Annotated in this window: 49 protein-coding genes and 1 pseudogene (1 of these 50 cut by a window edge); 30 read left to right on the top strand and 20 right to left on the bottom strand. The window is 68.7% G+C overall.

What is annotated here, in order from left to right:
- A protein-coding gene (locus tag BUB20358_RS00250; protein WP_006766684.1) for an ABC transporter ATP-binding protein crosses the window boundary here: on the bottom strand, positions 1-1,049 show its 5' portion. It extends 100 nt beyond the left edge of the window; 1,049 of the gene's 1,149 nt are visible here — the first part of the coding sequence; its start codon is at positions 1,047-1,049; its stop codon lies beyond the left edge, outside the window.
- Positions 1,050-1,238: 189 nt separating this feature from the next.
- On the opposite strand from BUB20358_RS00250, the gene BUB20358_RS00245 reads away from it, so the two are divergent.
- A complete protein-coding gene (locus BUB20358_RS00245; RefSeq protein WP_006766683.1) occupies positions 1,239-2,270 on the top strand; it encodes a LacI family DNA-binding transcriptional regulator in 1,032 nt (343 codons plus the stop codon).
- Here the strand turns inward: BUB20358_RS00245 and BUB20358_RS00240 are convergent.
- Positions 2,252-3,202, bottom strand: coding sequence for a LysR substrate-binding domain-containing protein (locus BUB20358_RS00240; RefSeq protein ID WP_006766682.1), 951 nt, complete (start codon positions 3,200-3,202; stop codon positions 2,252-2,254). The genes BUB20358_RS00245 and BUB20358_RS00240 overlap by 19 nt on opposite strands.
- A gap of 114 nt (positions 3,203-3,316) precedes the next feature.
- Between BUB20358_RS00240 and BUB20358_RS00235 the strand changes: the two genes are divergently transcribed.
- The 11 genes from BUB20358_RS00235 to BUB20358_RS00185 all read left to right on the top strand — a co-directional run bounded on the left by BUB20358_RS00235 (position 3,317) and on the right by BUB20358_RS00185 (position 18,488).
- Positions 3,317-5,068 (top strand): IlvD/Edd family dehydratase, encoded by a 1,752-nt coding sequence (locus tag BUB20358_RS00235; RefSeq protein ID WP_006766681.1) that lies wholly within the window; start codon positions 3,317-3,319, stop codon positions 5,066-5,068.
- Positions 5,069-5,524: 456 nt separating this feature from the next.
- On the top strand, positions 5,525-6,883 hold the full coding sequence (locus tag BUB20358_RS00230) for an MFS transporter (RefSeq protein WP_006766680.1): 1,359 nt from the start codon (positions 5,525-5,527) through the stop codon (positions 6,881-6,883).
- A 54-nt stretch (positions 6,884-6,937) separates the two neighbouring features.
- Entirely contained in the window at positions 6,938-7,867 is a 930-nt protein-coding gene (locus BUB20358_RS00225; RefSeq protein WP_006766679.1) for a dihydrodipicolinate synthase family protein, read from the top strand.
- Between the two features lie 25 nt (positions 7,868-7,892).
- A complete protein-coding gene (locus tag BUB20358_RS00220; protein ID WP_006766678.1) occupies positions 7,893-8,822 on the top strand; it encodes a Gfo/Idh/MocA family protein in 930 nt (309 codons plus the stop codon).
- 74 nt (positions 8,823-8,896) lie between these two features.
- Complete coding sequence (locus tag BUB20358_RS00215; RefSeq protein WP_035974799.1) at positions 8,897-9,901, top strand: arabinose ABC transporter substrate-binding protein; 1,005 nt, start codon at positions 8,897-8,899, stop codon at positions 9,899-9,901.
- Positions 9,902-9,923: 22 nt separating this feature from the next.
- The gene (gene araG / locus BUB20358_RS00210) at positions 9,924-11,480 is read left to right on the top strand and encodes an L-arabinose ABC transporter ATP-binding protein AraG (RefSeq protein WP_035974797.1); all 1,557 of its coding nucleotides are present in this window, start codon (positions 9,924-9,926) and stop codon (positions 11,478-11,480) included.
- A 25-nt stretch (positions 11,481-11,505) separates the two neighbouring features.
- A complete protein-coding gene (araH, locus tag BUB20358_RS00205; protein ID WP_006766676.1) occupies positions 11,506-12,522 on the top strand; it encodes an L-arabinose ABC transporter permease AraH in 1,017 nt (338 codons plus the stop codon).
- A 46-nt stretch (positions 12,523-12,568) separates the two neighbouring features.
- On the top strand, positions 12,569-13,468 hold the full coding sequence (locus BUB20358_RS00200) for an SMP-30/gluconolactonase/LRE family protein (RefSeq protein ID WP_035974795.1): 900 nt from the start codon (positions 12,569-12,571) through the stop codon (positions 13,466-13,468).
- Positions 13,469-14,133: 665 nt separating this feature from the next.
- Positions 14,134-14,961: a p-hydroxycinnamoyl CoA hydratase/lyase gene (locus BUB20358_RS00195; RefSeq protein ID WP_035974793.1), complete on the top strand. Its 828-nt coding sequence runs from the start codon at positions 14,134-14,136 to the stop codon at positions 14,959-14,961.
- 54 nt (positions 14,962-15,015) lie between these two features.
- Entirely contained in the window at positions 15,016-16,467 is a 1,452-nt protein-coding gene (locus tag BUB20358_RS00190) for an aldehyde dehydrogenase (RefSeq protein ID WP_035974791.1), read from the top strand.
- Positions 16,468-16,583: 116 nt separating this feature from the next.
- Entirely contained in the window at positions 16,584-18,488 is a 1,905-nt protein-coding gene (locus BUB20358_RS00185) for a feruloyl-CoA synthase (protein WP_035974781.1), read from the top strand.
- Between the two features lie 100 nt (positions 18,489-18,588).
- Here the strand turns inward: BUB20358_RS00185 and BUB20358_RS00180 are convergent, their stop codons facing one another.
- The 3 genes from BUB20358_RS00180 to BUB20358_RS00170 form a co-directional block, all read right to left on the bottom strand.
- Complete coding sequence (locus tag BUB20358_RS00180) at positions 18,589-19,605, bottom strand: PDR/VanB family oxidoreductase (RefSeq protein WP_035974779.1); 1,017 nt, start codon at positions 19,603-19,605, stop codon at positions 18,589-18,591.
- Between the two features lie 59 nt (positions 19,606-19,664).
- Positions 19,665-20,708, bottom strand: coding sequence for an aromatic ring-hydroxylating dioxygenase subunit alpha (locus BUB20358_RS00175; protein ID WP_006766673.1), 1,044 nt, complete (start codon positions 20,706-20,708; stop codon positions 19,665-19,667).
- A gap of 88 nt (positions 20,709-20,796) precedes the next feature.
- A complete protein-coding gene (locus tag BUB20358_RS00170) occupies positions 20,797-21,579 on the bottom strand; it encodes a GntR family transcriptional regulator (RefSeq protein ID WP_035974777.1) in 783 nt (260 codons plus the stop codon).
- A gap of 256 nt (positions 21,580-21,835) precedes the next feature.
- Between BUB20358_RS00170 and BUB20358_RS00165 the strand changes: the two genes are divergently transcribed.
- From BUB20358_RS00165 to BUB20358_RS00150, 4 genes are all read left to right on the top strand, one after another.
- The gene (locus BUB20358_RS00165; RefSeq protein ID WP_035974776.1) at positions 21,836-22,330 is read left to right on the top strand and encodes a MarR family winged helix-turn-helix transcriptional regulator; all 495 of its coding nucleotides are present in this window, start codon (positions 21,836-21,838) and stop codon (positions 22,328-22,330) included.
- 286 nt (positions 22,331-22,616) lie between these two features.
- Positions 22,617-23,822, top strand: coding sequence for a 3-(3-hydroxy-phenyl)propionate transporter MhpT (gene mhpT, locus BUB20358_RS00160; protein WP_006766670.1), 1,206 nt, complete (start codon positions 22,617-22,619; stop codon positions 23,820-23,822).
- 67 nt (positions 23,823-23,889) lie between these two features.
- A complete protein-coding gene (locus BUB20358_RS00155) occupies positions 23,890-25,029 on the top strand; it encodes a porin (RefSeq protein WP_006766669.1) in 1,140 nt (379 codons plus the stop codon).
- Between the two features lie 28 nt (positions 25,030-25,057).
- Complete coding sequence (locus BUB20358_RS00150; RefSeq protein ID WP_045552285.1) at positions 25,058-26,779, top strand: tannase/feruloyl esterase family alpha/beta hydrolase; 1,722 nt, start codon at positions 25,058-25,060, stop codon at positions 26,777-26,779.
- A 79-nt stretch (positions 26,780-26,858) separates the two neighbouring features.
- On the opposite strand, the gene BUB20358_RS00145 is transcribed toward BUB20358_RS00150, so the two are convergent.
- Positions 26,859-27,335: an Lrp/AsnC family transcriptional regulator gene (locus BUB20358_RS00145; protein WP_035974774.1), complete on the bottom strand. Its 477-nt coding sequence runs from the start codon at positions 27,333-27,335 to the stop codon at positions 26,859-26,861.
- Between the two features lie 179 nt (positions 27,336-27,514).
- On the opposite strand from BUB20358_RS00145, the gene BUB20358_RS00140 reads away from it, so the two are divergent.
- Positions 27,515-28,750, top strand: a complete 1,236-nt coding sequence (locus BUB20358_RS00140; RefSeq protein WP_035975397.1) for a diaminopropionate ammonia-lyase — start codon at positions 27,515-27,517, stop codon at positions 28,748-28,750.
- Between the two features lie 57 nt (positions 28,751-28,807).
- Here the strand turns inward: BUB20358_RS00140 and BUB20358_RS00135 are convergent, their stop codons facing one another.
- A complete protein-coding gene (locus BUB20358_RS00135; protein ID WP_035974772.1) occupies positions 28,808-30,166 on the bottom strand; it encodes an aspartate aminotransferase family protein in 1,359 nt (452 codons plus the stop codon).
- A gap of 323 nt (positions 30,167-30,489) precedes the next feature.
- On the opposite strand from BUB20358_RS00135, the gene BUB20358_RS00130 reads away from it, so the two are divergent.
- Positions 30,490-32,490, top strand: coding sequence for a glycoside hydrolase family 28 protein (locus tag BUB20358_RS00130; RefSeq protein WP_035974770.1), 2,001 nt, complete (start codon positions 30,490-30,492; stop codon positions 32,488-32,490).
- Positions 32,491-32,548: 58 nt separating this feature from the next.
- Here BUB20358_RS00130 and BUB20358_RS00125 read toward each other — a convergent pair whose 3' ends face one another.
- On the bottom strand, positions 32,549-33,058 hold the full coding sequence (locus BUB20358_RS00125; protein WP_035974768.1) for a GNAT family N-acetyltransferase: 510 nt from the start codon (positions 33,056-33,058) through the stop codon (positions 32,549-32,551).
- A gap of 379 nt (positions 33,059-33,437) precedes the next feature.
- On the bottom strand, positions 33,438-34,085 hold the full coding sequence (locus BUB20358_RS00120) for an outer membrane lipoprotein (RefSeq protein ID WP_035974764.1): 648 nt from the start codon (positions 34,083-34,085) through the stop codon (positions 33,438-33,440).
- Positions 34,086-34,642: 557 nt separating this feature from the next.
- Between BUB20358_RS00120 and BUB20358_RS00115 the strand changes: the two genes are divergently transcribed.
- On the top strand, positions 34,643-35,827 hold the full coding sequence (locus BUB20358_RS00115; RefSeq protein WP_035974762.1) for an amidohydrolase family protein: 1,185 nt from the start codon (positions 34,643-34,645) through the stop codon (positions 35,825-35,827).
- A 36-nt stretch (positions 35,828-35,863) separates the two neighbouring features.
- Here BUB20358_RS00115 and BUB20358_RS00110 read toward each other — a convergent pair whose 3' ends face one another.
- A complete protein-coding gene (locus BUB20358_RS00110) occupies positions 35,864-36,727 on the bottom strand; it encodes a LysR family transcriptional regulator (protein WP_006766660.1) in 864 nt (287 codons plus the stop codon).
- 376 nt (positions 36,728-37,103) lie between these two features.
- On the opposite strand from BUB20358_RS00110, the gene BUB20358_RS00105 reads away from it, so the two are divergent.
- A complete protein-coding gene (locus tag BUB20358_RS00105; protein ID WP_006766659.1) occupies positions 37,104-37,955 on the top strand; it encodes a phytanoyl-CoA dioxygenase family protein in 852 nt (283 codons plus the stop codon).
- A gap of 63 nt (positions 37,956-38,018) precedes the next feature.
- Here the strand turns inward: BUB20358_RS00105 and hutC are convergent, their stop codons facing one another.
- Together hutC and BUB20358_RS00095 are read right to left on the bottom strand one after the other, a co-directional pair.
- The gene (gene hutC / locus BUB20358_RS00100; RefSeq protein ID WP_006766658.1) at positions 38,019-38,756 is read right to left on the bottom strand and encodes a histidine utilization transcriptional repressor HutC; all 738 of its coding nucleotides are present in this window, start codon (positions 38,754-38,756) and stop codon (positions 38,019-38,021) included.
- Between the two features lie 211 nt (positions 38,757-38,967).
- On the bottom strand, positions 38,968-39,510 hold the full coding sequence (locus tag BUB20358_RS00095) for a helix-turn-helix domain-containing protein (protein ID WP_035974760.1): 543 nt from the start codon (positions 39,508-39,510) through the stop codon (positions 38,968-38,970).
- Between the two features lie 138 nt (positions 39,511-39,648).
- Here BUB20358_RS00095 and BUB20358_RS00090 point away from each other — a divergent pair, with 138 nt between their 5' ends.
- The 3 genes from BUB20358_RS00090 to BUB20358_RS00080 are packed head-to-tail and all read left to right on the top strand — an operon-like array spanning position 39,649 to position 42,081.
- Positions 39,649-40,431, top strand: coding sequence for an aldolase (locus tag BUB20358_RS00090; protein ID WP_006766656.1), 783 nt, complete (start codon positions 39,649-39,651; stop codon positions 40,429-40,431).
- Between the two features lie 52 nt (positions 40,432-40,483).
- On the top strand, positions 40,484-41,380 hold the full coding sequence (locus BUB20358_RS00085; protein ID WP_006766655.1) for a dihydrodipicolinate synthase family protein: 897 nt from the start codon (positions 40,484-40,486) through the stop codon (positions 41,378-41,380).
- Positions 41,377-42,081: an MOSC domain-containing protein gene (locus BUB20358_RS00080; protein WP_006766654.1), complete on the top strand. Its 705-nt coding sequence runs from the start codon at positions 41,377-41,379 to the stop codon at positions 42,079-42,081. The genes BUB20358_RS00085 and BUB20358_RS00080 overlap by 4 nt, the downstream gene beginning before the upstream one ends.
- A 23-nt stretch (positions 42,082-42,104) precedes the next feature.
- Here BUB20358_RS00080 and BUB20358_RS00075 read toward each other — a convergent pair whose 3' ends face one another.
- Complete coding sequence (locus tag BUB20358_RS00075; protein ID WP_035974758.1) at positions 42,105-42,872, bottom strand: SDR family oxidoreductase; 768 nt, start codon at positions 42,870-42,872, stop codon at positions 42,105-42,107.
- A 349-nt stretch (positions 42,873-43,221) separates the two neighbouring features.
- Between BUB20358_RS00075 and BUB20358_RS00070 the strand changes: the two genes are divergently transcribed.
- The 3 genes from BUB20358_RS00070 to BUB20358_RS00060 all read left to right on the top strand — a co-directional run bounded on the left by BUB20358_RS00070 (position 43,222) and on the right by BUB20358_RS00060 (position 46,425).
- Positions 43,222-43,920: a YceH family protein gene (locus BUB20358_RS00070; protein ID WP_035974756.1), complete on the top strand. Its 699-nt coding sequence runs from the start codon at positions 43,222-43,224 to the stop codon at positions 43,918-43,920.
- 430 nt (positions 43,921-44,350) lie between these two features.
- Positions 44,351-45,481: a 3-deoxy-7-phosphoheptulonate synthase gene (locus BUB20358_RS00065; RefSeq protein ID WP_006766651.1), complete on the top strand. Its 1,131-nt coding sequence runs from the start codon at positions 44,351-44,353 to the stop codon at positions 45,479-45,481.
- A gap of 515 nt (positions 45,482-45,996) precedes the next feature.
- Positions 45,997-46,425, top strand: a complete 429-nt coding sequence (locus BUB20358_RS00060) for a PRC-barrel domain-containing protein (protein ID WP_035974751.1) — start codon at positions 45,997-45,999, stop codon at positions 46,423-46,425.
- 634 nt (positions 46,426-47,059) lie between these two features.
- Here BUB20358_RS00060 and BUB20358_RS00055 read toward each other — a convergent pair.
- The 3 genes from BUB20358_RS00055 to BUB20358_RS00045 all read right to left on the bottom strand — a co-directional run bounded on the left by BUB20358_RS00055 (position 47,060) and on the right by BUB20358_RS00045 (position 49,407).
- Complete coding sequence (locus tag BUB20358_RS00055) at positions 47,060-48,064, bottom strand: LysR family transcriptional regulator (protein ID WP_035974749.1); 1,005 nt, start codon at positions 48,062-48,064, stop codon at positions 47,060-47,062.
- 110 nt (positions 48,065-48,174) lie between these two features.
- Entirely contained in the window at positions 48,175-48,369 is a 195-nt protein-coding gene (locus tag BUB20358_RS00050) for a hypothetical protein (RefSeq protein ID WP_123806741.1), read from the bottom strand.
- Between the two features lie 153 nt (positions 48,370-48,522).
- On the bottom strand, positions 48,523-49,407 hold the full coding sequence (locus BUB20358_RS00045; RefSeq protein WP_035974745.1) for an RNA polymerase sigma-70 factor: 885 nt from the start codon (positions 49,405-49,407) through the stop codon (positions 48,523-48,525).
- A gap of 335 nt (positions 49,408-49,742) precedes the next feature.
- Here BUB20358_RS00045 and BUB20358_RS00040 point away from each other — a divergent pair, with 335 nt between their 5' ends.
- The 3 genes from BUB20358_RS00040 to trhA all read left to right on the top strand — a co-directional run bounded on the left by BUB20358_RS00040 (position 49,743) and on the right by trhA (position 52,849).
- The gene (locus BUB20358_RS00040; RefSeq protein ID WP_006766648.1) at positions 49,743-51,821 is read left to right on the top strand and encodes a carbon starvation CstA family protein; all 2,079 of its coding nucleotides are present in this window, start codon (positions 49,743-49,745) and stop codon (positions 51,819-51,821) included.
- 13 nt (positions 51,822-51,834) lie between these two features.
- Positions 51,835-52,041, top strand: coding sequence for a YbdD/YjiX family protein (locus tag BUB20358_RS00035; RefSeq protein WP_006766647.1), 207 nt, complete (start codon positions 51,835-51,837; stop codon positions 52,039-52,041).
- Positions 52,042-52,228: 187 nt separating this feature from the next.
- Positions 52,229-52,849 (top strand): PAQR family membrane homeostasis protein TrhA, encoded by a 621-nt coding sequence (gene trhA / locus BUB20358_RS00030; RefSeq protein WP_006766646.1) that lies wholly within the window; start codon positions 52,229-52,231, stop codon positions 52,847-52,849.
- Positions 52,850-52,903: 54 nt separating this feature from the next.
- On the opposite strand, the gene BUB20358_RS00025 is transcribed toward trhA, so the two are convergent.
- From BUB20358_RS00025 to ispH, 4 genes are all read right to left on the bottom strand, one after another.
- Positions 52,904-53,329: a nuclear transport factor 2 family protein gene (locus tag BUB20358_RS00025; RefSeq protein ID WP_035974742.1), complete on the bottom strand. Its 426-nt coding sequence runs from the start codon at positions 53,327-53,329 to the stop codon at positions 52,904-52,906.
- A 101-nt stretch (positions 53,330-53,430) separates the two neighbouring features.
- Positions 53,431-53,784 (bottom strand): DOPA 4,5-dioxygenase family protein, encoded by a 354-nt coding sequence (locus BUB20358_RS00020; RefSeq protein WP_006766644.1) that lies wholly within the window; start codon positions 53,782-53,784, stop codon positions 53,431-53,433.
- Between the two features lie 360 nt (positions 53,785-54,144).
- Positions 54,145-55,305 carry an adenosyl-hopene transferase HpnH gene (hpnH, locus tag BUB20358_RS00015; RefSeq protein WP_006766643.1) on the bottom strand — a complete coding sequence of 387 codons (1,161 nt, stop codon included), beginning with the start codon at positions 55,303-55,305 and terminating at the stop codon, positions 54,145-54,147.
- A 12-nt stretch (positions 55,306-55,317) separates the two neighbouring features.
- Positions 55,318-56,259, bottom strand: a complete 942-nt coding sequence (ispH, locus tag BUB20358_RS00010) for a 4-hydroxy-3-methylbut-2-enyl diphosphate reductase (RefSeq protein WP_035974740.1) — start codon at positions 56,257-56,259, stop codon at positions 55,318-55,320.
- 423 nt (positions 56,260-56,682) lie between these two features.
- Here ispH and BUB20358_RS00005 point away from each other — a divergent pair.
- A pseudogene (locus BUB20358_RS00005) lies at positions 56,683-56,827 on the top strand (glycosyltransferase); the annotation flags it as partial.

The raw sequence follows: 56,827 nt of genomic DNA, 5'->3' as shown, positions 1-56,827 counted from the left end.
CGCTCGCCGATCCGCACGTGCGCGTCGCCGGGCACCTTCGCGATCAGCGGCGTGCCGCCCGGCTGATCGAGATGCACGCAGGTCTGCTCGCCGAGCCGTTCGACGAGCGCGACGTCGCGCACGAGCGTCGTCGTTCCGTCGGCAGCGCCGAGCGTCAGGTGTTCGGGACGAATGCCGAGCGTCACCGGTTCGCCGGGACGGAGCGCGGCGCCGTCGCGCGCGAGCGTGAAGCTTTCGCCGGACGGCACGAGCGTGACCGTCGTGCGGCGCGCGTCGCACGCGGTCACGACGGCCGGCAGGAAGTTCATTCGCGGCGAGCCGATGAAGCCGGCGACGAAGCGGCTCGCCGGCCGGTGATAGAGATCGAGCGGCGCGCCGACCTGCGCGATGCTGCCGTGCTGCGCGGTGTCCGCGCCGGCGTGCAGCAGCACGATCTTGTCGGCGAGCGTCATCGCCTCGGTCTGGTCGTGCGTCACGTAGACGACGCTCGCGCGCTCGAACTGCCGGTGCAGCCGCGCGATTTCGACGCGGGTCTGGCCGCGCAGCGCCGCGTCGAGATTCGACAGCGGCTCGTCGAACAGGAACACGCCGGGCTCGCGCACGATCGCGCGGCCGATCGCGACGCGCTGCCGCTGACCGCCCGACAGCGCCTTCGGCTTGCGTTCGAGCAGCGCGTCGAGCTGCAGGATCCGCGCGGCGTCGCGCACCTTGCGGTCGATTTCCGCCTTCGGCACGCGCGCGAGCTTCAGCCCGAACGCCATGTTCTCGTAGACGGTCATGTGCGGAAACAGCGCGTAGCTCTGGAACACCATCGCGACGCCACGCTCGGCGGCCGGCACGTCGTCGACGCGGCGGCCGTCGATCGCCAGTTCGCCGGCGCTCAGGTCCTCGAGCCCGGCGATCAGGCGCAGCAGCGTCGACTTGCCGCAGCCGGACGGCCCGAGAAACACGCAGAACTCGTGCGCGCCGATCTCCAGATCGACGTCGCGAATGACCGGCGTGTGCTCGCCGTAGGCTTTCTGCACGCGTCGCATCGAGATGCTCGCCATTGTCTCCGCTCCATGTTCTAATGCGCTGCCGCACTGATTAAGCGCTTAATCATCGCAGCCTAAAAAAACGGCGATTGCGATCGCGGCCGGTTCGCGCCGCCGGTCCGGCGGCAGGGCGTGCGGCGATAGTGCGCCGCTTCGGGCAAAGCAGGCAAATACTGGATCGACGTCTCATATAGTGAGCAGACGATGGCGACATTGGATGAAGTGGCGCGTCGCGCCGGCGTGACGGCCGCGACGGTGTCGAACGTGCTGCGCAATCGCGGCCGCGTTGGCGACGCGACGCGCGCGAAGGTGCTGGCCGCCGTGCATGCGCTCGGCTATCGGCCGCATCTCGCCGCGCGCGCGCTCGCCGAAGGCCGTGCGCCGACCGTCGCGCTGATGGTATCGAGCATCGCGAACCCGTTCTATCCGGAGTTCGCGCTGGCGGTCGAGCGCGCGGTGCGCCGCAACGGACAATTCCTGATCGTCTGCAACACGAACGACGATCCGTCGCAGGGGCGCGCGTATCTGGACCAGATCGCCGGCACGGTGTCCGAAGGCATCCTCGTGACGAACGCGAGCCATCTGCCGGACCTGCTCGAAGTGACGCGGCGCGGCGTGCCCGTCGTGCTGTGCATGTGGGAGCGGCCCGAAGCGCCGCCGGACGGGCTGCCGTGCGTCGCGGTGGATTTTCGCGACGCGGGGCGGATCGCGACGCGGCATCTGCTCGAACTCGGGCACAAGCGGATCGGCGCGATCGTCGGCGGTTGCGCGGGGGGCGTGCAGGCGGCGCGTTACGACGGCTTTGTCGACGTGATGCGTGAAGCGGGGCTCGACGCGTCGATCGTCGCGGCCGAGCCCGATTCGATCGAAGGCGGGCTGCGTGCGGCGGGCCGACTGCTCGATGCGCGTCCGGACCTCACTGCGCTTCTCGCGACCAACGATCTGCCGGCGATCGGCGCGCTGCACGCGGCCGCCGATCGCGGACGGCGCGTGCCGGACGATCTGTCGATCGTCGGCATTACCGACATCCAGCTCGCGCGCGATACTCGCCCGACATTGACGACCGTCGCGATTCCGACCGCCGAGGCGGCCGATCTCGCGGTCGATCTGCTGAACGCGCTGCGCGAGGCGGGCGGACGTATCGACGACGCGCTGCGCATGCGCGTCGCGTCGCCGCCGCGGCTCGTCGTGCGCGGGACGAGCGGCGCGGCGCCGCGTCACGCCCCGACGCCGTAGACTTCGCGCGCCGCCGTCCGGATCGCATCGACCATCACCGACACCGCCGGCGACTGCAGCCGGTCGGTGCGCGTGATGATCCCGAAATCATCCATCCGGCAATCCATTTCGAGCGGCAGCACCGTGACGATCCCGTGCCGCGCATAGTAGTGCGCGACGTCTTCGGCGAGCACCGCGATCATGTCGCTCTGCTCGAGCACCTGCGTGATGAACAGCAGCGCGGCCGTCTCGACGACGTTCGCCGGCGGCGCGAGGCTCGCGCGCTGGAACACGAGCTCGAAGCGGTGGCGCAGCACGCTGCCGGCCGGCGGCACGACCCACGCGGCGCGCTGCACGTCCGCGAGCGCGAGCGGCGCATGCGCGAGCAGCGGGTGGCCGGGCCGCACGACCGCGGCCACCGGCTCGCCGGTCAGCGGCTCGTAGCGAAGATGCAGCTTGTCGTGTTCGGCGGAAAGCCGGCCGAGCACGATGTCGAGCCGTTCCTGCGCGAGGTGCTCGAGCAGCGTGATGCTGGTGTCGATCTCGACCGAGATGCGGATGTTCGCGTGCGTGCCCTTGACCGCGGCGACGGCCGGCGGCACGAGCCGCAGGCCCGGCGACGTGATCGCGCCGACGGCCACGTGGCCGAGGTGCCCGGCCTTCAGCGCGGCGAGTTCCTCGCGCGCCTGATCGAGACTGCCGAGCGCCGCGCGCGCGTGGCGGATCAGCGCGTCGCCGTACAGCGTCGGCCGCATGCCGCGCGGCAGCCGCTCGAACAGCACCGCGCCGATCGATTCCTCGAGCTCGCGCAGCAGCTTCGACGCGGCCGGCTGCGTCATGTTCAGCGCGGCCGCCGCGCGGTGGATGCTGCCTTCGTCGGCGAGCGCGACGACCAGCAGAAGCTGGCGGGTCTTCAGGCGGCTGCGGTTTCCCCACGGACTGGCTTCGGGCATCGTACGGGTTTATATCGATATCGGATTCGATATCGTAATCGACCAAAACGTCATTAGCGAGTTATCAAAAATGTGCCTAGACTGCGCCGGTATCCCGCCTTTACAGGACAGACGATGTCGGCAACAAAACCCAGGCTGCGCTCCGCTCAATGGTTCGGCACGAACGACAAGAACGGCTTCATGTACCGGAGCTGGATGAAGAACCAGGGCATTCCCGATCACGAGTTCGACGGCCGGCCGATCATCGGCATCTGCAATACGTGGTCCGAACTGACGCCGTGCAACGCGCATTTTCGCAAGCTCGCCGAGCACGTGAAGCGCGGGATCTTCGAGGCGGGCGGGTTCCCGGTCGAGTTCCCGGTGTTCTCGAACGGCGAATCGAACCTGCGGCCGTCCGCGATGCTCACGCGCAACCTTGCGTCGATGGACGTCGAGGAAGCGATCCGCGGCAACCCGATCGACGCGGTCGTGCTGCTCGCCGGCTGCGACAAGACGACGCCCGCGCTGCTGATGGGCGCCGCAAGCTGCGACGTGCCGGCGATCGTCGTGTCGGGCGGCCCGATGCTGAACGGCAAGCTCGAAGGCAAGAACATCGGCTCCGGCACGGCGGTGTGGCAGCTGCATGAAGCGCTGAAGGCCGGCGAAATCGATCTGCATCACTTCCTGTCCGCCGAAGCCGGCATGTCGCGCTCGGCCGGCACCTGCAACACGATGGGCACCGCGTCGACGATGGCATGCATGGCCGAGGCGCTCGGCGTGTCGCTGCCGCACAATGCGGCGATTCCGGCTGTCGATTCGCGCCGCTACGTGCTCGCGCACATGTCGGGCATCCGCATCGTCGAGATGGCGCTCGAAGGGCTCGTGCTGTCGAAGGTTCTGACGCGCGCCGCATTCGAGAACGCGATCCGCGCGAACGCGGCGATCGGCGGCTCGACCAACGCGGTGATCCACCTGAAGGCGATCGCGGGCCGCATCGGCGTGCCGCTCGAACTGGAAGACTGGATGCGCATCGGCCGCGACACGCCGACGATCGTCGACCTGATGCCTTCGGGCCGCTTCCTGATGGAAGAGTTCTATTACGCGGGCGGGCTGCCGGCGGTGCTGCGCCGGCTCGGCGAAGGCGGGCTGCTGCCGCATCCGGACGCGCTGACGGTAAACGGCAAGTCGCTGTGGGACAACGTGCGCGAAGCGCCGAACTACGACGAAGAGGTGATTCGTCCGCTCGATCGGCCGCTGATCGCCGACGGCGGCATCCGCATCCTGCGCGGCAATCTCGCGCCGCGCGGCGCGGTGCTGAAGCCGTCCGCGGCGAGCCCCGAACTGCTCAAGCATCGCGGCCGCGCGGTGGTGTTCGAGAACTTCGATCACTACAAGGCGACGATCAACGACGAGTCGCTCGACGTCGACGCGAGCTCGGTGCTCGTGCTGAAGAACTGCGGGCCGCGCGGCTATCCCGGCATGGCGGAGGTCGGCAACATGGGACTGCCGCCGAAGCTGCTGCGGCAGGGCGTGAAGGACATGGTGCGGATTTCCGATGCGCGGATGAGTGGCACCGCATACGGGACGGTCGTGCTGCACGTCGCGCCGGAAGCGGCCGCGGGCGGGCCGCTCGCGGCGGTGCGCAACGGCGACTGGATCGAGCTCGACTGCGAGGCCGGCACGCTGCATCTGGACATCAGCGACGAAGAACTGCAGCGCCGGCTGTCGGACGTCGATCCGACCGCCGCGCCGGGCGTCGCCGGACAGCTCGGCAAGGGCGGCTATGCGCGGCTGTATATCGATCACGTGCTGCAGGCCGACGAAGGGTGCGACCTCGACTTCCTGGTCGGCACGCGCGGCGCCGAAGTGCCGAGCCACTCGCACTGAACGGCGTGCGCGACCGCGCGCTTGCGTCGTACGGCGGCGCGCGGCGGGAGCAGAGGAAACAGCGTCGCGCGTGGGTGCAAGCGGTGAAGCGCTGGTGGCCGCCGATCGCGACGCGTGGGTGGATGTGAGCGGTAAGCGCTGATGTTGATTGACCGTGAAGCGTGGGGCGATTGGATGCGCTGAAGCGCTGACGTGGACCGACCGTGAAGCATGGGCGGCTGTAAGCGCTAAGGCGCTAACGTGGACGGATCGTGAAGCATGGGGTGCCCGTAAGCGCTAAAGCGCCAGCGGGCACCGACCGCGAAGCATGGGGTAGCCGTAAGCGCTAAAGCGCTAACGCCTACCGACCGCGAAGCATGGGGTGCCCGTAAGCGCTGAAGCGCTAACGTGGACCGACCGCGAAGCATGGGGTAGCCGTAAGCGCTAAAGCGCTAACGCCTACCGACAGGAGACAAGATGACGACGCAGCACACGTCCGCGAATACCGCGGCCGATCCGTCCGACTCGCCGGCAACCGTCGACGAACGGCAACTGATGCGCATGCTCACGCGCAAGCTCGTACCGTTTCTCGCATTGATCTACGTGGTCGCGTACGTCGACCGTACCGTCGTCGGCTTCGCGAAGCTCCACATGAACGCGGCAGTCGGGATCGGCGACGCCGCATACGGGCTCGGCGCCGGCCTCTTCTTCATCGGCTACTTCCTGTGCGAAGTGCCGAGCAACCTCGCACTCGAACGCTTCGGCGCGCGCGTGTGGTTCGCGCGCATTCTCGCGACCTGGGGCGTGATCACGATGGCGATGGCGCTCGTGCAAGGCCCGACGAGCTTCTACGTGCTGCGCTTCCTGCTCGGCGCAGCCGAGGCCGGCCTGTATCCGGGCATCCTGTACTTCCTCACGCAATGGTTCCCGATGCGCGACCGCGCGCGCGTGATCGGCCTGCTCGTGCTCGCGCAGCCGATCGCCGGCATCGTCACCGGCCCGCTCGCGGGGCTGCTGCTGTCCGCGCACGGGCTGTTCGGGATGTCGAACTGGCAGACGCTGTTCGTCGTCAGCGGCCTGCCGGCCGTGCTGCTCGCGTGGCCGACGCTGCGGCTGCTGCCCGACTCGCCTGCGCGTGCGCGCTGGCTGAACGACGCGCAGCGGCGCTGGATCGCGCGGCAGCTCGCCGCCGATCGCGACACCTATCGCCCCGACTCGCACCGCAATCCGCTCGCCGCGCTGCGCGACAAGCGCGTGCTGCTGCTCGCCGCACTGTTCCTGCCGTTTCCGCTGAGCATCTACGGGCTGTCGCTGTGGCTGCCGACGATCATCCACGCGTTCGGCACCGGCGATGCGGCTACCGGGCTGCTGTCCGCGATCCCGTACCTGTTCGCGGTGATCGGCCTGCTCGTCGTGCCGCGCCATTCGGACCGCAAGCGCGAACGCTACTGGCATATCGTCGTCGTATCGGCCGCCGCCGCGCTGACGATGGCCGCGAGCGCGTCGGTGCGGCAGCCGGCGCTGCAGTTCGCGTTCATCTGCCTGACCGCGTTCTCGCTGTATTCGATCCAGGCGGTCGTGTGGGCGCTGCCCGGCGAGTTCCTGACCGGCACGAGCGCGGCCGTCGGCATCGCCGCGATCAATTCGCTCGCGAACCTCGGCGGCTACGTCGGGCCGTACGGGATCGGCCTGATCAAGGCGTCGACCGGCAGCCTCGCGGCCGGCCTGTACTTCCTCGCGGCGACGCTGCTGTTCGCGGTGCTGATGACGTTCGTGGTGCGTGCCGCGCTGCGCGCGCCGCAGCCGGCGGCCGGCACGCTCGCACGCGAATCCTGAACGCATTGTTTTTTTGCGGCTGACCGCCGCGCCGACCGACGCAGGACCCGAACCATGACATCGAGCCGTACCCCGCGCTATCGCGGCATTTTCCCCGTCGTCCCGACGACGTTTACCGACACCGGCGAACTCGACCTCGCGAGCCAGAAGCGCGCGGTCGACTTCATGATCGACGCCGGCTCGGACGGGCTGTGCATCCTCGCGAACTTCTCCGAGCAGTTCGCGATCACCGACGACGAGCGCGACGTGCTCACGCGCACGATCCTCGAACACGTCGCGGGCCGCGTGCCCGTGATCGTCACGACGACGCACTACAGCACGCAGGTATGCGCGGCGCGCAGCCTGCGCGCGCAGCAGCTCGGCGCCGCGATGGTGATGGCGATGCCGCCGTATCACGGCGCGACGTTCCGCGTGCCCGAAGCGCAGATCTACGATTTCTACGCGCGCGTGTCCGACGCGATCGACATTCCGATCATGATCCAGGACGCGCCCGCGAGCGGCACGGTGCTGTCCGCGCCGTTGCTCGCGCGGATGGCGCGCGAGATCGAGCAGGTGTCGTACTTCAAGATCGAGACGCCGGGCGCCGCGAACAAGCTGCGCGAGCTGATCCGCCTCGGCGGCGACGCGGTCGAAGGGCCGTGGGACGGCGAGGAGGCGATCACGCTGCTCGCCGACCTGAACGCGGGCGCGACGGGCGCGATGACGGGCGGCGCGTATCCGGACGGCATCCGTCCGATTCTCGAAGCCCACCGCGAAGGGCGCCACGACGATGCGTTCGCGCACTACCAGCGGTGGCTGCCGCTGATCAATCACGAGAACCGTCAGTCCGGGATCCTGAGCGCGAAGGCGCTGATGCGCGAAGGCGGCGTGATCGCGTGCGAGCGGCCGCGGCATCCGATGCCGGAGCTGCATCCGGACACGCGCGCCGAGCTGATCGCGATCGCGCGCCGGCTCGACCCGCTCGTGCTGCGCTGGGCGCGCTGAGCGGACGACGAAGGAGGAACGCACGATGAGCGATGTGATTTCGCTGGGCGTCGTCGGGATCGGCAAGATCGCGCGCGACCAGCATCTGCCGGCGATCGCCGCCGAACCGGGCTTCGCGCTCACCGCCTGTGCCAGCCGTCATGCGGAAGTCACCGGCGTACGCAACTATCAGGACCTGCGCGCGCTGCTGGCCGCGGAGCGCGAGCTGCAGGCGGTGTCGCTGTGCGCGCCGCCGCAGGTGCGCTACGCGCAGGCGCGCGCGGCGCTCGAAGCGGGCAAGCACGTGATGCTCGAGAAGCCGCCGGGCGCGACGCTCGGCGAAGTCGCCATACTCGACGCGCTCGCGCGGGCGCGCGGCCTCACGCTGTTCGCGACCTGGCATTCGCGCTGCGCGAGCGCGGTCGAGCCCGCGCGCGCCTGGCTCGCGACGCGTACGATCCGCGCGGTGCAGGTGCGCTGGAAAGAGGACGTGCGGCGCTGGCATCCGGGGCAGCAATGGATCTGGGAACCCGGCGGCCTCGGCGTATTCGATCCGGGCATCAACGCGCTGTCGATCGTCACGCGGATCCTGCCGCGCGAGCTCGTGCTGCGCGAGGCGACGCTGTTCGTGCCGAGCGACGTGCAGACGCCGATCGCGGCCGAGCTCGACTGCGCGGATACCGACGGCGTGCCGGTGCGCGCGGAATTCGACTGGCGCCACGGCCCGGTCGAGCAATGGGAGATCGCGGTCGACACGTCCGACGGCGTGCTCGCGATCAGCCGCGGCGGCGCGCAGCTGTCGATCGACGGCGAACCGGTCGAGATCGGGCCCGAGCGCGAGTATCCTGCGCTGTACGCGCATTTCCGCACGCTGATCGCGCGCGGCGAAAGCGATGTCGACGTCCGGCCGCTGCGGCTCGTCGCCGACGCGTTCCTGTTCGGCCGGCGCGTCGAGACCGACGCGTTCGGCCGCTGAAAAGCGCCGGCGCGCAGCGTCGCGACCGGCCACCAACCATGACCACGACCCAAGCCGATACAAGGAGACACAGCATGAACCGCACGATTCGCCGACACACCCTGCGCGCCCTTCTGGCCGCGCTCTGCATCGCGCCGCTCGGCCTGCAGGGCACCGCGCACGCCGACGCGCCGCTGAAGATCGGCTTCCTGGTGAAGATGCCCGAGCAGGCATGGTTCATCAACGAGCAGAACGCGGCAGCCGCGCTCGGCCAGAAGGAGAACTTCTCGGTCGTGAAGATCGGCACGCCGGACGGCGAGAAGGTGCTGGCCGCGATCGACAACCTCGGCTCGCAAGGCGCGCAGGGCTTCGTGATCTGCGCGCCCGACGTGCGTCTCGGGCCGGCGATCGCCGCGCGCGCGAAGCGCTACAACATGAAGTTCGTGACGGTCGACGACCAGCTCGTCGACTCGACCGGCAAGCCGCTGCCGAACGTGCCGCACCTCGGGATGTCGGCGACCAAGATCGGTAACCAGGTCGGCCAGGCGATTGCCGACGAGATGAAGCGGCGCGGCTGGAAGCCGGAGGAAGTCGGCGCGCTGCGGATCACGAACTACGAGCTGCCGACCGCGAAGCTGCGCACCGACGGCGCGACGCAGGCGCTGCTCGCGAACGGCTTCCGCAAGGAGAACATCTTCGACGCGCCGCAGAAGACGACCGACGACGAAGGCGGCTTCAGCGCGGCCGCGCCGGTGCTCGCGCGTCATCCGAACGTGAAGAAGTGGGTGATCTACGCGCTGAACGAGGAAACCGTGCTCGGCGCGGTGCGCGCGACCGAACAGCTGCACATCCCGGCCGCCGACGTGATCGGCGTCGGCATCAACGGCGCGGGCGAAGCGTTCGCGGAATTCCAGAAGAAGGAACCGACCGGCTTCTTCGGCACGATCGCGGTCAGCTCGACGAACCACGGCAAGGAGAGCACGCAGAATCTCGTCGACTGGATCCGCAAGGGCAAGGTGCCGCCGGCCGATACGCAGACGAGCGGCAAGCTGATGACGCGCAGCAACTGGCAGGCCGTGCGTGCCGAGCTGGGCATCTGAGCGGGCGCGAAGCGAGGAAACGATGACGATGCAGACGATGACGGCCGTAGCGCCCGACGACGCCGACGCCAGCGCCGGCATGCCGCCGCAGGGCGGCCCGCTGCTGGCGCTCGACGGCATCACGGTGACCTTCCCGGGCGTGCGCGCGCTCGACGGCGTGTCGCTGTCGGTGCGCGCGGGCGAAGTGCACGGGCTGATGGGCGAAAACGGCGCGGGGAAATCGACGCTGCTGAAGGTGCTGTCGGGCGTGAACCAGCCGCAGGCCGGCACGCTGACGCTGAACGGCACCGAGCAGCGCTTCGGATCGACGCGCGCCGCACTCGAGGCCGGCATCGCGATCATCTACCAGGAGCTGCATCTGGTGCCCGAGCTGACGGTCGCGGAGAACCTGATGCTCGGGCAGCTGCCGAGCCGCCTCGGCGTGGTCGACGAGCGCACGCTCGCCGCGCGCGCGCTCGACGCGCTCGAGCGGCTCGGCGAGCACATCGATCCGGGCATTCCGGTGAAGTATCTGTCGATCGGCCAGCGTCAGATGATCGAGATCGGCAAGGCGCTGATGCGCGACGCGCGCGTGATCGCGTTCGACGAGCCGACGAGTTCGCTGTCCGCGCGCGAGACGGCGCAGCTGTTCCGGATCATCCGCGCGCTGCGCGCGGACGGCCGCGCGATCATTTACGTGACGCACCGGATGGAGGAAGTCGACGCGCTGTGCGATCGCGTGACGGTGTTTCGCGACGGCCGCCGGATCGAGACGTTCGAATCGGTCGCCGATCTCGACCGCGACCGGCTGATCGGCTGCATGGTCGGCCGCTCGATCCAGGACGTGTACGGCTATCGGCCGCGTGCGGCCGGCGACGTGCTGCTCGAAGCGAAGGGGCTGATCGGGCCCGGGCTCGCCGAGCCCGTGTCGTTCGCCGCGCGCCGCGGCGAGATCGTCGGCTTCTTCGGGCTCGTCGGCGCGGGTCGCTCCGAGCTGATGAAGCTGCTGTACGGCGCCGCGCGTCCGAGCGGCGGCCACGTCGAGCTGAACGGCCGGCGCGTCGCGTTCGCGAGCCCGCGCGACGCGGTGCGCGCCGGCATCGCGCTGTGCCCGGAGGACCGCAAGCAGGAAGGCATCGTCGCGATTGCGTCGGTGGCCGACAACCTGAACATCAGCGCGCGCCGGCATTTCAGCCCGGCACGCATGCTGCTCGACGCGCGGCGCGAGCGCGAGCTCGCGCAACGCTACATCGAGCGGCTCGCGATCAAGACGCCCGACGGCGAAACGCCGATCGGCGCGCTGTCCGGCGGCAACCAGCAGAAGGTCGTGCTGGCGCGCTGGCTCGCCGAGCACATCGACGTGTTCCTGATGGACGAGCCGACGCGCGGCATCGACGTCGGCGCACGCGCGGAAATCTACAACCTGTTTTACGAGCTCGCGGAAGCGGGCCGCACGGTGATCCTCGTATCGAGCGATCTCGCCGAGGTGATCGGCGTGTCGGACCGGATCATCGTGATGAAGGAAGGGCGCATCGCCGGCGAAGTGACGAAGGCCGACGCGACGCCCGACACGCTGATCAAGCTCGCGCTGCCGCGCTAGCCAGTTACAACCGGAATGCAATGACATGAGCCAGGCAATGCAACCTCAATCCACGTCCCCGTCCGCCGACGCCGCGGCCGCTGCGCGCTCGCGCGGCGGCATGTGGCAGCTGATCAACCGCTCCGGCATCGTGATGGTGTTCGTCGTGCTGTTCGTGACGCTGTCGCTGACCGTGCCCGACTTCCTCACGTCGCGCAACATCCAGGGCCTGCTGCTGTCGGTCACGCTGATCGGCTCGATCGCGGTCACGATGATGTTCGTGCTCGCGCTCGGCGAGGTCGATCTGTCGGTCGCGTCGATCGTCGCGTTCTCGGGCGTCGTCGCGTCGACGCTGATCACCGCGACGCACAGCGTCGTGCTCGGGATCGCGGCCGGCGTGCTCGCGGGCGGCGCGGTCGGGCTCGTCAACGGCGTGCTGATCGCGCGCTGGCGGATCAATTCGCTGATCGTCACGCTCGCGATGATGGAAGTCGTGCGCGGGCTCGCGTTCATCACGTCGAACGGCGACGCGGTGATGATCTCCGAAGAGCGCTTCTTCGACCTCGGCGGCGGATCGTTCCTCGGCATCTCGTATCCGATCTGGAGCAACATCGTCGGCTTCGTCGTGTTCGGCTTCCTGCTGCGCAAGACGGTGTTCGGCAAGAACGTGCTCGCGGTCGGCGGCAACGGCGAGGCCGCGCTGCTCGCGGGGCTGCCGGTCACGCGCATCAAGATCACGGTGTTCGTGCTGCAGGGGCTCGTGACCGGCTTCGCCGGCGTGATGCTCGCGTCGCGGATGAGCCTCGGCGATCCGAAGACGTCGGTCGGCCTCGAACTCGGCGTGATCTCCGCGTGCGTGCTCGGCGGCGTGTCGCTGACGGGCGGCGTCGCGACGATCTCCGGCGTGCTCGTCGGCGTGCTGATCATGGGCTCGGTGCAGGACGCGATGAGCCTGCTGAACGTGCCGACGTTTTACCAATATCTGATACGCGGCGGAATTCTGTTGCTCGCGGTGCTGTTCGACCAGTATCGTCGCAACCAGCGGCGCGCGATGAAGATCTGACCGGCAGCGCGTCCGCCTGAGAATGCGACGGACATCGGGAGACGGCATGCAACAGAATCAACCGGCCGCGTCGGCGACCCTGCTCGCGGACAGCCGCAACGCGCTGGGCGAAGGCGCGACATGGTGCGACGCGACGCACGCGCTGTACTGGACGGACATCGAGGGCGCGCGGCTGTGGCGATGCCGCGCGGACGGCTCGGCGCTCACGCAGTGGCCGATGCCCGAGCGTCTCGCGTGCTTCGCGCTGACCGACGATCCGAACGTGCTGCTCGTCGGGCTCGCGACGCATCTCGCGTTCTTCGATCTGCACAGCGGCGCGTTCACGCGGATCGTCGACGTCGAGCCCGAACTGCCGACGCGGCTGAACGACGGCCGCTGCGATCCGTTCGGCGCGTTCGTGTTCGGGATGAAGGACGAGGGCGGCGATCCGCCGCGCGCGGTGGGCGGCTTCTATCGGCTCAATCCCGATCTCACGCTCGAACGGCTCGCGTTGCCGCCGGCCGCGATCGCGAACAGCATCGCGTTTTCGCCGGACGGCACGAAGCTGTACTTCTGCGATTCGATGGTGCGCGAAATCTTCGTCTGCGATTACGGCCGCGCAGGCGTGTCCGGCGTGCGGCCGTTCGCGCGCCTGACCGATCCGGACGGCGATCCGGACGGCGCGACGATCGACCGCGACGGCGGGCTGTGGAGCGCGCAGTGGGGCGGACGGCGCGTCGTGCGTTACGGCCCGGACGGCATCGAGACCGAGCGCGTCGCGGTGCCGACCGCGCAGCCGAGCTGCCCGACGCTCGACGGCGACGGCCGGCTGTACGTGACGAGCGCGCGCGTCGGGCTCAGCGACGAAGCGCTCGCGGCCGATCCGCACGCGGGCGGCGTGTTCGTCGCGGCGACGCGGCATGCGGGGATGCCGACCGCGCGGTTCAAGCCGGCACGCGCGAGCTGAGGTCGGGGGCAGGGCGGCGGTGCGTCGGGCGGCAGGCGGTGTGCGGGTGCGCCGCTGCCGTTCGTTGAAAACGGCCGCCGTACTTGAAACTGGCCGCCGCACCGATCACATCGATCACATCGATCACACCGCCCGCGCCGCGCGCGCGAACCGCACGAACTGCTCGAACTCGCGCGCTGCGTTTGGACTAAGTCGAGCTCGGCAGCGTGTCCGCGTGGCTGCTCCGTAGCAGCGTGAATCAGCGGCAGTCCCGCGCGCCATACGTTCACTTATCGATACCGCCCGGGCGCGCACGCAGCCGCGGCGGCAGCACGTTTCGTCGGCGTCCGCGCCGGTCAGCCGCACGATTCCGACGACGTGAAGCAGCGCCGCATCGTCGACGAAATCCGATCTCTTCGGCTCGGGCCTCGCGCCTCGCGCACCCCGCCCGCGCGCGCACCCGCACACCGCCGGCCGCTCATCCGCTTTCGAATTCGCCCCAACCGCACGCTGTCCGACCGCAGCGTCTTCCTGTCCTTCCCTCCCGCGCTGCAGCGCAAAACCGCGCGTTCGTGCCCGTTTAGGGGTTTGTCCGGACCCGCTTCCATTCCGCTTTACATATCAGGTAGCCTGATAGTAAATTGGTGGCGAGTCGCGCAGGGCGGCACTGTCATTGGAGAACGAAGATGAGTTACGAAGGGCGCTGGAAAACCGTGAAAGTGACGGTCGAGGGCGGGATTGCGTGGGTGACGCTGAACCGTCCGGACAAGCGCAACGCGATGAGCCCGACGCTGAACGCGGAGATGATCGACGTGCTGGAGACCGTCGAGCTCGACGCGGAAGCGCAAGTGCTCGTGCTGACCGGCGAAGGCGACGCGTGGACGGCCGGGATGGATCTGAAGGAGTATTTCCGCGAAGTCGATGCCGGCCCCGAGATCCTGCAGGAAAAGATCCGCCGCGACGCGAGCCGCTGGCAGTGGCAGCTGCTGCGCATGTATGCGAAGCCGACGATCGCGATGGTCAACGGCTGGTGCTTCGGCGGCGGCTTGTCGCCGCTCGTCGCGTGCGATCTCGCGATCGCGGCCGACGAAGCCGTGTTCGGGCTGTCGGAAATCAACTGGGGGATTCCGCCGGGCAACCTCGTCAGCAAGGCGATGGCGGACACCGTCGGCCACCGTCAGGCGCTGTACTACATCATGACCGGCGAAACGTTCACCGGGCAGCAGGCCGCGCAGATGGGGCTCGTCAACAAGAGCGTGCCGCGCGCGCAGCTGCGCGACGAAGTGCGCGCGCTCGCCGCGAAGCTGCTCGACAAGAACCCGGTCGTGATCCGCAACGCGAAGCACGGCTTCAAGCGCTGCCGGGAGCTCACGTGGGAGCAGAACGAGGATTATCTTTACGCGAAGCTCGACCAGGCGAACTATCGCGATCCGGAAGGCGGTCGCGAACAGGGGCTCAAGCAGTTCCTCGACGAGAAGAGCATCAAGCCGGGCTTGCAGGCGTACAAGCGCTGACGCGCGCTGCGGCGCGCCACCTGGCCTGAGCGGAACCTGAGCGGAGACAGCGAAATGCACGAAGTGAGTTTGTTGATCGACGGCGTGTCGCGCGGCGCGTCGGACGGCGGCACGTTCGACCGGATCGATCCGGCGACGGGACAGGTCGCGACGCGCGCGGCCGCGGCGACGCTCGCCGACGCGGATGCCGCCGTCGCGGCCGCCGCACGCGCGTTTCCCGCGTGGGCGGCGCTCGCGCCGACCGAGCGGCGCCGCCGGCTGCTCGCCGCAGCCGACGCGATGGACGCGCGCGCCGGCGCATTCATCGAGATCGGCCGCGCGGAAACCGGCGCGATGGCGAACTGGTACGGCTTCAACGTGATGCTCGCGGCGAACATGCTGCGCGAGGCCGCCGCGATGACGACGCAGATCGACGGCGCGGTGATCCCGTCCGACGTGCCGGGCAGCATCGCGATGGCCGTGCGCCAGCCGTGCGGCGTCGTGCTCGGCATCGCGCCGTGGAACGCGCCGGTGATTCTCGCGACGCGTGCGCTCGCGATGCCGCTCGCGTGCGGCAACACGGTCGTGCTGAAGGCGTCCGAAGGCTGTCCGGGCGTGCACCGGCTGATCGGCAGCGTGCTGCACGACGCGGGGCTCGGCGACGGCGTCGTCAACGTGCTCACGCACGCGCCGCACGACGCGCCCGCGATCGTCGAGCGGCTGATCGCGAATCCGGCCGTGCGGCGCGTGAACTTCACCGGCTCGACGCGCGTCGGCCGGATCGTCGCGACGCTCGCCGCGCAGCATCTGAAGCCCGCGCTGCTCGAACTCGGCGGCAAGGCGCCGGTGCTCGTGCTCGACGATGCGGATCTCGATGCGGCGGTCGATGCGGTCGCGTTCGGCGCGTTCTTCAACCAAGGCCAGATTTGCATGTCGACGGAGCGCGTGATCGTCGACCGGAAGGTCGCCGATGCGTTCGTCGAGAAGCTCGTCGCGAAGGCGCGCACGCTGAAGGCCGGCAACCCGGCCGCGCCCGGCGTCGTGCTCGGCACGCTCGAAAGCGAAGCGGCCGCGCAGCGGATCGCGGCGCTCGTCGACGACGCGCGTACGCACGGCGCCGCGCTGCCGCTCGGCTGCGAAGTCGACGGCGCGGTGATGCAGCCGACGATCGTCGACGGCGTCACGCGCGACATGAAGCTGTACGCGGACGAGTCGTTCGGGCCGGTCGTGACCGTGCAGCGCGTCGACGGCGACGAGGCCGCGCTCGCGGCCGCGAACGACAGCGAGTACGGGCTGTCCGCCGCGGTGTTCAGCCGCGACATCGCACGCGCGATGCAGCTCGCGAAGCGGATCGAATCGGGGATTTGCCACATCAACGGCCCGACCGTGCACGACGAGGCGCAGATGCCGTTCGGCGGCGTGAAGGCGAGCGGCTACGGCCGCTTCGGCAGCAAGGCGTCGATCGCCGAATTCACCGACCTGCGCTGGATCACCGTGCAGACCGGCCCGCGTCATTACCCGATCTGAATCGCCCGATCGGAGCGAGCCGCGCGCCGCGCGCGTCGCGGCATGAAACACGACACAACGACGTTCCGGCCGATCGCGCGCACGCGCGCGGCCCGGAACCGAACGGAGACAAGACCTTGGATGCGGATCCGACCCAACTGCGCGGCGCGGCCGCCGCGCAGCCCGTAACCGCCGGCTATCGTCCCGTCGCGATCGGCGCGGCGCCGCCGGAGATCGCGCAGCGCGACGGCTGCTGGTATCTGCGCGCGGCGACGCCGCTCGGCGCGTATCCGCGCCGGTTGACCGACCGGCTCGTCAGCGGCGCGCACGCGCATCCGGACCGCTGGCTGGTCGCGCGTCGCGGCGCCGACGGCGCGTGGATCGGCATCACGTACCGGCAGATGCTCGAGCGCGCGCGCTCGATCGGTCAGGCGCTGCTCGATCGCGGGCTGTCGGCCGAGCGTCCGGTCGCGATCCTGTCCGGCAACGATCTCGAACATCTGCAGCTCGCGTTCGGTGCGATGTGGGCCGGCATTCCGTATGCGCCGCTGTCGCCCGCGTATTCGCTCGTATCGAGCGACTTCGGCAAGCTGCGCCATGCGCTCGAACTGCTGACGCCGGGGCTCGTGTTCGCATCCGACGGCGACGCATACCGCGCCGCGCTCGATGCGACCGTGCCGCCCGACGTCGAGCGCGTGATCGTGTCCGGGCAGCACGACGCGCGCGGCGTCACGCGCTTCGCGTCGCTGCTCGACACGGTGCCGCACAGCGTCGATGCCGCGCACGACGCGGTCGACGGCGACGACATCGCGAAGTTCCTGTTCACGTCCGGCTCGACGCGGCTGCCGAAGGCCGTGCCGACCACGCACAGGATGCTGTGCAGCAACCAGCAGATGCTGCTCGAAACGTTCCCGCAGTTCGGGATCGAGCCGCCGGTGCTGGTCGACTGGCTGCCGTGGAATCACACGTTCGGCGGCAGCCACAACGTCGGCATCGCGCTGTACAACGGCGGCACGCTGTATATCGACGACGGCAAGCCCGCGCCGGGCAAGTTCGGCGACACGCTGCGCAACCTGCGCGAGATCGCGCCGACCGTGTATTTCAACGTGCCGAAAGGCTGGGAGGAGCTGACCGCCGCGCTCGAAACGGACGCCGCGCTGCGCGCGACGTTCTTCTCGCGCGTGAAGATGTACTTCTTCGCGGGCGCGGGGTTGTCGCAGGCCGCATGGGACCGCCTCGAGCGCGTGACGCTCGCGCACTGCGGCGAGCGCATCCGCATCATGGCGGGCCTCGGGATGACCGAAGCGGCGCCGTCGTGCATGTTCACGACCGGGCCGATGTCGGGCGCCGGCTACATCGGGCTGCCGGCGCCCGGTTGCGACGCGAAGCTGGTGCCGGTCGACGGCAAGCTCGAAGCGCGTTTTCGCGGGCCGAACGTGATGGCCGGCTACTGGCGCGCGAGCGGCGACGATGCGCGCGAGGTGTTCGACGACGAAGGCTACTACCGCAGCGGCGACGCGGTGCGTTTCGTCGATCCCGAGCGTCCGGAGATCGGGCTGATGTTCGACGGCCGCATCGCGGAGGATTTCAAGCTGTCGTCGGGGACGTTCGTGAGCGTCGGCCCGATGCGCGCGCGGATCGTGTCGAACGGTGCGCCGTACGTGCAGGACGCGGTCGTGACCGGGATGAACCGCGACGACGTCGGCGTGATGATCTTTCCGCGCATCGACGATTGCCGGCGTCTCGCCGGCGCCGCGCCGGACGCCGACGTGCGCGACGTGCTGCGCGCGCCGCCGGTGCGCGCATTCTTCGCGGACCTGCTCGCGCGGCTCAACCGCGACGCGACCGGCAGCGCGACGTTCATCGCGCGGCTGTGCATCCTCGACGAGCCGCCGTCGCTCGATCTCGGCGAAGTGACCGACAAGGGGTCGATCAATCAGCGTGCGGTGCTCGCGCGGCGCGCGGCGCTGGTCGACGCGATGTATGCGGCCGACGCCGCCGATGCGGGCGTGATCGTGGCCGGCGCGACGCGCGCGGCGTAAGCTGCGGCGCGCTCGCCGCCGGCGGCGCGCGGCGCGACGCGATTGCCGGCGCTCCAACGCGTATGCGGCGCGCGCGCCGAACGCGCCGCGCATCCGGTTTTCACAAATCCAGCACCAGCATCGGCGTGATCGCCCGCGAACAGCACGGCAGCATCTGATCGTTCGCCGCGCGTTCGTCGTCGGTCAGATATACGTCGCGATGATCGGGCGTGCCGGACAGCACGCGCGTCAGGCAGGTGCCGCACACGCCCTGTTCGCACGACACCGGCACTTCGATGCCGCAGCCGCGCAGCGCTTCGACGATCGTCGTGCCGGCCGGCACGTCGACGACGCGCCCCGATTGCGCGAGCGATACCTGGAATGCGCGATCGCCATTTGCTGCGGCCGTGCCGGGTTCGGCTTCGCGCGTGCCTTCTGTCGCGCCGGCATCCGCCGCGCCTGCGCCGGCCGCACCTGCGCCGGCCAGACCGAAGTATTCCCGGTGCACGTTCGCCGGATCCCACCCGGCCTGCGCGGCTGCGGCGAGCACCGCGCCGATGAATCCGGCCGGCCCGCACACGTACAGATGCGTACGCGGATCCGGCTTCGCGAGCACTTGCGCGAAATCGATGCGCCGGCCGCCTGGATCGTCGTCGAACCACAGCTGCGTGCGTGCCTTCAGCGCCGGCGCGTCGAGCCGGTCGACGAACGCGGCGCGCGCCGGTTCGCGTGCGCAGTAATGCAGTTCGAACGATCGGCCGGTTTCGGCCAGATGCAGCGCCATGCTGAGCAGCGGCGTGATGCCGATGCCGCCGGCGAGCAGCACGCTGTGCGCGGCGTGCGGATCGAGCGGAAAGTGATTGCGCGGCGCGCCGATATCGAGCGTGGCGCCCGGCTCGCACGCGTGCAGTGCGACCGAGCCGCCGCGCGACGCCGGTTCGCGCAGCACGCCGAGCCGGTAGATGCCGGTTTCCGACGGACTGTTGCACAACGAATACTGGCGGACGAAGCCGCCGACGTGGACGTCGATATGCGCGCCCGCGGTAAACGGCGGCAATGCGGTGCCGTCGGCCGGCGCGAGTTCGAACGCGCAGATGTCGGCCGCGACGGGGAGCTTGCGGATGAGCGTGACTTTCATGGGAACGGATCTACGGTGGGGCATGCCGCGCCGCCGTCCTGCGACGGCGCGGCATGCGGTCAGCACGACAGCGCGGCGGCGCGCTCCTGGTCGATCAGCCGGTCGAGCACGCGGCGCGACTGCACGCCGCCCGCGTCGATGTTCAGCTTCAGCAGCGGCCGGTCCGGCCAGCGCAGCAGATTGCGCTGCTGCGCTTCGAGCATCTCGAGATCTTCGGCGAAGATCGCGCCTTGTCCTTTGCGGATCGTGTCGGTCAGCGCGCGGTCGTCGACCGCGAAGCTGCGCGCCATCCCCCAGAAGTACCAGATCGACGTGTCGGTCTCCGGCGTGATGAAGTCGACGACGATGCTCGACACCTTGTCGCGCGGGTCCGCGTGATAGCCGCCCTTGCCCGCGTGCGCGACGCCCACTTCGATCATCACGTGGCTCGGCGGCGTGAAGTGGCAGATCTGCCAGCGATCGCAGCGCACGTCGTCCGCGAGCCCGTTGCCGCGCAGCGCGGCGGCCCAGAACGGCGGCGGCACGATCCCTTCCATGAAGCGGCTCGTCGTGACCGTGTCGCCGTCCACCTTCGTCGTCGGCGGCGCCTCCTCGATCTCCGGCTGCCCGATGCTCGACGCGTGCACGTAGGTCTCGTGCGTGAGGTCCATCAGGTTGTCGATCATCAGCCGGTAGTCGCAGTCGATGTGATAGAGGCCGCCGCCGTATGCCCAGCCCGGATCGTCGGCCCAGTGCAGCCGATGGATCGTCGCCGGGTCGGCTTGCGCCGGATCGCCTGGCCACACCCACACGAAACCGTAGCGCTCGACGGCCGGATAGCGGCGGATCGCCGGAATGCCGCCGACGCGCTGGCACGGCATGCTCACGCACTTGCCGTCCGCGCCCATCGTCAGCCCGTGATAGCCGCATACGAGCCGGCCATCGCGCACGGTGCCGAGCGACAGCGGCGCGCCGCGGTGCGGGCAGAAATCCTCGAGCGCGGCGACCGTGCCGTTCGCGTCGCGAAAGAACACCATGCGCTCGCCGCAGATCTGCCGGCCGAGCGGCTTGTCCGCGAATTCGTCCGGCGTGCAGGCGACATACCACGTGTTTTTCAGGAACATGCGTCTCCTCCAGGGCGTGCGTGCACGCCATGTTCGTCTTCGGAAAGGCGGCGCGTCGTGCGCCGCGCGCGAAAATGCCGCGCGCCGGTCAGCCGGCGTCGCGACGAATCAGGTTGCCGCCCGCGAGCTTCGTCATCGCGCGCTGGTTGTCGAGCACGCGCCGCAGGTTGTCGTGCGCGATCTGCGCGTGCTCGCGCATCAGCGCTTCGGCGCGCGCGCCCTGGCGGCGCGCGATCGCGTCGAGCACCGCGCGATGCTGCGCCTGCGCGACGACGAGCGTCTCTCTCGCGCGCGGATCGAGCGACTGCACGACCACGAACGCGCTCGCCGACGCGAACGGCAGCGTCGCGACCTTGTCGATCTGCCGCGCGACGACGTCGCTGCCGGCCGCAGCCGCCAGCAGCCGGTGAAAGCGCGCGTTCGCGTCGACGTAGCGCGAGAACGTGTCGTCGGTCAGCGGGCCGGCGAGCAGCGCGTCGATTTCGTCCGCGCATGCGTGCAGATCGCCGAGCATCGCCGGCGACACGCCGCGCTCGGCCGCGAACCGTGCGGCGAGCCCTTCGAGCGTGCCGCGCAGCTCGATCGCGTCGCCGATCTCGCGCGCCGAAAACGCGCGCACCGCGAAGCCGCCGGTCGCGATCGGCTCGATCAAGCCTTCTTCCTGCAGCCGGATCAGCGCCGCGCGGACCGGCGTGCGCGACACGCCGAGCCGCTCGACGACCCACAGCTCGGAGATCCGCTCGCCGGGCGCCAGCTCGCCGCCGACGATCAGCTCGCGCAGGCCGAGCAGCGTGCGCACGGTTTGCGACGGCGAAGCGGTGGTGCGGGCGTCAGTGCGGGTATCGGCGGGCGGGGCGTCGAGATGGGCCATGTCGCGTATCGGGTCGGGTATCGCTGCGCCGCCGGCGGCGCGCGAAGTTGTCAGGTAGCTTGATGAAAGTGTATACAACGACGCTGCGCGATCAAGCGAAATCACGTGAATTCTCGGGTAAACCACGACCGAAACGTCCGTATCTGGAGCGGGTTGTATACAGCGTGTTGCCGGGCATCATATCGGCGGCGGCACGCGGTCCGCTGCCGAGCTCGCGTGAGGTAAGATGGCCCGCGATATTCATCCCGACACTTTCATGAGTTCGACACCCGTCAAGGCGGCCGGCGCGAAACGCGCGGCCCGCACCACCGAAGCGAAGCCGCGCGTGCGCACGCAACAGAGGCTCACCTACCTGATCGGCAATCTCGACCGGCTGCTGCGCCGCCAGATGAGCGATGCGCTCGCGCCGCTCGGCGTGACGCTCGCGCAATACACGGCGCTGTCGGTGCTCGAGGCGCGCGGTGCGCTGTCGAATGCGCAGCTTGCGGTGCGCTCGTTCATCACGCCGCAATCGGCGAACGAGGTGATGACGGCGATGGCCGCTCGCGGCTTCGTCACGCGCGAAGCCGATCCGAGCCACGGCCGCGTGATCCTGCTGCGCCTGACCGACGAAGGCTCGGCGATCCTGCGCGAATGCGAACAGGTGCTTCGGCCGCTCGAGCGGCGGATGCTCGGCGACGATCTGACCGCGGACGACGTCGCGCAAGTCCAGCGCACGCTCGAACTGTTCGTACGCAACCTGCGCGACTGAGCCGCCCGCGGCTGTTCGCATCGAGCGGCACAGCCGACACGGCCCGCGGCGCCGACGCGGCCGTTGCGGGTTAACACCGGCGCTCCACGTACTTGCAATATCAGGTTACCTGTTATTAAATCGTCCCGTCCTTCGATGGGATGACGGTCCGCACAGCCGGCAGGCCGAGCGGATTTTCTTTCGGGCGTGTAATCAGGCTACCTGACAAAAAGGCGCACGTCCGATCACGACAAAGATGCCGCGCGCGCATCCCGCGATGCCGCGCAGGCCAAGGTTTGGAGACGAAATGGACACTTCCGTTGCCGAGAGGCCGGCCGTCGCGACGACGCTCGGCCTGTGTTTCGCGATCGCGCTGCTCGAGGGACTCGACCTGCAGTCGGTCGGCGTCGCCGCGCCGCGCATGGCTCACGAGTTCGGACTCACGGTATCGCAGATGGGGCTCGCGTTCAGCGCCGGCACGTTCGGGCTGCTGCCGGGCGCGATGCTCGGCGGCTGGCTCGCCGACCGGATCGGCCGCAAGCACGTGCTGATCGCGTCGGTGTGTCTGTTCGGATTGCTGTCGATCGCCACCGCGCACGTATCGAGCTTCGCGATGCTGGTCGTCGTGCGTGCGCTGACGGGGCTCGGCCTCGGCGGCGCGATGCCGAACCTGATCGCGCTGTCCTCCGAAGCGGTCGGCGCGCGCTCGCGCAGCAGCGCGGTCGCGGTGATGTACTGCGGAATCCCGTTCGGCGGCGTGATCGCGTCGCTGATCGGCGTGCTGCTCGCCGGCGACACCGAGTGGCGCCACATCTTCTACGTCGGCGGCGTCGGGCCGCTGCTGCTTGCGCCGCTGCTGCTCGCGCTGCTGCCGGAATCGCGCGCGTTTCTCGACGTCAGCGCGTCGGGCAGCGCGCGCCCGAGCGTCGCGCACACGCTGTTCGGCGGCGGCCGCACCGGCACGACGATCGCGCTGTGGGTCAGCTATTTCTGCACGCTGATCGTGCTGTATTTCCTGCTGAACTGGCTGCCGTCGCTGATGGCCGCGAAGGGGCTCGCGCGCGGGCAGGCCGGCATCGTGCAGATCTTCTTCAACATCGGCAGCGGCCTCGGCGTGCTCGGCATCGGCATGTCGATGGACCGGATGCGGCCGTCGCGCGTCGTCGGCGGCATGTACGCGGGGATCGTGCTGTCGCTCGCCGCGCTCGCGCTGGCGCCGGGGCTCGCATGGCTGTCCGTCGCCGCGTTCGCGGCCGGCATGTTCGTCGTCGGCGGGCAGTCGGTGCTGTATGCGCTCGCCGCGATCTACTACCCGACCGCGATGCGCGGCACCGGCGTCGGCTCCGCGGTGGCGGTCGGCCGGCTCGGCTCCGTCGTCGGGCCGCTCGCCGCCGCCGAGCTGCTCGCGATGGGGCGCAGCGCGTCGGTCGTGATCGGCGCGAGCATCCCGGTCACGCTGGTCGCCGCGATCGCCGCACTGGTGCTGATCCGGCGGCCGCAGGCAGACGACTGAGCTTTTCCGATTTCAACCACGAGCGCCGGCAGAGCGCGACATCGACGCAGGTCTGGAGACAACCATCATGAAGCACACCAAAGCCTTGCTGGCGGCCGGCGCTTGCGCGCTGGCCGCGACGAACGCCCACGCGCAGTCGAGCGTGACGCTGTACGGGATCATCGACACCGGCGTCGAATTCGTGTCGCACGCGAACGCGGCCGGCGATCACGTGGTCCGGATGCCGGCGGTGACCGGCGAGCTGCCGTCGCGCTGGGGGCTGCGCGGCACCGAGGATCTCGGCGGCGGCTACCAGGCCGTGTTCGTGCTCGAAAGCGGCTTCAACGTGCGCGGCGGCGATCTCGGGCAAGGCGGCCGGCTGTTCGGCCGGCAGGCGTTCGTCGGGCTGAAGGGCGGCTTCGGCACGGTCGCGTTCGGCCGCCAGTACACGATGACCTACCTCGCGCTGCAGGGCGCGGACATCATCGGCCCCGACATCTACGGGCTCGGCTCGTTCGACGCCTACGTGCCGAACGGCCGCGCGGACAACGCGGTCACCTACATCGGCACGTACCGCGGCGTGACGCTCGGCGCCGCGTATTCGTTCGGCCGCGACGGCGCCGGCACCGGCAACTCGCCGGGGCAGGGCACGTGCGCGGGTCAGGTGCCCGGCCACGCGGTCGAATGCCGCAACTGGTCGGCGATGCTGAAGTACGACAGCGCGTACTTCGGCGCGGCCGCGTCGTACGAGGAACAGCGCGGCGGCACCGGCGCGGCGGCGAACTTCTTCGACGGCGTCGCGCCGGTGCCGTTCACGAGCAGCGCCGGCAAGGACGCGCGCGTGCACGTGAGCGCGTACGCGCAGGCGGCGGGCGCGCGCATCGGCGCGGGCTGGATCGGGCGGCGCGTGTCGACCGGATCGCCGGCCGCGGCCGGCGCGCATTCGGATCTGTTCTTCGTCGGCGCGTCGTACGCAGTGAAGCCGGATTTCATCGTCGACGGCGAAGGCTATCGGATCGTCAACAGCGCGCACGACACGCGCGCGACGATGGCGACGCTGCGCGCGACCTATCTGCTGACCAAGCGCACGTCGGTATATGCGCAGAGCTCGTATCTGTGGAACAGCGCGCATGCGCGCTACGCGGTCAGCGGCGGCGGCCCCGGCACGACGCCGGGCGAAGGGATGGGGCAGCTCGGCGCGATGGTCGGCGTCAAGCACATGTTCTGACGCGGCGATCGGCCGAACAGGAGGCATCGTGAACAGAAAATCCGCATTCCTTTGCATCGCGCCGCTGTCCGCGGCCGCGATGCTCGCCGGCTGCGGCGGCGACGATTCGGTGTCCGCGCCGCCGCACATGAGCGCGGCCACACCGGCCGCGATGACGCAAACGTGCGACGCGCTCGCCGCGAAGCTCGCGTATGCGAACACGTCGTTCACGTCGGTGACGACCGCCGCCGCCGGTGCGCTGACGGTGGCCGGCAAGCCGATCGCCGAGCACTGCGTGATCGAAGGCAGGATGAACGAGCGCGTGAGCGCGGTGGACGGCAACACGTATGCGATCGGCTTCGAGATGCGCCTGCCGAAAGCATGGAACGGCCGCTTCTTCTATCAGGCGAACGGCGGACTCGACGGCAACGTCGTGAAGGCGACCGGCGAGATCGGCGGCGGCGGCCCGCTGACCGATGCGCTGAACATGGGCTTTGCGGTGATCAGTTCCGACTCCGGGCACAGCGCCGCGCAGAATCCGCTGTTCGGTCTCGATCCGCAGGCGCGCATCGACTACGGCTATGCAGCCGTCGATGCGCTGACGCCGATGGCCAAGCAGGTGATCCGCGTCGCGTACGGGAAAGGACCGGACCGCAGCTATTTCGGCGGCTGCTCGAACGGCGGCCGACATGCGATGGTCGCCGCCGTGCGCAACGCGGGCGACTACGACGGGATCATCGCCGGCGATCCGGGCTTTCATCTGCCGAAGGCGGCGATCGGCGAGATGTACGGCGCGCAGCAGTTCGCGAAGATCGCATCGGCGACCGGCGCGAACGGGCTGCCGGACATCCGCAGCGGCTTTACCGACGCGGAGCGTCAGTTCGTCGGCGCGAAGATTCTCGACAAATGCGACGCGCTCGACGGCGCGACCGACGGGATGGTGCAGGACGTCGCCGCGTGCCAGGCGCACTTCAGCGTCGACACCGACGTGCCGACCTGCGCGAACGGCGTGCGCACCGGCGCGTGCTTGACGCCTGCGCAGAAAACCGCGCTGCAGAACGTGTTCGCGGGCGCGCGCAACAGCGCGGGCACGGCGCTCTATGCGAGCTTCCCGTACGATCCGGGCATCGCTGGCAGCGGCTGGGCCGCGTGGAAGCAGTCGAACTCGATCACGCTCGATCCGGTCGCGATGGCGTTCACGTTCATGACGCCGCCGAAAACCGCGGCGGTGCTCGCGAACGTGCCGGGCTTCGCGCTCGCGTTCGACATGGACAACGACGCGCCGGCGATCTTCGCGACGAACGGCGTGTACACGCAGTCGTCGTGGTCGTTCATGACGCCGCCCGACGAGACGAACCTGTCCGCGCTGAAATCGCGCGGCGCGAAGCTGGTCGTCTATCACGGCACCGGCGATCCGGTGTTCTCGTTCAACGACACGAGCGACTGGTATGCGCGGCTCGCGCAGGCGAACGGCGGCGACGCGTCGGGCTTCGCGCGGCTCTATCCGGTGCCGGGGATGAATCATTGCGCGGGCGGGCCGGCGGCCGACCAGTTCGACATGCTGACGCCGCTCGTCGCGTGGGTCGAACAGGGGCGGGCGCCCGGTGCGATCGTGGCCGCCGCGCGCGATGCGACGAACGCGGTGCCGAATGCGGAGGTGCCCGCGTCGTGGGGCGCCGGACGTACGCGGCCGCTGTGTCCGTATCCGCAGGTCGCGCGCTACAACGGATCGGGCGACGTGAACTCGGCGGCCAGCTTCAGTTGCCGTTGACGCGGCCGCCGACAGCGAGCCGAAGCGGCCGGCGCGTACAGTCGCGCGCCGGCCGCTTCGATCGTGCGGTCATTCGTCGTCATTCGCCGGTATCGACCGGCACGTCGAGCCCGACCTTCACGCGGCTCATGCTCACCAGCGTCTTGAACCGCTTCACGTTGTTGTTCGCGAAGAACAGCTCGCGCGTGAGCGCGTTGTACTGATCCATGTCGCGCACCGTGAGGATCAGCACGAAATCCCATTCACCGGTCACGTAATAGCACTGCTGGATCTGCGGACAGCGCTCGAAGGTCCGCTTCATCGCGTCGAGCAGATCGAGCTGCTCGCTCTCGACCTCGACGTTCACGACGATCGTCAGCGGATGGTCGACCTTCTCCGGCGCGACGACGGCCGTGTAGCGCTTGATCACGCCGTCCTGCGCAAGGCGCCGCAGGCGGCGGTTCACGGCGGCGGTGGACAGATTCACGCGCGCGCCGAGTTCGTTCTGCGGCGTCTGCGCGTCGCGCTGGACTTCCATCAGCAGCTTGCGATCGAACGCATCGAGAGCGGCGGGCATGGTGGCGGGCGAAACCTTCGGAAGAGTGAGAAATTTTTGCGCCGGGAACGCCAATTCAGCGATTTTATTGACCGGATCGCGCAATATTATTTTTCGAACCGCCGGCGCGCAACCCGATGCGCGCACGGATCGAATACTCGCCGGCCGCCGTGCGGCCTTCCGAAGGAGCGTTTCCCGTCATGCTGATCGCCAACCCGCGCGCGTCGCGCACCGCGTATCCCGCGCCGCTGCGTCGCATCATGAACATCGCGTCGGCCGTCGAGAGCGGTGCGTGGCTGTCGCACTGGCCGCTCGTCGGCGCCGCTCGCACGCCGTTGCGCGAACTGCCGGACCTGGCCGCGCGGCTCGGCGTCGCGAGCGTGTGCGTGAAGGACGAGTCGTGCCGCTCACCGCTCGGCAGCTTCAAGGCGATCGGCGCGCCGATCGCGCTCGTGCGGCTCGTCAAGCGCTTGCGACGCACGCGCGATCTCGACCCGCGCGCGCTCGTCGCCGGCCGGCACGCGGCATTGCTGCGCGACCTGACCGTGATCAGCGCGACCGACGGCAATCACGGCCGCGCGCTGGCCGCTGCGGCGCGCTCGATCGGCTGCCGCTGCGTGATCGTGCTGCATGCGAACGTCGACGCGGAGCGCGAGCGCGCGATCGCCTCGTACGGCGCGCACATCGTGCGCATCGCCGGCAACTACGACGAATCGGTGCTGCACGCCGCACGGCTCGCGCACGCGAACGGCTGGCACGTGGTGTCCGACACGTCGTACGACGGCTACGAAGCGGTGCCGCGCGACGTGATGCAGGGCTACGGCGTGATCGCGGCCGAAGCGCTCGCGCAGCAGCCGGCCGGCGACGACGGCCGGCCGTTCACGCACGTGTTTCTGCAGGGCGGCGTCGGCGGTCTGGCGGCGGGCGTCGCGAGCTATCTGTGGGAGCAGGCCGGCGAGCGGCGGCCGCATTTCGTCGTCGTCGAGCCGCGGCAGGCCGACTGCCTGTATCAGAGCGCGCTCGCCGGACGCGCGGCGAAGGCGACCGGCAGCGTCGATTCGGTGATGGCCGGGCTCGCGTGCGGCGACGCATCGCCGCTTGCATGGGATTTCCTCGAGCCGTGCATCGACCACTTCATGCTGATCGACGACGACGATGCAGTGCGCGCGATGCGCGGCCTCGCGGCCGGCAGCGAACGCGACGTGCCGATCGTCGCCGGCGAGTCGGGCGCCGCCGGCATCGCCGGGCTGACCGTGCTGATGCGCGACCGCGACACGGCGCGGCAGGTCGGGCTCGACGCGACGTCGCGCGTGCTCGCGATCAACACGGAAGGCGCGACCGCGCCGTCGGTGTACCGCGCGTGCGTCGGCGATACGGCCGACGCGGTGCTCGCGCGGCAGCGCGAATGGCTCGATCGTGCGGCCGTGGCTGCGTGAACGGCGTGACGCGCGGATCTGCGCGGCCCGCACGCCGCGTCGTCGCCGGTCTTCGCATCACACCAGCTCGCCCAGGCATGCATCGAATTGCGCGACGAGCCGATCGACGTCGTCGGCCGTCGTCTGCGGGCACACGAGCATCATGTTGTGGAACGGCGTGATCAGCACGCCGCGGTTCAGCAGGTACAGATGCACGATGTGCTCGAGTTCGCTGTCGAGCTGCGCGCCGGCGATCGTGCCGTTGCGCGGCGGCGTGGGCGCGAACTGGAACTCGGTGCGCGCGCCGATGCGCGTCACGCACCACGGCAGCCGATGTTTCGCGATCGCCTGTTCGAGCCCGGCCGCCAGCCGCGCCGCGAATTCGAACATGTGCGCGTAGGCCGCGTCGGTCGCGACTTCGGCGAGCGTCGCGCGCATCGCGTGCATCGCGAGCATGTTGGCGGTCAGCGTCGTGCCGATGCCCGAATGGCCGGGCGGCGCATTGAGCTTCGCGTGCTTCGCGCGCTCCGCGAATGCCGCGCTGAAACCGTACACCGCGCACGGCACGCCGCCGGCGATCGGCTTGCCGATCACCAGCACGTCCGGGTCGATACCGTGCGCGACCGCGTAGCCGCCGGGGCCGCTGCTGATCGTATGCGTCTCGTCGATCGCGAGCAGCGTGCCGTAGCGACGCGTCAGTTCGCGTGCGGCGTCCCAGAAACCGGGCTCCGGCAACACCATCCCGATGTTCGTCATCGCGGGCTCGGCGAGCACGCACGCGACGTCGCCGTGCTTCAGCGCCGCTTCGAGTGCGTCCAGATCGTTGAACTCGACGACGCGTGTGTTCGCGACCAGGTCGTACGCCTGTCCGAGCAGGCTGTCGCGCTGCACCGCGCGGCCGTCGACGAGATCGACGAACACGTCGTCGACCGTGCCGTGATAGCAGCCGTTGAATACGACGATCGTGTTCCTGCCGGTGGCCGCGCGCGCCCAGCGCAGCACGAAGCGGTTCGCGTCGCTCGCGCTCAGCGCGAATTGCCAGACCGGCAACCGGAAGCGGCGCGCGAGTTCGCGCGACACCCACGCGGCATCCTCGCTCGGCAGCATCGTCGTATAGCCGCGCGTCGCCTGCTCGGCGAGCGCGCGTGCGACCGGCTCGGGCGCGTGGCCGAACATCGCGCCGGTGTCGCCGAGGCAGAAGTCCACGTAGCGATGACCGTCGACGTCGGTGAACGTCGCGCCGCGCGCTTCCTTCACGTACAGCGCGAACGGCGTCGACCAGTCCTGCATCCAGTGCAGCGGCACGCCGAACAGCAGGTGCTCGGCCGCTTCCGCGGACAGCGCACGCGACATCGGCATCGCATCGGTGAATGCACGGCGCTCGCGGTCGAACAGCGCGCGGGCGCGAACGAGATCGACTCCGTTGCGGGTCTGCAATTGGGACTCCTGTGACGGGATTGAACGGACGAAGCACGTGTGCGCGAGCTTGTCATATTCCGCGCGCGCGGTCGATCCGGGCCTCGCCAGGCGTCTGCCAGGCGCGAAGTTTCTGCGCATAAACGTACGACAACATATAACATTTGCCGATGCTGTGAACGTGAGTGTGCGCCCACATGCGTACGGTAAGCTCAATGAAAACAGGGTAAACGACAGATACTAGCAACGTGTCGATCGCGTCTAGACTGTTCCATGTAGTACGACGACTTACAAATAACGATCGCCGTCCGGCGCATCGATACCCATCCACAGGAGGAGTGCTCATGGCCGCCAACAGCCGTCGTCCGTCTTCGTCTGCCCGATCGCGATCGCCGAAGCGGGTTTCGCGCCGTACGTTCATCGGCTGGACCGGCGCATTTGCCGGCGGCGCTGTGCTCGGCGCGCCGTTGTCCGCAACGCGCGCATTTGCCGGGAGCGCGATGCCCGGCGTGCCGGCGGTCGACCCGATCTGGGGCGAGCACGGCGCGGCCGCGCGCATCGCCGCGTCGCTCGCGCACGTGTCGCGACTCGCGTTCCGCGGACGCGAATTCGACGTCACGCATTACGGCGCGCGTACGTGCGCGACGATCGCGCAGACGTCGCCGTACACGAACGCCGCGAAATCGCCGGTCAGCCCCGGCGCCGAACTGACGACGGCGCCCGGCGCGTTCGATTCGCGCCCCGCGTTTCTCGCGGCGATCGACGCGTGCCATCGCGAAGGCGGCGGCCGTGTCGTCGTGCCGCCCGGCAACTGGTATTGCGCGGGGCCGATCGTGCTGCAGAGCAACGTGAACTTCCACCTCAGCGCGAACTGCACGATCTACTTCAGCCCGAACCCCGCCGACTATGCGAAGGACGGCCCGGTCGACTGCGGTGCGAACGGTCGTCTGTACTACAGCCGCTGGCAGGCGAACGACTGCCTGAACTACGGCGCGCCGGTCTACGCGCGCAACGCGGTGAACATCGCGCTGACCGGCGAAGGCCCGACGTCGGTGCTGAACGGGCAGGCGATGACGCCGTTTGCCGGCACCGGCAACGGCAGCGTGTGCTGGTGGACCTACAAGGGCTCGTCCGGCGCGTACGGTGCGGGCGCATCGGTGCCGAGCCAGGCGTACGCGAATCCGAACAACGTCGATCTGCGGATCGTTGCGCCCGCAATCTCCGATGCGCTGTATGCGCTGCTCACGTCGCCCGTCACGCCGTGGCAGCAGGACCAGAACTATCTGCCTGCGCTGTCCGAGGCCGGCGTGCCGGTCGACAAGCGCATCTTCGGCCTCGGCCACTACCTGCGGCCGTGCATGGTCGAATTCATCGGCTGCACGAACGTGCTGATGGCCGACTACCAGACGCAGAACACGCCGTTCTGGCAACACCATCCGACCGCATGCCGCAACGTCGTGATACGCGGCGTGACGACGAACAGCATCGGTCCGAACAACGACGGCTTCGATCCGGACGCGTGCACCGACGTGCTGTGCGAAGAATGCACGTTCAACACCGGCGACGACTGCATCGCGATCAAGTCGGGCAAGAACCTCGATACCGAATACGGTCCCGCGAAGCGGCACCTGATCCGCAACTGCACGATGAACAGCGGCCACGGCGGCATCACGCTCGGCAGCGAAATGGGCGGCGGCGTCGAGCAGATCTATGCGACGAACCTGTCGATGCTGAACGCGAACTGGCAGACCAACCCGCTGAACATCGCGATTCGCGTGAAAACCAACATGAACCGCGGCGGCTACGTGAAGGACTTTCACGTGAAGGGCGTGTCGCTGCCGAACGGCGTGAACCTGAAGGGCGGCGGCTACGGCAACGCGCTGCTCGCGGGCAGCCCGATCAACGCGACCGTGCCGCTCGGCGTCGTCACGTCGGCGGCCGGCAATCCGTCGGCCGCGCAAGGCGGGATCGTCACGTTCGACTGCGATTACCAGCCGGCGAACGATGCCGTGCGCACGCGGCCGCCGGTCGTGCAGAACGTGACGATCTCGGACGTGAAGGCGAGCAACGTGACGTTGGGCGGCGTGACCGCGTCGTGCTTCCAGGCGATCGTTGCGCAGGGGCCGGTCGCATTCGACTACAACGGTGCGCCGCCGACGCCGGCCGTTCAGCCGATTTCGGGCGTGACGATCCGCAACTGCGACTTCGGCACGCCCGTTGCGTCGGGCACGCCGACGGTCACGTCGCCGGGGCCGGTCTATGCGTTCAACGTGAGCGGGATGACGCTGACGAACGTGGCGATCGCCGGGCAGACGATCGACACGACGATCACCGACAGGCGGTAATGCGCGTCGGCCGTTCGCGCGCGTCTTCGTCTTCGATCGACGCGCGCGAACGGCCGCTTCACGCGAGCAGCTTCACCATGTAGTGCTCGTCGTAGAAGCGGCCGTCGATGCAGAGCGCGCGCGGCTCGGTGCCGATGCGCACGAAACCCTGCGACGCATACAGCCGTTCGGCGGCATCGTTGATCGCGTTCACGCACAGCATCAGCTGCCGGCACTGCCACGCGTGCGACGCATGTGCGGTCGCGCTGTCGAGCAGCGATTGCGCGATTCCGCGGCCGCGATACGCGGGCTCGACGTACACGCCCCAGATCGTCGCCTTGTGCGCGACCTTCGTGCGCGCATCGCGACGCACGCCCGCGATGCCGACGAGCGTCTGGCCGTCGAACGCGCCGAACACGGCCTGCACCGGCGTCGGCGTGACGCGCGCCGCGAATTCGTCGGCGGGCAGCGCGGCTTCTTCATCGAGGGTCGGCAGGAACGACGTGGGCGACGTGTCGACCGCGCGCAAACGCACGGTCTTGAAGGCGGCGGCGTCGGCCGCATCGAGCAGGCGGATCGTGATCGTCATCGCGGGTCTACGGAAAGCAGGACGGTCGGCGTGCGCCGCGGCAGGCGGGCGCAGCATCGCGACTATGCTAATCGGAATCGGACGGTCGCGTGAACCGCGATGCGGCACGACGTCGTGCCGGCTGGCGTGGGCGTGCGTCGACGACCGCACGGCGAACGTAGACGCGATGAATCATCCGGTGCGGACGCATTTCGGCGCGCGGGCGTCCTGCGCTTCACGACGGGCGGTGAGCGGAAACGGTCCGGCGCAGTGCACGCGAAGCGAGTCGATCGCGTTGCACGCGCGCATGTCGACGAAGCGGCGGAAGAACGACGATTGATCCGATGCGCCGCAACGGATCGGGCGATGCGCGGCGTCACTCGCCGCGCATGCATCGAGATCAATACCGCGACAACTGATTGCCGTCGATTCGCACGCGATCGCCCGGCCGCAGATCGCCCGGCGACTGCACGTCGAACGCGCGCGTCGAGCCGTCGCTGACCTGCACGTCGATCCGGTAGCTGCTCGGCGCCTGCTGCGCGCCCATCTGCTGACCGATCTGGTTGCCGGCGACCGCGCCGCCGAGCGCGCCGATCACGGTGGCCGCATCGCGGCCGTGACCGCGGCCGATCTGATTGCCCAGCACGCCGCCGATCAGCGCGCCGACCACGGTGCCGGCGACACCCGACGGGCCGACCGCGCTGCTGATCGGGCGGATGTTGGTGACGGTGCCGTATTGCGTGCCGTAGCCGTTGCCGTATTGACCGCCGTACTGGTTGCCGTATTGATTGCCGTACGCGCTGTACGGCTGCGCGCCGTATTGCTGCTGCGTGTCGTACGGCGCCTGGTTCGGATAGGCGGGCTGCTGCACGTAGCCCGGCTGCGCGTACGCGGGCTGCGCATAGCCGGGCGTCGCGTACTGTTGCTGCGGATACGGCTGCGTGCCGTACGGGCCGTAGCCGGGTGCGACGCAGGCGGTCAGCGAAAGCGCCGCCACGGCGACGAGCGAGGCGAACAGAACGGTCTTCGTGGAAGGCATGCGCATCATGATGTTTCCTGAATCGGCAACGGGTCCGCCGACGAATGCCGGGACGGCTGGCGAACTCGGCGTGAGTATAAGGAATGGCCCGATGCGCGTCCGGGGCGGCCGGGTAACAACGTGTAAAGTCTGTTGCCGCGTGACTCGTCGGTTGCGGCGGGCGTGTCGCAACCAATCGTGGCGGCGCGAGCGATGGCCGGATCGAGGTGTCGTCGGCGTCTATGCGGCGGCGTTTTCGTCGAGTGGCGTCACGCGCCGGGCGCGGGCGGAAGTGCTCGAAGTGGCCGAAGTGCTCGAAGCGTTTCGGTGCACGCGCCGCATGCCGCTTCGCACGTGCGCCGCACATCGCCAAATCGAATGCGCGGCATCGCGACTTAATTGGTGTCGCGCGGCGGCGTCACGATATCGTGGCTGCCTTCTCCATCAACGGTCGCGCCGCATTGTAGTTCGCACGATAACGATCGACACTGCGTACCTGCGTACCTGCGTACCTGCGTACCTGCGTACCTGCGTACCTGCGTACCTGCGTACCTGCGTACCTGCGCACCGACCGAACGGGCACCGACATGACCGACCTGCTGATCCGCAACGTCCGCACGGGCGCCGACGCTGCGCTCGACATCCTGATCGAACGCGATCGCATCGTGCGCGTCGGCCCGTCGCTCGACGCGCCGGCCGGCTGCACGATCGAGGACGGCGCGGGCGCGCTCGCGCTGCCGGGTCTCGTCGAAGGCCATACGCACCTCGACAAGACGCACTGGGGCATGCCGTGGTATCGGAACGCAGTCGGACCCAGCCTCGTCGATCGCATCGACAACGAACGCCGCTATCGCGCGACGAGCGGACACGATGCGGGCGCCGCGTCGCTCGCGCTCGCGCGTGCGTTCGTCGCGGCCGGCACGACGCGCATCCGCACGCACGTCGACATCGACACCGACGCCGGGCTGCGGCACCTGCACGGCGTGCTGGCGACGCGCGACGCGCTGCGCGGGCAAGTCGACATCCAGATCGTCGCGTTTCCCCAATCCGGCGTGCTGCAGCGGCCGGGCACCGACGCATTGCTGTCCGACGCGCTGCGCGCGGGCGCCGATCTGCTCGGCGGGATCGATCCGTGCGCGATCGAACGCGATCCGGTGAAGGCGGTCGACGTGCTGTTCGCGATCGCCGAGCGCCACGGATGCGGGCTCGACATTCATCTGCACGAGCGCGCGTCGATGGGCGCGTTTTCGCTCGACCTGATCCTGCAGCGCACCGCCGCGCTCGGTATGCAGGGCAAGGTAACGATCAGCCACGGGTTCTGCATCGGCGATCTCGCCGAACGCGAGCGCGACGCGCTGCTCGCGCGGATGGCCGAACTGCGCGTCGCGATCGTCACGACCGCGCCGGCCTCGGTGCCGGTGCCACCGGTTGCCGCGTGTCGCGCGGCCAGCGTGACCGTGATCGGCGGCAACGACGGCGTGCGCGACACGTGGACGCCGTACGGGTCGCCCGACATGCTCGAGCGCGCGATGCTGATCGGCATGCGCAACGATTTCCGCCGCGACGATGCGCTCGAACTCGCGCTCGACTGCGTGACTCACGGCGCGGCGCTCGGTTGCGGGTTTGCCGATTACGGGCTCGAGCCGGGCAGCCGCGCGGACGTCGTGCTCGTCGACGCGGCGACGCACGCCGAGGCCGTCGTCGCGCGGCCGGTGCGAACGCTCGTCGTATCGTCGGGGAAGATCGTCGCGCGCAACGGCGCGCTCGTGTGAGCGTGCGGCCGCACATGCAGCCGCGCTCGCGCGCCGCTACTGCGGCTCGTGTTCCAGCATCGTCGCGAGCGCCTGCGTCAGCTCGCCGACCATCGGATCGGCCGTCGGCCGATGCAGGATCGCGATGTCCATGTGCTCGATCGGCGCGAAGCCCTGCTTCGCGGTCAGCACGACGTGCTCGTCCGTCACCGCGCGTGCCGGCAGCACGCTGATGCCGAGGCCGTCCGCGACCGCAGCCTGGATGCCGCTCAGGCTCGACGTCGTGAAACTGATCCGCCAGCGCCGGCCGCGCTCCTCGATCGCCTTGATCATGTCGTCGCGGTACAGGCCGCGCGGCGGAAACACGACGAGCGGCACCGGATCGAGATCGAGCGACGGATGCTTCGCGCTGTCGATCCAGCGCAGCTTTTCGGGCCAGCGCACGACGGCTTCCCGGCTGTCGCGGCGCTGCTTGATCAGCGCGAGATCGAGTTCGCCGCGATCGTATGCGGCGCAGATGTCGCGGCTCAGCCCGCACGTCACTTCGAGCTTGACCTGCGGATGCGCGCGCTTGAACGCGGCGAGCGCGTGCGTCGTGCGGCCCGCCGCGAAATCGTCGGGCACGCCGAGCCGGATCGTCAGCGCGACCGTCGCGCCCGACAGCGCGTCGTGCAGCTCGTCGTTCAGCGCGAGCATCCGCCGCGCGTAGCTGAGCACCGTGACGCCGGCGTCCGTCGGACGCACGTCGCGCGCGCCGCGATCGAGCAGCCGATGCCCGGCGGCTTCCTCGAGCCTCCGCACCTTCTGACTGACCGTCGACTGCGTCGAATGCAGACGCGCGGAAGCGGTCGTGAAGCTGCCGCAATCGGCGACCATCGCGAGCGCGCGCAGCAGGTCGAGGTCGAACAGGGGTCTATTCATTTCCGCACTTTTTCGGATTCGTGCATTTCGTTTTCAAATGCGTGCGGCGTTTTTAACATGCGCGTGAGCGGCGGGCAATCGCGGTTTGCGAAGGGGCGAGTGCCGGGGCGGGGCGTCGGCGTGGTATAGGCTGCATAACAACGAGACGCGGCGGAGGACGTTGAAGCGGTTCACGCCGGTGACGATATTGAACTTTATATAAGCGGGAAAATCGGGATTGCGCGTCAAGATGTTGCAGTCTAGACTGCAGCGCTAATTCAGCGAAGCCGATAGCTATGGATGCGATGCAGCGCGGTGCGGCGCGTCGCTCGCCGGCTTCGGCATCGACCGTTCACGGCGCGAAATCGCGACGTCCCATTCGACCGACAGGCGCACCATGACGACGAACATCCCGGACCGTGTCGCAAAAGCCGTGACGCCCGAACTGATCGCCGCGTTCCGCGACGAAGGCGCGGTCTGCATCAGACGCATCTTTTCGGCCGACGAAGTGGCGACGCTGCGCGCCGGCATCGATGCGAACCTCGCGGGGCCGAGCGCGCGCGCGAAAGTCGCGAGCCGGCCCGACGATCCGGGCTGGTTCTTCGAGGACTTCTGCAACTGGCAGCACATCGACGCGTATCGCGACTTCATCGTGCGCTCGCCGGCGCCGTCGGTGGCCGCCGCGCTGATGGGCACCGCGACCGTGCGGCTGTATCACGACCATCTGCTCGTGAAGGAGCCCGGCACGCGACAGCGCACGCCGTGGCATCAGGATCAGCCGTACTACAACATCGAAGGCGACGACAACGTCAGCATGTGGATTCCCGTCGATCCGGTGCCGCTCGAGTCGACGCTGGAATTCGTCGCGGGTTCGCATCGCGGGCCGTGGCTGATGCCGCGCACGTTCATGGACAAGGAAGCGAAGTGGTTTCCGGAAGGCAGCCTCGCGGACCTGCCGGACATCGACGCCGATCGCGCGGCATTTCCGATCCGGCGCTGGGCGCTCGAGCCCGGCGACATGGTGTGCTTCCGGATGCTGACGCTGCACGCGTCGGGCGGTACGCAGAATCGCCGGCGTGCGTTCTCGATCCGCTTCGTCGGCGACGACGTCCGCCATGCGCCGCGCCGCTGGAAAACGTCGCCCGATTTTCCCGGCCTCGCCGACGAACTGCCGGACGGCGCGCCGCTCGCGCATCCGCTGTTTCCGGTCGTGTGGTCGCGTGATGCGGGGCAGGCGGACGCGATCTGATCGCGTGCGCGTCCTGTGTGTCGCGTGTGCCGCTTGTCGCGCATGGACGCGCGTGCCGCTCGCTCAGGTCTGGTGACGTCCGGCGCCCGGCTTGAAGCGCGAGCCGAGCCGATAGCGGTTGCCCGGATGCAGGAAGTGCACGAACGTGACCGGCAGCCCGTTCGTCCAGGTGCGGCGCGTCAGCGTGAGGCACGGCTCGTCGGCACGCATGTCGAGCAGCCGCGCCTGCTCGCCGGTCGGCAGCGACGCGTCGACGACATGCTCGATCTCGAGCTCGTAATGCGACACGTTGTTGTACAGGTACTCCGACGGCGGCACGGCCTGGAAGTCCTGTTCGATGAATTCGGGTGCGGCCGCCGGGTTCACGTAGCGGTCCTCGAGCTGGATCGGACGTCCGTTCTCCTCGTGCACGCACACCACGTGAAAGACCGGCGTATTGACCGGCAGGCCGAACGCCGCGGCGACGTCGAACGACGCCGGGTCGCGCGACTGGCTCAGCACGCGGCAGCGATATTCATGCCCGCGTGCGCGAATCTCGTCGCGGATATGCGCGATCATCAGCAGGTTCGACTGCGGCTTCGATTCGGCGACGAACGTGCCGACGCCCGCGATGCGCTTCAGCACGCCTTCCTCGGTCAGTTCGCGCAGCGCGCGGTTGACCGTCATGCGCGCAACGCCGAATTGCGCAGCGAGTTCGAGCTCCGACGGAATGCGGTCGCCCGGACGCCAGTCGCCCGATTCGACGTGCTGGCGAACGCGTGTCTTGATTTGCTGGAACGGTGCGGTGGCCTTGGTGACCATCGGATGATCCTCGGGCGAAGAAGTGACGATTTCAGCGGCGACGTGCGTATCGGCGCGGCATTAGCGGGCTTGGGTCGGCCCGACGGGAAAGCCCGAGGACGTCCGTATCGCGCAGTCGCGCGGCGCTTTCCGTCGTGCGTGCTGAAGCGAATGCTGTTCGCGTGCGCGCGGTTGCGGACATGTGCATGTGCGTGGCATAGGTCGACGCTCCCTACCCTTCGTGACTGACGATGACCAGAATCTCGGCCTGCACCGCGCCGACGCTTCGCGTGCGGTGCGGAATCAATGCGTTGAAGTAGACCGAGTCGCCCGCTTTCAGTTGCACCGTTTCGTTCGGAAATTCGATTTCGACGCGTCCCTTGTGCACGAACAGAAATTCCTCGCCCTCGTGCTCGCGAAACGTCGACGCCGCGAATTCGCGCGGCGGATACACGACGAACGGCAGCATTTTCTTGGGCGCGACGCCGGCCGCGATGCTCTCGAAGCGGTGCGCGTGGCGCTGTGATGCAGCGCCCGTCGCGGTGCGCTCGTCGGCCCGCGTAATCGCGATCAACTCGCGATCGCGGCCTTCGGAGAACAGCTGCTCGACGTCGACGCCCAACGCTTTCGACAGCTTCAGCGCGACGGCGATCGACGGCACGCTCAGGCCGCGCTCGACCTTCGACAGATAGCTTTTCGTGAGGCCGGTCTCGTCGGCCAGTACGTCGAGCGTCCAGCCCTTCTGTTTTCTCAGCAGCTTCAGGCGAATCGTCATGGAGCGTCGGGTTCCGTTCCCAAAAAACAAATTGTAGTTCATGACACAACGTGTCATACAATGTATCGAGTGTCACGCGATCGCGAAACGCAACGCACGGCGATCGACGCGGCATACCCGACCCATTCAGGAGGTGCTATGGCTGAAACGCTGAATTTGACGAAGGAAACGCTGGTCGCGCTGGCGGAGCGGCGTCTGGAAAACGAGGTGGGCGACAGCGGCTGGAACGCCCGGCAGAAGCTCGCGCTGACGTGCCGGATCCTGTTCGACGCCGGACACGACTCGGGGCTCGCCGGGCAGATCACCTGTCGTGCGGGCGACGCCGGCACGTACTACACGCAGCGGCTCGGGCTCGGGTTCGACGAGATTTCGGCCGCGAACCTGCTGCAGGTGAACGAGGATCTCGACGTCGTCGACGGCGAAGGCATCCCGAATCCGGCCAACCGGTTCCATACGTGGATCTACCGCGCGCGCCCTGACGTGAACTGCATCATCCATACGCACCCGCTGCACGTCGCCGCACTGTCGATGCTCGAGCAGCCGCTCGTCGTGTCGCACATGGATACGTGTCCGCTGCACGACGATTGCGCGTTCCTGAAGGACTGGCCCGGCGTGCCGGTCGGCAACGAGGAAGGCGAAATCATCGCGAACGCGCTCGGCGACAAGCGCGCGATCCTGCTGTCGCATCACGGCCAGCTCGTGGTCGGCAAGACGATCGAGGAAGCGTGCATGCTCGCGCTGCTGATCGAGCGCGCCGCGAAGCTGCAACTGCTCGCGATGTCGGCCGGTGAAATCCGGCCGATTCCGCCGGCGCTCGCGCGCGACGCGCACGACTGGATCTCGAAGCCGAAGCGCGACGCGGTGACGTTCGACTACTACGCGCGCCGCGCCTTGCGCACGCATCCCGACTGCATCGCGTGAGCGCCGCGCCGATCCATTCGCCCCGACCACCTATCGTTACGGAGCATCCATCGTGTCAATCCTGTTGAAAGGCATCATTGCCTACCCGGTTACGCCGTTCTCCGCCGACGGCGGCGTCGACCTGAAAGCGCTCGGCGCACTGATCGAACGGCTGATCGGCGACGGCGTGCATGCGATCGCGCCGCTCGGCAGCACCGGCGAAAGCGCGTATCTGACCGACGCGGAATGGGATGCGGTCGCCGACGCGTCGATTCGCGCGGTGCGCGGGCGCGTGCCGACCGTCGTCGGCATTTCGGATCTGACGACGGCCGGCGCCGTGCGCCGCGCACGCTTCGCCGAGCAGACGGGCGCCGATGCGGTGATGGTGCTGCCGGTGTCGTACTGGAAGCTCGGCAACGACGAGATCGTCGCGCACTATCGCGCGATCGGCGACGCGATCGGCATCCCGATCATGCTGTACAACAATCCGGCGACGAGCGGCGTCGACATGTCGCCGGATCTGATCGCGACGATCTGCAGAGCGGTCGACAACGTGACGATGGTCAAGGAGAGCACCGGCGACATCGGCCGGATGCACCGGCTCGCGCAGCTGAGCGACGGCGCGATTCCGTTCTACAACGGCAGCAACCCGATGGCGCTCGCGGCGCTGGCGGCGGGTGCGGCCGGCTGGTGCACGGCCGCGCCGAACCTGAACGCCGCGTTGCCGCTCGCGCTGTTCGACGCGATGCGGGCGGGCGATCTCGCGCGGGCCCGAGCAGTGTTCCATGCGCAGCTGCCGCTGCTGCAGTTCATCGTCAGCGGCGGGCTGCCGGTGACCGTGAAAGCCGGCCTGCGCTTGCGCGGCTTCGACGCCGGCGAACCGAGAAAGCCGCTGCAGCCGCTCGGCGACGCGCGCACGCGCGAGCTCGAGCGCCTGCTCGCGGCGCTGCCGGACGCGGTCGGCGCATGAGCGGCGACGCGCTTGTGCCGATCGCGGTCGATATCGGCGCGGTGCGCGTCGGCACGAGCCGGCCGCTGGCCGGCTCGTGCCACGCGAGCGCGATCGACAAGCGGCCGGTCGACGCGCGGCTGTGGCTCGGCGCGCTCGGGTTTGCCGGCGACGAGCACGCTGACGCCCGACATCACGGCGGCCCGGACAAGGCCGTCCATCACTATGCGCACGATCATTACGCGTGGTGGATCCGCGAGATCGGCGCGCGCGACGTGCTCGCGCAGCCGGGCGCGTTCGGCGAGAACCTGTCGACGCACGGCGTGACCGAGCAGGACGTGTGCATCGGCGATGTATTCACGCTCGGCGGCGCGGTGCTCGAGATCTCGCAGTCGCGGCAGCCGTGCTGGAAGCTCAACGTGCGCTTCGACCATCCGAAGATGGCGTGGCTCGTGCAGCAGAGCGGACGCACCGGCTGGTACTACCGTGTGCTGCAGGAAGGCTGGGCCGCGCCCGGCGACGTGCTCGCGCTGCACGCGCGACCGTATCCGCGATGGCCGCTGTCGGCGGTGCTCGACGTGCTGTACCGCCGCACGCTCGACATCGATGCGCTCGACGCGCTGTGCGACGTTCGTGCGCTGCCGCTCGCATGGCGCACGATGCTCGACAAGCGCCGCACGCAACGTCGGGTCGAAGACTGGACGAAGCGGCTCGAAGGGTGAGCGCCGGTAGCCGGCGCGCTTGCTCAGAGCACGGGCGGCAGTTCGCGCACGTCGGCCGTCGGCACCGAGCCGAACGCATCGCTGAGTGCGTAGCCGATGAGCTGCCGCGCGGCCGCGTCCGGCGTCGCGAGCGCGCCGCTTGCTTTCAGCTGGTCGAACTTGTCACGCAGCGGGAAGCGGTCGGTGCCGGTCGCGCGGATCGTCGCCTGCATGCCGGTGTCGACGACGCCCGGCGCGACGCTGCAGATCCGCAGCGCGCGATTCGTGTCGAGCGCAACGGCGCGCGCGTGATGGTCGAGCGCGGCCTTGGTCGCGCAATAGACGCTCCAGCCCGCATACGCATTGCGCGCGGCGCCGCTCGACACGTGGACGATCCGCAACTCGGTCGGCCCGGATGTGGCGTGCGCAATGGCGGCCGACAGCATCAGCGGCGTCGCGACGTTCAGGCCGACCGCGCCGGCGATCGTGACGGGATCCTGCGCGGCAAGCGGCCCGATCGGCTCGACGACGCCCGCGTTGTTGAACAGCAGCACGATCGATGCGCCGTTGACGAAGCTGCGCAGCGTATCGCCGGCCAGCCACGTGGCGACGGCCGACGGATTTGACAGATCGAGCTCGACTTCGGCGAGGCGGTCGCCGGCCTGTGCGGCGAGCGTCGCATGGCGGCTGCGCGACAAGCCGAGCACGGCGATGCCTTGCTGCAGCAGCTGCTCGGCAAGCGCTGCGCCGAGGCCGCGCGTGTGGCCGGTGACGATGGCGCGCACGTTGGATACGCGGGTGGATGAGTTCATGGCGGTGACGGTGAACGGCGTTGAACGGAGCGGCACACGCGCGACGATCGCGCAGCGTGCGGGACGGGCCGCGTGTGCGGCGCACGGGCTGCCGTGCGGCGTGCCGTGTGCGTCCGGATGAGCGCGTATCGTAGCGCCGGCATGCGGGTCGCGCAAACGCGCGCCGCGCGCGTGAGCCGTCGTGCGGCCGCGCCGATACGTTGGACGAAAGACGACTGCGGCCGCACCGTGCGACGCGGTGCGAATCGCAGTCGCGCCGCGGCTCGCGAGCTATCATATGGCTCGCTCGGCGGCTGTGCCGAACAGCCGCGATCCGTTTTCTCCTTTTGCAGCTGCCGCGACGCCACTCATGAACACCACGCCGGATACGCCCACGCCCCGCGCCATTCGCGAACTGACCGCCCTTGAGGCCCGCATTCTCGGCGTGCTCGTCGAGAAGCAGCACACGGTGCCGGACACCTATCCGCTGTCGCTGAACGCGCTGACTGCCGGCTGCAACCAGAAGACCGCGCGTGCGCCGGTGATGAACGTCACCGAGGACGAGGTGACCGCCGCGCTCGACGGACTGAAGCACCTGAGCCTCGTGATGGAAGGCAGCAGCAGCCGCGTGCCGCGTTTCGAGCACAACATGAACCGCGTGCTCGGGATTCCGAGCCAGGCAATCGCGCTGCTGACGGTCCTGCTGCTGCGCGGCCCGCAGACGGCCGCCGAACTGCGGCTGAACAGCGCGCGGCTGCACGGGTTCGCGGACATTTCGTCGGTCGAGGCGTTTCTCGACGAGCTCGCCGCGCGCGAACCGGCGCTCGTCGTGCGGCTGCCGCGCGCGCCGGGTGCGCGCGAGAACCGCTGGATGCATCTGATGTGCGGCGCAGTGAACGCCGCCGATTACGCGGGCGCCGCCGACGCGACGGGCGCGGATTCCGTGCCGCTTTCCGAATTCGAGGCGCTGAAGGCCGAGCAGAAGCGTCTTGCGGACGAAGTCGCGCGACTGAACGCGCTCGTTCGCCGGATGGCGGCCGAACTCGGCATCGACGCCGACGCGGACTGACCGATCGTCCGACACCGCGCGCCAGGGCCGGTGCTGCCGCGCATGCCGAGCAACGTGCGCGGGATCCGACGCCGGCCGAGTTCGCAGCGGTATCCGGTTTTCTCCGCGGCGCCGATGCCCTTTGCCCGCATCGCCGCCATACGCGCGCCGCGCGAAGCGGACGTGCTCGTCGCCGTTCGCACCGAAGCGCGACACGTGCGCGTGAACCTCGGTCGCGGCAGGGCGTGCGACATATGGCGGCGGTGCAAGCAGCGGTGCGGCGGACGGACTTTTCATGATGGCGGGATGAGCAAGGCCGGGGCGAATCCTGATCGTAGGCGCCGCGGCCGCATTCGGACACCTGGCCGAACGGCCAGTCGCGGTCACCGCCGCGTCGCCGGATGCCATAATCGAGCCTCCCCATCATTGCAGACGTCCCCGGAGAATTCCCATGCAGAACCTCGACAATCCTGCGCACGATCGCGAGGTAGGCAGCGCCGACGCGACGCAGGACACCACGCGCATCGACGACGTCCGCATCGGCGCCGTGCGTCCGCTGATTTCTCCGGCGCTGCTGCAGGACGAACTGCCGGTGCCGGCCGCCACGCAGACGCTCGTCGAGGCGACCCGCCGTGCGATCGGCGACATCCTGCACGGCCGCGACGACCGGCTGCTGCTCGTCGTCGGTCCGTGCTCGATTCACGATCACGACCAGGCGCTCGACTATGCACGCCGGCTGAAGGCCGCCGCCGATGCGTTGAAGGACGACCTGCTGATCACGATGCGCGTGTACTTCGAGAAGCCGCGCACGACCGTCGGCTGGAAGGGCTACATCAACGATCCGCGTCTCGACGGCAGCTTCCGGATCAACGAAGGGCTGCGCGCCGCGCGGCAATTGCTGCTCGACATCAACGCGCTCGGCCTGCCGGCCGCGACCGAATTTCTCGACCTGCTGAGCCCGCAGTACATCGCCGATCTGATCGCGTGGGGTGCGATCGGCGCACGCACGACCGAAAGTCAGAGCCACCGCCAGTTCGCGTCGGGGCTGAGCTGTCCGATCGGCTTCAAGAACGGCACCGACGGCGGCGTGCAGGTCGCGTCGGACGCGATCGTCGCCGCGCGCGCGAGCCACGCGTTCATGGGGATGACCAAGATGGGAATGGCCGCGATCTTCGAGACACGCGGCAACGACGATGCGCACGTGATCCTGCGCGGCGGCAAGAACGGGCCGAACTACGATGCCGCGCACGTCGAGGCGAGTTGCGCGGTGCTGCGCGCGGCCGGGCTGCGCGAACAGGTGATGGTCGACTGTTCGCACGCGAACTCGAACAAGTCGCATGAAAGGCAGATCGACGTCGCGCACGATCTCGCGCGGCAGGTGTCGCAGGGCGAGCACCGGATCGTCGGCGTGATGGTCGAGAGCAATCTCGAGGCCGGACGTCAGGATCTGAAGCCCGGCGTACCGTTGAAGTACGGCGTGTCGATCACCGATGCATGCCTGAGCTGGAAGCAGACCGAGCCCGTGCTCGACGTGCTTGCGGACGCGGTCCGGCATCGACGCGTGTATTCGCGCAACGCGTAGATTGCGGACACGGACACCGGGCACGGGACACCGGACACCGGACACCGGACACCGGACACCGGGCACGGGACACGGCACACGGGTACGGGCACGGGCACGGCACACGGGACGGCGTCGAGCTGACCGCGTGCGGCCGGCCAGCGGCCGGCAGCCGGCAGCCGGCAGCGCGTGCGAAGTGTAGCGGCGCGCCGCTCGCAGATGGACTCCGCCGGGCACACGTTTCGCTCCGCTCGTCGCCCGGACGTCGCTATCGCGCCGAAACTGCCGCGCACGCGCTCGGTGCACGGCTGCGACATCGCGTTCGAAGCAGCAATATGCGGGCGGCGCTAACATGGCCCGATGCGTGCATCGATGCGGCCGGTTGGCCACGACGATGCGCGCATGGGGGCGGTGCGGCCAACCGCCGAGCGGGCGTCGAAGCGCCGGCCGCTTCGCATCGTTTCGCAAGCGGATCGATGCGGCGCGGCACGGAGCCGACGTCGAAACCGACGACAATTCACCGGAGTACAACAAGCATGGCTTTCTACAAGACCCTCATCGCAGCAACCGTTCTCGCATCGAGCGTCAGCGCGCATGCGCAGGTCGCAGGCACGCAGCCGCTCAGCGTGACCGTCGAGCAATCGCAGGCGCTGCTCGAAGGCTGGAGCGTGAAGAAGAGCGTGCTCGGCAAGGCCGTGTACAACGACCAGAACCAGAAGGTCGGCACGGTGCGCGATCTGATCGTCGCGCCGGACGGCGCCGTGTCCGCGGCAATCGTGTCGGCCGGCGGCTTCCTCGGCGTGGCCGCGCACGACGTCGCGGTGCCGATCGCGTCGCTCGACGTGCGCAACGGCAACATCTATCTGCCGGGCGCGACGAAAGACGCGTTGAAGGCGACGCCGGCGTTCCAGTACGCGAAGGTGCCGTCGCCGCCGAAGCCGAAGAAGGTCGACGACAAGCATTGATCGGCAGTATCGCCGCGGCACCCGGCGCATGAGCGCCGGGTGCACGATGTAGGGTGCTGAGTGCCGAGTGCCGAGTGCCGAGTGCCGAGTGCCGAGTGCCGAGTGCCGAGTGCCGAGTGCAGGGCGCAGGGCGCAGGGCGCCGCGGCCGGCGCACATGGCGATGATCGTGCCGGGCGCGTCGGTGCGAACGCGGCGACGTGCGCTCAGCGTTGGTGTTCAGCGTCCAGCGTTCGGCGGCCGCGGCGCGGCGTGCGCGACGCAACGAAACTCGTTGCGTCGACACCCGCGTCCGGACTGTCGATATCCTCGCCACCTGCGCCACCTGCGCCACCTGCGCCACCTGCGCCACCTGCGCCACCTGCGCCACCTGCGCCACCTGCGCCACCACCGCCGACGACCCTCACGATCGTTCTCCTTGAACGAACGCGCGCCCTCCGCGCGCGGCCGCAACGTATCGAAGCCTGCCGAAGCCGCCGCGTACCGCACTCGCGCGCGTTGCACGGGCATGCCGCCAACGATCGGCGAGCTGCTCCGCACACCGATCCGCACATCGCCCGACGATCGTGCATCGCAGGCGCACACCGCGCGGCCCGCCAGCGTGATACACGCGCATCCGAAGTTGCATCGAATGCATCAATCGACGGCTTCCAGCGGCGGCAACATCGTCATCGCGGTCAGACACTGCAGATCGCGCGCACGCGTCTGCTCGATCATGTAGTCGATGAATACGCGGATGCGCGTCGGCAGATGCTTGCGGCTCAGATAGCACAGATAGTGGCCGCCGTCGTCCGGCGCGTACTGGCCGAGACAGCTCACGAGCTTGCCGTCCGCGAGCAGGTCGCACACCTGGTACGCGGGCAGCTGCGCGATGCCGAGCCCGTCGAGCACCGCGCGCACGACCAGATCCATGTCGTTGAACGTGTGATGCGCGGCGAGCTGGCGCTGCTGCGCGAGTCCGTCGATCTTGAATTCCCATTCCGTCACGCGGCCCGATGCGGTGCGCAGGTTGATGCAGCGATGCTGCGCGAGCTCGTCGACGTGGCGCGGCAGCCCGTATCGCTGCGCATACGACGGCGACGCGCAGACGATCATCTGCATCGGAATCAGCCGGCGCGCGACGATCGCGCTGTCCTCCATGCGGCCGTCGCGAAACGCGACGTCGATGCGGTCCGCGGAGAAGTCGGCGGGGCGGTCGTTCAGCAGCAGCTCGAGCGTGATGTCCGGATACTGCGCGTGGAAGTCGCGCAGCAGCGGCGCGATGATCTTGCGGCCGAAGCCGGGCGTCGAGCCGATCCGCAGATGGCCGCTCGGCGGCCCGCTGCGCAGCTCGCGCATGTCCTCGAGCGCCTGCGCGAGATGCTCGATGCCGGGGCGGCAGTTCTCGTAGAACAGTTCGCCTTCGCGCGTCAGCGACATGCTGCGCGTGGTGCGCTGGAACAGGCGCGCGTCGAGCCGGTCCTCGAGCTTCTGCACGTGGCGGCTGACCGACGAGCGGCCGACGCCGAGACGATCGGCCGCGCGCGCGAAGCTGCCCTCGGTGACGACGGCCAGAAAGGTAACGACGCCTGCATAGCAGGTCGAGAAGCTGCGGGCATAAGGATCGTCGGTGTCCGTACGGCGGGTAGGCATGTCTGACATGGATGCGCGAGAGTCGTGGTGTCCCTGTGCGACTAGACGTTTCAGCGCTGCCGCCTGTGACACCGCCCGCCGCACGTTTCAACGAAGAGAGGCAGCGGCGTGCCGGCGGATCATCGTTCCGGGGCCGGCACCGGCACGCCGTTGTGCTGCAACGGCGGCGCGATGAGCGCCGCGAGCCGTGCGCGCGTCGCGTCGCGGCCGGCCGCGCGCAGATCGCCCGGTCGTTCGCGCAACGTCCGGCGCGGTTTCGGCGCGACGCTCGCGTCGGCGAGTGCGGCCGCAGTGGCATGCTGGATGCGGATCATGTCGATGAATTCCTGTGCGCCGTGCCGTTTTGCGGCGGCGGTGAGCGGCAGTACGCCGCGTGGAATCATCTTAGAAGTGCAACGTCGGTCATGGTAGACGCGCGGAGTGACCCATCGTGTTGCGAGCGGTGCACCAATCGTCGCGAACCGGCATCAGCCGGCGGCGCACGCGGCCGCGATACGCGCGAGCTTGTCGGGATTGCGCTGCACGAGAACGCGGGCGATGCGCGTGCCGTCCGTCTCGAACGACATCGCGGCTTCGAGCTCGCCGTCGATGAAGCGCAGCATCGCCCAGTCGCCGTTCAGGATGACGGCGCGCATCTCGACACGGCTGCCGTAACGCAGCCAAGTGGCATAGAACAGCTGCGCGACGCGCCGGCCGCCGACCATCGGCTTCGGAAAACTCTGGACCTTGCCGCCGCCGTCGCCGATCAGCATCGCGTCTTCGGCGAGCAGCGCCTGGATCGACGGGAAGTCGCCGCGCGCGAGCGCATGCGAGAACGTCTGCAGCAGCCGGCGATGCGTTTCGTGCGGCACCGCGCGGTGCGGCCGCCCGTCGTCGCGCAGCTGCGCCTTCGCGCGGCTGACGAGCTGCCGGCACGCGGCTTCGGATTTGCCGATCGCGCTCGCGATCTCGTCGTAGTCGGCGTCGAACACCTCGCGCAGCAGGAACGCCGCGCGCGCTTCGGGCGTCAGGCGCTCGAGCAGCAGCAGGAACGCGACCGACACGTCGCTCGCGCGCTCGGTCAGCTCTTCGGGCGTCGCCGGCGATTCGCCGAGCTCCGGCTCCGGCAGCCAGATGCCCGCATAGCGTTCGCGCCGGATCTTCGCGGTGCGCAGCCGGTCGATCGAGAGCCGCGTCGTAACCGCGACGAGCCACGCCTCCGCGTTGTCGATCCCGTCGCGCGCGGCTTCGTGCCAGCGCAGCCACGCGTCCTGCACGATGTCCTCGGCGTCGGCGACCGAGCCGAGCATCCGGTAGGCGATCTTCTGCAGGCGCGGGCGCAGCGCGTGGAAGGTTTGCGCGTCGTCGGTCATGGGCGCGGGTTCTCCGGGCGGGGGCGGGCGTGCGGCACGGGCCGCTGCCGCATATTGCCACGCGCGCGAAGCGTTTTGAAAACCGCACGCGCGCGCGCAGCAGGCCGGCGTTCGTGCGACACCCGATGCGGTTCCGCCCGCGTCGCCCGGCGATCTACGTAATTCTACGTAGCCCGGCGTACGTAGTTGTGCGCTTGTAAGCGGCCCCGCTCGCGCGGAATACTACGCCCCACCGCCGCGGCTTCCACGAGACCGCGGCACGACGCATCGACGTCACGTGAGCACGGCGACCGGCCGCGCTCAATCGAAAACCAAATAGGAGACTAGGAGACGCCATGAATCGGGCTTCCAGCACCCTGATCTGGATCGCGGTCGCGCTGCTCGGCGCGTTCGCGTTCGGAACGATCGCCCTCGCGCACGGCGAGCGCGTCAGCGCCCTCTGGATCGTGATCGCCGCCGTCTGTGTGTATCTGATCGCGTATCGCTTCTACAGCCGTTTCATCGCCAGCAAGGTCATGCAGCTCGACGGGCTGCGGATGACGCCGGCGGTCAAGTACAACGACGGCCTCGACTACGTGCCGACCAACAAGTACGTGCTGTTCGGCCATCACTTCGCCGCGATCGCCGGCGCAGGGCCGCTCGTCGGGCCGGTGCTCGCCGCGCAGATGGGCTACACGCCCGGCATGCTGTGGATCCTGGCCGGCGTCGTGTTCGCCGGCGCGGTGCAGGACTTCATCGTGCTGTTCATCTCGACGCGCCGCGACGGCCGCTCGCTCGGCGACCTCGTGAAGATGGAGCTCGGCACGGTGCCCGGCGTGATCGCGCTGTTCGGCGCGTTCCTGATCATGGTGATCATCCTCGCGGTGCTCGCGCTGATCGTCGTGAAGGCGCTGACCAATTCGCCGTGGGGCACGTTCACCGTCGCCGCGACGATTCCGATCGCGTTGTTCATGGGCGTCTATACGCGCTTCATCCGGCCGGGCCGGATCGGCGAAGTGTCGATCATCGGCTTCGTGCTGCTGATGGCGTCGATCGCGTTCGGCCAGACCGTGCACGATTCGCCGACGCTCGCCGCGTGGTTCACGTTCAGCGGCACGCAGCTCACGTGGATCCTGATCGGCTACGGCTTCGTCGCTTCGGTGCTGCCGGTATGGCTGCTGCTCGCGCCGCGCGACTACCTGTCGACGTTCCTGAAGATCGGCACGATCGTCGGTCTCGCGATCGGCATCCTGATCGTCGCGCCCGAGCTGAAGATGCCCGCGCTGACGAAGTTCGTCGACGGCAGCGGCCCGGTGTGGTCCGGCAACCTGTTCCCGTTCCTGTTCATCACGATCGCGTGCGGCGCGGTGTCGGGCTTTCACGCGCTGATCTCGTCGGGCACGACGCCGAAGCTGATCGACAACGAAACCAACGCGCGCTTCATCGGCTACGGCGCGATGCTGATGGAATCGTTCGTCGCGATCATGGCGCTGGTGGCCGCGTGCGTAATCGAGCCGGGCATCTACTTCGCGATGAACGCGCCGGCCGCGGTGCTCGGCTCGACGCCGGAAGCCGTCGCGAACACGGTCACGCAATGGGGCTTCGTGCTGACGCCCGACATGCTGACGCAAACCGCGAAGGCGGTCGGCGAGACGACGATCATCGCGCGCGCGGGCGGCGCGCCGACGCTGGCGGTCGGCATGGCGCACATCCTGCATCAGGTGATCGGCGGCGAAGCGATGATGGCGTTCTGGTATCACTTCGCGATCCTGTTCGAGGCGCTGTTCATCCTGACGGCGGTCGACGCCGGCACGCGCGCAGGCCGCTTCATGCTGCAGGATCTGCTCGGCACGTTCCACCCGGCGCTCAAGCGCACCGAGTCGCTGCCCGCGAACCTGATCGCGACCGCGCTGTGCGTGGCCGCGTGGGGCTACTTCCTGTATCAGGGCGTGGTCGATCCGCTCGGCGGCATCAACACGTTGTGGCCGCTGTTCGGCATCTCGAACCAGATGCTCGCCGCGATCGCGCTGGTGCTCGGCACCGTCGTGCTGTTCAAGATGAAGCGCGAGCGCTATGCGTGGGTAACGATCGTGCCGACCGCGTGGCTGCTGATCTGCACGCTGACCGCCGGCTGGCAGAAGGTGTTCGATTCGAACCCGAAGGTGAGCTTCCTCGCGCACGCCGCGAAGCTGCAGGCCGCGGTGGACGAAGGCAAGGTGCTCGCGCCGGCGAAGTCGATCGCGCAGATGAAGCGGATCATCTTCAACGACTACATCGACGCGGCGCTGGCCGGGCTGTTCATCCTCGTCGTGGTCAGCATCGCGGTGTACGGGCTGATCGCCGTGCTGCGCGCGCGCCGCGAAGCGAAGCCGACCGTGCGCGAGACGCCCTACGAGGCGATGCCGGCCGCGCAGGCGCTCGGCAGCGGACGTTGACGCGGAGGCCGCGATGTTCAGCGATCTCGGCAGCGACCTTCGCAGTGCGGGGCGTTACCTCGGGCAGGCGTTGCGGCTGATGGTCGGCCTGCCCGACTACGACACGTACGTCGCGCACATGCGCGACACGCATCCGGACCGCGAACCGATGACGTACGAGGAATTCTTCCGCGAACGCCAGAATGCGCGGTACGGGTCCGGCGCCGGGAAGTGTTGCTGAACCGGATCGTCGAAACGGTCCGGTGACGAAAGGGAAGCGCCGCGGCGGATGCCGCGGCGCTTTTTCTTTGTGCGTACGGTGCGGTGCGGCGCGCTGCCGCGCTTGCCGGCGCGCGCAGCCCGCCGACGTGCGGCCGCCGGTATCATAGGGCTCGTTTTTTCGATGAACCCGCGCAGGAGAATCCGTCGTGCATGCCGGTGAGCGTTTCAACAGCATCAGCCATCTCGTCGGCGCAGTGCTCTCGGTGGCCGGCCTCGTGACGCTCGTCACGATGGGCGCGCTGAAGGGCGACGCGTACAAGGTCGTGAGCTTCAGCGTATACGGCGCGATGCTGTGCGTGCTGTACGCGATCTCGACGCTGTATCACAGCGTCCGCAACCCGCGCGTGAAGGCGATCCTGCAGAAGTGCGACCATTCGGCGATTTATCTGCTGATCGCCGGCAGCTATACGCCGTTCACGCTCGTTACGTTGCGCGGGCCGTGGGGCTGGTCGCTGTTCGGCGTGAGCTGGGGCCTCGCGGTGTTCGGCATCGTGCAGGAGCTCACGCTCGGGCGGCGCACGCGAATCGTGTCGATGGTGTTGTACGTGCTGATGGGCTGGCTCGCGCTCGTCGCGATTGGTCCGCTGGTCCATGCGCTGCCGCCGATCGGCACCGCATGGCTCGTCGCCGGCGGCGTGATCTACAGCGCGGGCATCTACTTCTTCATCAACGACGAACGCATTCGCCACGGGCACGGCATCTGGCACCTGTTCGTGCTGGCCGGCAGCCTGTGCCAGTTCGTCAGCGTCGCGGTGTACGTCGCGTGATGTACGCGCCGTGGCGTCCAGCGAGCGCGGCGGCATTGGCCGCACGAGTGCCGGTCATGCGCGGCCCGCTGCCGGCGCGGCGCTACGCAGCGCGTTGAAGCCGACCCATCCCCAGTACACGCGATGGTGCGCAATCAGCCCGTCGCGCAGATCCATCACCTCGACCAGATCGACCTGATCGCCGTCGGGCGTCGCGCGCGGATATTCCCACACGAGCTGCCGGCCGTTCGAGAAGAACAGCGCCGTCCTGTACCAGCGTCCGAGCCGGTTCTGCGGGTTGCGCAAGCCGGCCGCAAAGAATGCGCGGATCGCGGCCTTGCCGTGCAGCACGCCGCTGCCGTGGTCCGGCAACGCGACGACGACGAGCGGCGTTTCGAGCACCGCGTCGTCCGCGTAGAGCGACATCAGCGCGTCGAGGTCGCGGGAGACGACCGCGGCGTGCCAGCTTTCGTGGATGTGTCGGGCATCGGCATGCGTCATGGCGGGTTCCGGTCGGCAGGGAGGACGGAGCCCACTGTATCGACGGCGCGCCGGCAGACGTTTCAGCGCCGCCCGAAACGTCGATGTGGCCGGCGGCGCGATTATCCGGCCAGCGCGTCGAGGTTCAGCGTGTACGACTTGCCGATCCACACCGCCGAATCGCGATGATCGCGCAGGTCGTCGCCGGTATTCGGATGCAGGAAGATGTCGAGCGCGCCGTGATTCAGCACGAGCCACGGCACGACTTCGTCGAAGCGCGCAGCGCCGAACGCGATCTGATACGACCACGCCGGATGCGGGCCGACCAGGCGCTCGTGAAAGCGGCCGAGTTCGACGATCGTGCCGAAGCGCGTGTCGACGGTTTCGCGGAACGCCCACGCCCTGTCGCGGCTGGCGGCGTCGAAGTACACGTGGGCGTGCCAGCTGGCGATGGCAGCGGTATCGAGGTTAGGCATGGGAGGGCTCGGTGAGAAGGCGTGCGCGTTCGCGTGCGATGCGGTCGATGCGTGATTATCGCGCGCGGTGGTCGGACACGTCGCGTCGCGCGGCGGCGATTCGCAGCGGCCGCTTGTCGGACGTCAGCAAAGCCGTGCGATGCGACACGCGTAGCCGGTGCGACGCCGGATCGCAACGCGAGCGCGCCCGCACACGCGCGGCGCGTTCCGATTGCGCCGCTCCCCGAACCGCACGCGGCAATCGGCGAGTGCACCGCTCGACGCTTGCCAAAAAGAAAGCGCCACGGAGCGGACTCCGTGGCGCTTCGTTCGTTCGCGCTTGCCGCCGGCGGCGCGCGGCCGCCGTTCGGTGCGGAATGCTCAGGCGGCCGTGGCGGGCTTCGCCGGCTTCTGCAGCTTGCCCTTGCCGGCGCGCTGGATTTCCTCGAGCTTGATCTCGACGTGACGCGAGAACACGTATTCGGCCGGACGCTGCTTCGCGATCGAGATGTCCGGCGCGAACGGACCGTCGGTCCGGATGCCCTTGCGGCTCACGCGCAGCGCCTTCAGCGGATGCGAGATCGTGTCCATCACGGCGGTCGCCTCGAAGCCGCAGTGGACCATGCAGTCCGCGCACTTCTCGTAGTTGCCGACGCCGTAGTTGTCCCACTCGGTCGTTTCCATCAGTTCCTTGAAGGTCTTCACGTAACCTTCGCCGACCAGATAGCACGGCTTCTGCCAGCCGAACACCGTGCGTGCCGGGTTGCCCCACGGCGTGCACTTGTACGTCTGGTTGCCGGCCAGGAAGTCGAGGAACAGCGACGACTGGCTGAACGACCAGCGCTTGCCGCCTTCGCCGCGCTTCAGGATCTCGCGGAACAGGTTCTTCGTCTTGTCGCGGTTCAGGAAGTGCTGCTGGTCCGGCGCGCGCTCGTACGCGTAGCCCGGCGACACCGTGATGCCGTCGACGCCGATCGGCTTCAGCGTATCGAAGAACTTCGCGACGCGTTCCGGAATCGCATCGTTGAACAGCGTGCAGTTGATGTTCACGCGGAAGCCGCGGCGCTTCGCTTCCTTGATCGCCGCGACGGCCTTGTCGTACACGCCTTCCTGCGACACGGAATGGTCGTGCATCTCCTTGTCGCCGTCGAGGTGGACCGACCAGACGAAATACGGGCTCGGCTGGTAGTCGTCCATCTTCTTTTCCATCAGCAGCGCGTTCGTGCACAGGTACACGAACTTCTTGCGCTTCATGATGCCCTTGACGATTTCCGGCATCTCCTTGTGGAGCAGCGGCTCGCCGCCGGCGATCGACACGACCGGTGCGCCGCATTCGTCGACGGCTTCCAGGCATTCCTCGACGGACAGGCGCTGGTTCAGGATCGGGTCCGGATAATCGATCTTGCCGCAGCCGTTGCACGCGAGGTTGCAGCGGAACAGCGGCTCGAGCATCAGCGCGAGCGGATAGCGTTTGTTGCCGGACAGGTGCTGGCGCATGATGTAGGCGCCGACACGGACTTGCTGGAGCAGCGGAATAGACAAGAGTTGTCCTCCTTAAACTTCGCGGGCGACAGCTTGCGTAAGCTTCGCCGGCAACTTGAATTCGACTTTTTCTTCACGGCCCGCCATCGTCGTGACCTCGACGGGCCCCAGCGCACGAAGCGCGCCGATTACATCCTCGACCATTTCTTCCGGTGCCGACGCGCCGGCGGTCAGGCCGACCGTCTGCACGCCCGCGAACCATTCGGCCTTCACTTCCGAGCCGTCGGCGACGAGATAGCTCGGCACGCCGCTTTCGGTGCCGATCTCGCGCAGCCGGTTCGAGTTCGAGCTGTTCGTCGCGCCGACCACGAGCAGCACGTCGACCTGAGCACTCAGCTCGCGCACGGCCGCCTGGCGGTTCTGCGTCGCGTAGCAGATGTCGCGCGTGTCCGGGCCGACGATGTCGGTGAACCGGCGCTGCAGCGCCTCGATGATGCCGCGCGTGTCGTCGACTGACAGCGTCGTCTGCGTGACGTACGCGACCGGCGTGTCGACGGGCAGCGTCAGCGTATCGACTTCGGCTTCGCTCTGCACGAGGATCACCTCGGCCGGAATCTGGCCGATCGTGCCCTCGACTTCCGGGTGGCCCGCATGACCGATCAGGATCAGCCGGCGACCCGCCGCGACGTACTGGCGCCCCTGCACGTGCACCTTCGTGACGAGCGGGCAGGTCGCGTCGAGCACGTCGAGCCCGCGCGTTTGCGCGTCGCGCTCGACCGTCTGCGCGACACCGTGCGCGCTGAAGATCGCGACAGCGCCGTGCGGCACCTCGTCGAGTTCCTCAACGAACCGTGCCCCTTTATTTCGCAGATTTTCGACGACGTGCCGGTTATGCACGATCTCGTGACGCACATAGACCGGCGCGCCGTGCTGTTGCAGCGCGCGATCGACGATTTCGATCGCGCGGACAACCCCCGCACAAAAGCCGCGGGGCTGGGCAAGGATGACTCGCATAAGTGAGCGAACTCCGACGACAGATGCCGGGGTCGAGGAGCTGGCACTGCTCGCTCGCCCCGGCTTGATGTTTTGAAGGCAGGAACGTACCGGCCGGCCAAGCCCCGGAACCCCGAATTAATCGCGCATTTTAACCCTATCGCGCGGTCCGTGCTCTGGTGCCGTTTCCGGCCTGTTGCAATCGCGGGACGGCCCGTCGGCGCCGGCGCGCGCGGAACCCGGTAAACTGCGCGGTTTCGCGGGCGGCGCCTGTCGCTGCCTGGCGTCGCGCTCATTTCAAGGCCATTCGATGATCGTCGATTCTTACGCGTATTGCCCTGCTGCCCGCGCGGTTTCCGGGCTTTTTATTCAGACCCCGATTGAAAGTCCGGACGCTCCGCGCATGCGGATCGCGCGCGCCGCGCGCCCGCAGGAGGCGCGCCGATGATGCTGGCGATCGCTTTTCTGGTGTCCGGTCTGTCGCTGCTGATCTGGATCGTGCTGCTCGTCGCGCGCGGCGGCTTCTGGCGCGCGGTGCCCGCGCGCGCGCTGCCGCCCGAAGCGCGCGGCGCGGCGGCCGAGGCCGGCT

The sequence above is a fragment of the Burkholderia dolosa genome (assembly GCF_902499135.1).
GTDB classification, from domain to species: Bacteria; Pseudomonadota; Gammaproteobacteria; order Burkholderiales; family Burkholderiaceae; genus Burkholderia; species Burkholderia dolosa.
This window is presented reverse-complemented; position numbering and strand designations above follow the sequence as displayed.

Bases quoted from the DNA above. Each gene is read 5' to 3' on its own strand.
- BUB20358_RS00245 (WP_006766683.1), top strand. From the start codon at position 1,239: ATGGCGACATTGGATGAAGTGGCGCGTCGCGCCGGCGTGACGGCCGCG.
- BUB20358_RS00240 (WP_006766682.1), bottom strand. From the start codon at position 3,202: ATGCCCGAAGCCAGTCCGTGGGGAAACCGCAGCCGCCTGAAGACCCGC.
- BUB20358_RS00235 (WP_006766681.1), top strand. From the start codon at position 3,317: ATGTCGGCAACAAAACCCAGGCTGCGCTCCGCTCAATGGTTCGGCACG.
- BUB20358_RS00230 (WP_006766680.1), top strand. From the start codon at position 5,525: ATGACGACGCAGCACACGTCCGCGAATACCGCGGCCGATCCGTCCGAC.
- BUB20358_RS00225 (WP_006766679.1), top strand. From the start codon at position 6,938: ATGACATCGAGCCGTACCCCGCGCTATCGCGGCATTTTCCCCGTCGTC.
- BUB20358_RS00220 (WP_006766678.1), top strand. From the start codon at position 7,893: ATGAGCGATGTGATTTCGCTGGGCGTCGTCGGGATCGGCAAGATCGCG.
- BUB20358_RS00215 (WP_035974799.1), top strand. From the start codon at position 8,897: ATGAACCGCACGATTCGCCGACACACCCTGCGCGCCCTTCTGGCCGCG.
- araG (WP_035974797.1), top strand. From the start codon at position 9,924: ATGACGATGCAGACGATGACGGCCGTAGCGCCCGACGACGCCGACGCC.
- araH (WP_006766676.1), top strand. From the start codon at position 11,506: ATGAGCCAGGCAATGCAACCTCAATCCACGTCCCCGTCCGCCGACGCC.
- BUB20358_RS00200 (WP_035974795.1), top strand. From the start codon at position 12,569: ATGCAACAGAATCAACCGGCCGCGTCGGCGACCCTGCTCGCGGACAGC.
- BUB20358_RS00195 (WP_035974793.1), top strand. From the start codon at position 14,134: ATGAGTTACGAAGGGCGCTGGAAAACCGTGAAAGTGACGGTCGAGGGC.
- BUB20358_RS00190 (WP_035974791.1), top strand. From the start codon at position 15,016: ATGCACGAAGTGAGTTTGTTGATCGACGGCGTGTCGCGCGGCGCGTCG.
- BUB20358_RS00180 (WP_035974779.1), bottom strand. From the start codon at position 19,605: ATGAAAGTCACGCTCATCCGCAAGCTCCCCGTCGCGGCCGACATCTGC.
- BUB20358_RS00175 (WP_006766673.1), bottom strand. From the start codon at position 20,708: ATGTTCCTGAAAAACACGTGGTATGTCGCCTGCACGCCGGACGAATTC.
- BUB20358_RS00170 (WP_035974777.1), bottom strand. From the start codon at position 21,579: ATGGCCCATCTCGACGCCCCGCCCGCCGATACCCGCACTGACGCCCGC.
- BUB20358_RS00165 (WP_035974776.1), top strand. From the start codon at position 21,836: ATGAGTTCGACACCCGTCAAGGCGGCCGGCGCGAAACGCGCGGCCCGC.
- mhpT (WP_006766670.1), top strand. From the start codon at position 22,617: ATGGACACTTCCGTTGCCGAGAGGCCGGCCGTCGCGACGACGCTCGGC.
- BUB20358_RS00155 (WP_006766669.1), top strand. From the start codon at position 23,890: ATGAAGCACACCAAAGCCTTGCTGGCGGCCGGCGCTTGCGCGCTGGCC.
- BUB20358_RS00145 (WP_035974774.1), bottom strand. From the start codon at position 27,335: ATGCCCGCCGCTCTCGATGCGTTCGATCGCAAGCTGCTGATGGAAGTC.
- BUB20358_RS00140 (WP_035975397.1), top strand. From the start codon at position 27,515: ATGCTGATCGCCAACCCGCGCGCGTCGCGCACCGCGTATCCCGCGCCG.
- BUB20358_RS00130 (WP_035974770.1), top strand. From the start codon at position 30,490: ATGGCCGCCAACAGCCGTCGTCCGTCTTCGTCTGCCCGATCGCGATCG.
- BUB20358_RS00125 (WP_035974768.1), bottom strand. From the start codon at position 33,058: ATGACGATCACGATCCGCCTGCTCGATGCGGCCGACGCCGCCGCCTTC.
- BUB20358_RS00120 (WP_035974764.1), bottom strand. From the start codon at position 34,085: ATGATGCGCATGCCTTCCACGAAGACCGTTCTGTTCGCCTCGCTCGTC.
- BUB20358_RS00115 (WP_035974762.1), top strand. From the start codon at position 34,643: ATGACCGACCTGCTGATCCGCAACGTCCGCACGGGCGCCGACGCTGCG.
- BUB20358_RS00110 (WP_006766660.1), bottom strand. From the start codon at position 36,727: ATGAATAGACCCCTGTTCGACCTCGACCTGCTGCGCGCGCTCGCGATG.
- BUB20358_RS00105 (WP_006766659.1), top strand. From the start codon at position 37,104: ATGACGACGAACATCCCGGACCGTGTCGCAAAAGCCGTGACGCCCGAA.
- hutC (WP_006766658.1), bottom strand. From the start codon at position 38,756: ATGGTCACCAAGGCCACCGCACCGTTCCAGCAAATCAAGACACGCGTT.
- BUB20358_RS00095 (WP_035974760.1), bottom strand. From the start codon at position 39,510: ATGACGATTCGCCTGAAGCTGCTGAGAAAACAGAAGGGCTGGACGCTC.
- BUB20358_RS00090 (WP_006766656.1), top strand. From the start codon at position 39,649: ATGGCTGAAACGCTGAATTTGACGAAGGAAACGCTGGTCGCGCTGGCG.
- BUB20358_RS00080 (WP_006766654.1), top strand. From the start codon at position 41,377: ATGAGCGGCGACGCGCTTGTGCCGATCGCGGTCGATATCGGCGCGGTG.
- BUB20358_RS00075 (WP_035974758.1), bottom strand. From the start codon at position 42,872: ATGAACTCATCCACCCGCGTATCCAACGTGCGCGCCATCGTCACCGGC.
- BUB20358_RS00070 (WP_035974756.1), top strand. From the start codon at position 43,222: ATGAACACCACGCCGGATACGCCCACGCCCCGCGCCATTCGCGAACTG.
- BUB20358_RS00065 (WP_006766651.1), top strand. From the start codon at position 44,351: ATGCAGAACCTCGACAATCCTGCGCACGATCGCGAGGTAGGCAGCGCC.
- BUB20358_RS00060 (WP_035974751.1), top strand. From the start codon at position 45,997: ATGGCTTTCTACAAGACCCTCATCGCAGCAACCGTTCTCGCATCGAGC.
- BUB20358_RS00055 (WP_035974749.1), bottom strand. From the start codon at position 48,064: ATGTCAGACATGCCTACCCGCCGTACGGACACCGACGATCCTTATGCC.
- BUB20358_RS00050 (WP_123806741.1), bottom strand. From the start codon at position 48,369: ATGATCCGCATCCAGCATGCCACTGCGGCCGCACTCGCCGACGCGAGC.
- BUB20358_RS00045 (WP_035974745.1), bottom strand. From the start codon at position 49,407: ATGACCGACGACGCGCAAACCTTCCACGCGCTGCGCCCGCGCCTGCAG.
- BUB20358_RS00040 (WP_006766648.1), top strand. From the start codon at position 49,743: ATGAATCGGGCTTCCAGCACCCTGATCTGGATCGCGGTCGCGCTGCTC.
- BUB20358_RS00035 (WP_006766647.1), top strand. From the start codon at position 51,835: ATGTTCAGCGATCTCGGCAGCGACCTTCGCAGTGCGGGGCGTTACCTC.
- BUB20358_RS00025 (WP_035974742.1), bottom strand. From the start codon at position 53,329: ATGACGCATGCCGATGCCCGACACATCCACGAAAGCTGGCACGCCGCG.
- BUB20358_RS00020 (WP_006766644.1), bottom strand. From the start codon at position 53,784: ATGCCTAACCTCGATACCGCTGCCATCGCCAGCTGGCACGCCCACGTG.
- ispH (WP_035974740.1), bottom strand. From the start codon at position 56,259: ATGCGAGTCATCCTTGCCCAGCCCCGCGGCTTTTGTGCGGGGGTTGTC.